The 56,593-nt window shown below is 71.9% G+C and carries 46 protein-coding genes and 1 tRNA gene (1 of these 47 cut by a window edge); 30 read left to right on the top strand and 17 right to left on the bottom strand.

Features of this window, described 5'->3' with window-relative positions; genetic code table 11:
- Window positions 1-617, bottom strand: the 5' portion of a protein-coding gene (locus tag ACFVX6_RS01145) for a transketolase (RefSeq protein WP_389686667.1). The gene continues 88 nt to the left of window position 1, outside the view; the window shows 617 of its 705 coding nt (coding positions 1-617); its start codon is at window positions 615-617; the stop codon falls past the left edge of the window.
- Window positions 618-784: 167 nt separating this feature from the next.
- Here ACFVX6_RS01145 and ACFVX6_RS01140 point away from each other — a divergent pair.
- Window positions 785-858, top strand: a tRNA-Pro gene (locus ACFVX6_RS01140).
- A gap of 79 nt (window positions 859-937) precedes the next feature.
- On the opposite strand, the gene ACFVX6_RS01135 is transcribed toward ACFVX6_RS01140, so the two are convergent.
- Window positions 938-1,435 (bottom strand): MarR family winged helix-turn-helix transcriptional regulator, encoded by a 498-nt coding sequence (locus ACFVX6_RS01135; RefSeq protein ID WP_389686665.1) that lies wholly within the window; start codon window positions 1,433-1,435, stop codon window positions 938-940.
- Between the two features lie 167 nt (window positions 1,436-1,602).
- On the opposite strand from ACFVX6_RS01135, the gene ACFVX6_RS01130 reads away from it, so the two are divergent.
- The gene (locus tag ACFVX6_RS01130; protein WP_389686663.1) at window positions 1,603-2,733 is read left to right on the top strand and encodes an NADH:flavin oxidoreductase; all 1,131 of its coding nucleotides are present in this window, start codon (window positions 1,603-1,605) and stop codon (window positions 2,731-2,733) included.
- Between the two features lie 80 nt (window positions 2,734-2,813).
- Here the strand turns inward: ACFVX6_RS01130 and ACFVX6_RS01125 are convergent, their stop codons facing one another.
- Window positions 2,814-3,665 carry a class I SAM-dependent methyltransferase gene (locus ACFVX6_RS01125; protein WP_389686661.1) on the bottom strand — a complete coding sequence of 284 codons (852 nt, stop codon included), beginning with the start codon at window positions 3,663-3,665 and terminating at the stop codon, window positions 2,814-2,816.
- Window positions 3,666-3,735: 70 nt separating this feature from the next.
- On the opposite strand from ACFVX6_RS01125, the gene ACFVX6_RS01120 reads away from it, so the two are divergent.
- The 3 genes from ACFVX6_RS01120 (at window position 3,736) to ACFVX6_RS01110 (ending at window position 6,680) form a co-directional block, all read left to right on the top strand.
- The gene (locus tag ACFVX6_RS01120) at window positions 3,736-4,377 is read left to right on the top strand and encodes a helix-turn-helix transcriptional regulator (RefSeq protein WP_389686659.1); all 642 of its coding nucleotides are present in this window, start codon (window positions 3,736-3,738) and stop codon (window positions 4,375-4,377) included.
- Between the two features lie 123 nt (window positions 4,378-4,500).
- Window positions 4,501-5,871, top strand: coding sequence for an FAD-binding oxidoreductase (locus ACFVX6_RS01115; RefSeq protein WP_389686657.1), 1,371 nt, complete (start codon window positions 4,501-4,503; stop codon window positions 5,869-5,871).
- A 74-nt stretch (window positions 5,872-5,945) separates the two neighbouring features.
- The gene (locus tag ACFVX6_RS01110) at window positions 5,946-6,680 is read left to right on the top strand and encodes a methyltransferase domain-containing protein (RefSeq protein ID WP_389686655.1); all 735 of its coding nucleotides are present in this window, start codon (window positions 5,946-5,948) and stop codon (window positions 6,678-6,680) included.
- A 43-nt stretch (window positions 6,681-6,723) separates the two neighbouring features.
- Here ACFVX6_RS01110 and ACFVX6_RS01105 read toward each other — a convergent pair whose 3' ends face one another.
- Both ACFVX6_RS01105 and ACFVX6_RS01100 read right to left on the bottom strand, forming a co-directional pair.
- Window positions 6,724-7,020, bottom strand: a complete 297-nt coding sequence (locus ACFVX6_RS01105) for a hypothetical protein (protein ID WP_389686653.1) — start codon at window positions 7,018-7,020, stop codon at window positions 6,724-6,726.
- Window positions 7,017-7,592, bottom strand: a complete 576-nt coding sequence (locus tag ACFVX6_RS01100) for an RNA polymerase sigma factor (protein WP_389686651.1) — start codon at window positions 7,590-7,592, stop codon at window positions 7,017-7,019. The genes ACFVX6_RS01105 and ACFVX6_RS01100 overlap by 4 nt, the downstream gene beginning before the upstream one ends.
- A gap of 327 nt (window positions 7,593-7,919) precedes the next feature.
- Between ACFVX6_RS01100 and ACFVX6_RS01095 the strand changes: the two genes are divergently transcribed.
- From ACFVX6_RS01095 to ACFVX6_RS01065, 7 genes are all read left to right on the top strand, one after another.
- The gene (locus ACFVX6_RS01095) at window positions 7,920-8,306 is read left to right on the top strand and encodes a CU044_2847 family protein (protein ID WP_389686649.1); all 387 of its coding nucleotides are present in this window, start codon (window positions 7,920-7,922) and stop codon (window positions 8,304-8,306) included.
- Complete coding sequence (locus ACFVX6_RS01090) at window positions 8,303-10,237, top strand: trypsin-like peptidase domain-containing protein (protein WP_389686647.1); 1,935 nt, start codon at window positions 8,303-8,305, stop codon at window positions 10,235-10,237. Before ACFVX6_RS01095 ends, ACFVX6_RS01090 begins: the two co-directional genes overlap by 4 nt.
- Before the next feature lie 48 nt (window positions 10,238-10,285).
- Window positions 10,286-11,326: an AAA family ATPase gene (locus ACFVX6_RS01085; protein ID WP_389686645.1), complete on the top strand. Its 1,041-nt coding sequence runs from the start codon at window positions 10,286-10,288 to the stop codon at window positions 11,324-11,326.
- Window positions 11,326-16,392, top strand: a complete 5,067-nt coding sequence (fxsT, locus tag ACFVX6_RS01080; RefSeq protein WP_389686643.1) for an FxSxx-COOH system tetratricopeptide repeat protein — start codon at window positions 11,326-11,328, stop codon at window positions 16,390-16,392. The genes ACFVX6_RS01085 and fxsT overlap by 1 nt, the downstream gene beginning before the upstream one ends.
- Window positions 16,393-16,466: 74 nt before the next feature.
- Entirely contained in the window at window positions 16,467-16,769 is a 303-nt protein-coding gene (locus ACFVX6_RS01075) for an ArsR/SmtB family transcription factor (RefSeq protein WP_389686641.1), read from the top strand.
- Window positions 16,766-17,158: a VOC family protein gene (locus ACFVX6_RS01070; protein WP_389686639.1), complete on the top strand. Its 393-nt coding sequence runs from the start codon at window positions 16,766-16,768 to the stop codon at window positions 17,156-17,158. Before ACFVX6_RS01075 ends, ACFVX6_RS01070 begins: the two co-directional genes overlap by 4 nt.
- A gap of 176 nt (window positions 17,159-17,334) precedes the next feature.
- The gene (locus ACFVX6_RS01065) at window positions 17,335-18,705 is read left to right on the top strand and encodes a DNA cytosine methyltransferase (protein WP_389686637.1); all 1,371 of its coding nucleotides are present in this window, start codon (window positions 17,335-17,337) and stop codon (window positions 18,703-18,705) included.
- Here the strand turns inward: ACFVX6_RS01065 and ACFVX6_RS01060 are convergent.
- From ACFVX6_RS01060 to ACFVX6_RS01050, 3 genes are read right to left on the bottom strand one after another with little or no spacing between them, the layout of a single operon-like run.
- Complete coding sequence (locus ACFVX6_RS01060) at window positions 18,630-19,532, bottom strand: DUF6339 family protein (protein WP_389686635.1); 903 nt, start codon at window positions 19,530-19,532, stop codon at window positions 18,630-18,632. The two genes, ACFVX6_RS01065 and ACFVX6_RS01060, sit on opposite strands and share 76 nt — an antisense overlap.
- Complete coding sequence (locus ACFVX6_RS01055) at window positions 19,529-20,533, bottom strand: hypothetical protein (protein WP_389686633.1); 1,005 nt, start codon at window positions 20,531-20,533, stop codon at window positions 19,529-19,531. The genes ACFVX6_RS01060 and ACFVX6_RS01055 overlap by 4 nt, the downstream gene beginning before the upstream one ends.
- Complete coding sequence (locus ACFVX6_RS01050; protein ID WP_389686631.1) at window positions 20,530-22,674, bottom strand: helix-turn-helix transcriptional regulator; 2,145 nt, start codon at window positions 22,672-22,674, stop codon at window positions 20,530-20,532. Before ACFVX6_RS01050 ends, ACFVX6_RS01055 begins: the two co-directional genes overlap by 4 nt.
- Before the next feature lie 727 nt (window positions 22,675-23,401).
- Between ACFVX6_RS01050 and ACFVX6_RS01045 the strand changes: the two genes are divergently transcribed.
- From ACFVX6_RS01045 to drmB, 4 genes are read left to right on the top strand one after another with little or no spacing between them, the layout of a single operon-like run.
- On the top strand, window positions 23,402-28,168 hold the full coding sequence (locus ACFVX6_RS01045; RefSeq protein WP_389686630.1) for a sacsin N-terminal ATP-binding-like domain-containing protein: 4,767 nt from the start codon (window positions 23,402-23,404) through the stop codon (window positions 28,166-28,168).
- Window positions 28,165-30,084, top strand: a complete 1,920-nt coding sequence (locus tag ACFVX6_RS01040; RefSeq protein WP_389686628.1) for a UvrD-helicase domain-containing protein — start codon at window positions 28,165-28,167, stop codon at window positions 30,082-30,084. The genes ACFVX6_RS01045 and ACFVX6_RS01040 overlap by 4 nt, the downstream gene beginning before the upstream one ends.
- Window positions 30,081-33,344: a helicase-related protein gene (locus ACFVX6_RS01035; protein ID WP_389686626.1), complete on the top strand. Its 3,264-nt coding sequence runs from the start codon at window positions 30,081-30,083 to the stop codon at window positions 33,342-33,344. Before ACFVX6_RS01040 ends, ACFVX6_RS01035 begins: the two co-directional genes overlap by 4 nt.
- Window positions 33,341-35,206, top strand: coding sequence for a DrmB family protein (gene drmB / locus ACFVX6_RS01030; RefSeq protein WP_389686624.1), 1,866 nt, complete (start codon window positions 33,341-33,343; stop codon window positions 35,204-35,206). The genes ACFVX6_RS01035 and drmB overlap by 4 nt, the downstream gene beginning before the upstream one ends.
- A gap of 80 nt (window positions 35,207-35,286) precedes the next feature.
- On the opposite strand, the gene ACFVX6_RS01025 is transcribed toward drmB, so the two are convergent.
- A complete protein-coding gene (locus ACFVX6_RS01025) occupies window positions 35,287-36,360 on the bottom strand; it encodes an NUDIX domain-containing protein (RefSeq protein WP_389686622.1) in 1,074 nt (357 codons plus the stop codon).
- A 230-nt stretch (window positions 36,361-36,590) separates the two neighbouring features.
- Between ACFVX6_RS01025 and ACFVX6_RS01020 the strand changes: the two genes are divergently transcribed.
- Both ACFVX6_RS01020 and ACFVX6_RS01015 read left to right on the top strand, forming a co-directional pair.
- A complete protein-coding gene (locus ACFVX6_RS01020) occupies window positions 36,591-36,743 on the top strand; it encodes a hypothetical protein (protein WP_389686620.1) in 153 nt (50 codons plus the stop codon).
- Window positions 36,740-37,309 (top strand): universal stress protein, encoded by a 570-nt coding sequence (locus tag ACFVX6_RS01015; RefSeq protein WP_389686618.1) that lies wholly within the window; start codon window positions 36,740-36,742, stop codon window positions 37,307-37,309. Before ACFVX6_RS01020 ends, ACFVX6_RS01015 begins: the two co-directional genes overlap by 4 nt.
- On the opposite strand, the gene ACFVX6_RS01010 is transcribed toward ACFVX6_RS01015, so the two are convergent.
- The gene (locus ACFVX6_RS01010; RefSeq protein ID WP_389686616.1) at window positions 37,275-37,910 is read right to left on the bottom strand and encodes a LysE/ArgO family amino acid transporter; all 636 of its coding nucleotides are present in this window, start codon (window positions 37,908-37,910) and stop codon (window positions 37,275-37,277) included. The genes ACFVX6_RS01015 and ACFVX6_RS01010 overlap by 35 nt on opposite strands.
- Window positions 37,911-37,980: 70 nt before the next feature.
- On the opposite strand from ACFVX6_RS01010, the gene ACFVX6_RS01005 reads away from it, so the two are divergent.
- The 3 genes from ACFVX6_RS01005 to corA all read left to right on the top strand — a co-directional run bounded on the left by ACFVX6_RS01005 (window position 37,981) and on the right by corA (window position 40,616).
- Window positions 37,981-38,877, top strand: a complete 897-nt coding sequence (locus tag ACFVX6_RS01005; protein WP_389686614.1) for a LysR family transcriptional regulator ArgP — start codon at window positions 37,981-37,983, stop codon at window positions 38,875-38,877.
- 100 nt (window positions 38,878-38,977) lie between these two features.
- Window positions 38,978-39,370 (top strand): molybdopterin-binding protein, encoded by a 393-nt coding sequence (locus tag ACFVX6_RS01000; RefSeq protein ID WP_389686612.1) that lies wholly within the window; start codon window positions 38,978-38,980, stop codon window positions 39,368-39,370.
- 157 nt (window positions 39,371-39,527) lie between these two features.
- Window positions 39,528-40,616 carry a magnesium/cobalt transporter CorA gene (gene corA / locus ACFVX6_RS00995; RefSeq protein ID WP_389686904.1) on the top strand — a complete coding sequence of 363 codons (1,089 nt, stop codon included), beginning with the start codon at window positions 39,528-39,530 and terminating at the stop codon, window positions 40,614-40,616.
- Between the two features lie 30 nt (window positions 40,617-40,646).
- Here corA and ACFVX6_RS00990 read toward each other — a convergent pair whose 3' ends face one another.
- Complete coding sequence (locus ACFVX6_RS00990; protein ID WP_389686610.1) at window positions 40,647-40,862, bottom strand: hypothetical protein; 216 nt, start codon at window positions 40,860-40,862, stop codon at window positions 40,647-40,649.
- Window positions 40,863-41,224: 362 nt separating this feature from the next.
- Here ACFVX6_RS00990 and ACFVX6_RS00985 point away from each other — a divergent pair, with 362 nt between their 5' ends.
- A complete protein-coding gene (locus tag ACFVX6_RS00985; RefSeq protein ID WP_389686608.1) occupies window positions 41,225-42,070 on the top strand; it encodes a chitosanase in 846 nt (281 codons plus the stop codon).
- Here ACFVX6_RS00985 and ACFVX6_RS00980 read toward each other — a convergent pair.
- The gene (locus ACFVX6_RS00980; protein WP_389686606.1) at window positions 42,043-43,470 is read right to left on the bottom strand and encodes a glycosyltransferase 87 family protein; all 1,428 of its coding nucleotides are present in this window, start codon (window positions 43,468-43,470) and stop codon (window positions 42,043-42,045) included. The genes ACFVX6_RS00985 and ACFVX6_RS00980 overlap by 28 nt on opposite strands.
- A 114-nt stretch (window positions 43,471-43,584) precedes the next feature.
- Here ACFVX6_RS00980 and ACFVX6_RS00975 point away from each other — a divergent pair, with 114 nt between their 5' ends.
- Complete coding sequence (locus tag ACFVX6_RS00975; RefSeq protein ID WP_389686604.1) at window positions 43,585-44,796, top strand: molybdopterin-dependent oxidoreductase; 1,212 nt, start codon at window positions 43,585-43,587, stop codon at window positions 44,794-44,796.
- On the top strand, window positions 44,793-45,218 hold the full coding sequence (locus ACFVX6_RS00970) for a hypothetical protein (protein ID WP_389686602.1): 426 nt from the start codon (window positions 44,793-44,795) through the stop codon (window positions 45,216-45,218). The genes ACFVX6_RS00975 and ACFVX6_RS00970 overlap by 4 nt, the downstream gene beginning before the upstream one ends.
- A gap of 62 nt (window positions 45,219-45,280) precedes the next feature.
- Here the strand turns inward: ACFVX6_RS00970 and ACFVX6_RS00965 are convergent, their stop codons facing one another.
- Window positions 45,281-46,150, bottom strand: coding sequence for a GyrI-like domain-containing protein (locus tag ACFVX6_RS00965; RefSeq protein WP_389686600.1), 870 nt, complete (start codon window positions 46,148-46,150; stop codon window positions 45,281-45,283).
- Between the two features lie 86 nt (window positions 46,151-46,236).
- On the opposite strand from ACFVX6_RS00965, the gene ACFVX6_RS00960 reads away from it, so the two are divergent.
- Window positions 46,237-47,397, top strand: a complete 1,161-nt coding sequence (locus ACFVX6_RS00960; RefSeq protein WP_389686598.1) for a serine hydrolase domain-containing protein — start codon at window positions 46,237-46,239, stop codon at window positions 47,395-47,397.
- Between the two features lie 39 nt (window positions 47,398-47,436).
- Window positions 47,437-47,991 (top strand): GNAT family N-acetyltransferase, encoded by a 555-nt coding sequence (locus ACFVX6_RS00955; protein WP_389686596.1) that lies wholly within the window; start codon window positions 47,437-47,439, stop codon window positions 47,989-47,991.
- Here the strand turns inward: ACFVX6_RS00955 and ACFVX6_RS00950 are convergent.
- Genes ACFVX6_RS00950 through ACFVX6_RS00940 form a run of 3 tightly spaced genes read right to left on the bottom strand, consistent with a single transcriptional unit; the run spans window position 47,980 to window position 50,089 of the window.
- On the bottom strand, window positions 47,980-48,687 hold the full coding sequence (locus ACFVX6_RS00950; protein ID WP_389686594.1) for a class I SAM-dependent methyltransferase: 708 nt from the start codon (window positions 48,685-48,687) through the stop codon (window positions 47,980-47,982). The genes ACFVX6_RS00955 and ACFVX6_RS00950 overlap by 12 nt on opposite strands.
- Window positions 48,684-49,307, bottom strand: coding sequence for a DUF2064 domain-containing protein (locus ACFVX6_RS00945; protein WP_266962100.1), 624 nt, complete (start codon window positions 49,305-49,307; stop codon window positions 48,684-48,686). The genes ACFVX6_RS00950 and ACFVX6_RS00945 overlap by 4 nt, the downstream gene beginning before the upstream one ends.
- Complete coding sequence (locus tag ACFVX6_RS00940; protein ID WP_389686592.1) at window positions 49,304-50,089, bottom strand: glycosyltransferase family 2 protein; 786 nt, start codon at window positions 50,087-50,089, stop codon at window positions 49,304-49,306. The genes ACFVX6_RS00945 and ACFVX6_RS00940 overlap by 4 nt, the downstream gene beginning before the upstream one ends.
- A gap of 192 nt (window positions 50,090-50,281) precedes the next feature.
- Here ACFVX6_RS00940 and ACFVX6_RS00935 point away from each other — a divergent pair, with 192 nt between their 5' ends.
- On the top strand, window positions 50,282-50,989 hold the full coding sequence (locus ACFVX6_RS00935; RefSeq protein ID WP_389686902.1) for a response regulator: 708 nt from the start codon (window positions 50,282-50,284) through the stop codon (window positions 50,987-50,989).
- Window positions 50,986-52,131 (top strand): sensor histidine kinase, encoded by a 1,146-nt coding sequence (locus ACFVX6_RS00930; protein WP_389686590.1) that lies wholly within the window; start codon window positions 50,986-50,988, stop codon window positions 52,129-52,131. The genes ACFVX6_RS00935 and ACFVX6_RS00930 overlap by 4 nt, the downstream gene beginning before the upstream one ends.
- A gap of 185 nt (window positions 52,132-52,316) precedes the next feature.
- Here the strand turns inward: ACFVX6_RS00930 and ACFVX6_RS00925 are convergent, their stop codons facing one another.
- The gene (locus ACFVX6_RS00925; protein WP_389686588.1) at window positions 52,317-53,321 is read right to left on the bottom strand and encodes an NAD-dependent epimerase/dehydratase family protein; all 1,005 of its coding nucleotides are present in this window, start codon (window positions 53,319-53,321) and stop codon (window positions 52,317-52,319) included.
- 272 nt (window positions 53,322-53,593) lie between these two features.
- On the opposite strand from ACFVX6_RS00925, the gene ACFVX6_RS00920 reads away from it, so the two are divergent.
- Entirely contained in the window at window positions 53,594-53,947 is a 354-nt protein-coding gene (locus ACFVX6_RS00920) for a DUF805 domain-containing protein (RefSeq protein WP_389686586.1), read from the top strand.
- Window positions 53,948-54,171: 224 nt separating this feature from the next.
- Window positions 54,172-56,391, top strand: coding sequence for an NADP-dependent isocitrate dehydrogenase (locus ACFVX6_RS00915; RefSeq protein ID WP_389686584.1), 2,220 nt, complete (start codon window positions 54,172-54,174; stop codon window positions 56,389-56,391).
- Window positions 56,392-56,593: the final 202 nt, after the last annotated feature.

The raw sequence follows: 56,593 nt of genomic DNA, 5'->3' as shown, positions 1-56,593 counted from the left end.
CGGCCGTCCACGGTGACCGCCGACCAGCCGGCGGCCTCGAAACGGGAGGCGATGCCACCCCGCCAGCCGTGGGTCGCGGAGTCGTTGTCGATCACGATCGTGTGCAAGCGCTCCAGACCGGCCGAGCCGGCGTACGCGATCGCCTCGTGGTTGCTTCCCTCGTCCAGCTCGGCGTCCCCGATCAGCACCCACACGGCCGGGTCGGTGAGCCCCTGGGCCCGCAGTCCGAGGGCGCTTCCGACGGCGAGCGGCAGCCCGTGCCCGAGCGAACCGCTGCCGATCTCCACTCCGGGGATCAAGGTGCGGTCCGGGTGGTGCCCGAGGGGCGAGTCGTACGCGCCGAACCCGCTGAGCCAGTCGACCGGGAAGAACCCCTTGGCGGCGAGGACGGCGTAGTACGCCATCGGCCCGTGCCCCTTCGACAGCAGGAACCGGTCCCGCTCCGGATCTCCGGCGCTGCCGGGCCCGACGCGCAGGACCCGGTCGTAGAGCACCCACAGCGCGTCGAGCGTGGAGGTGGCGGCGGGGCCGTGCTTCTCGGCCCCGGTCATGAGGGCCATGAGCGCGCCCAGGTCTTCGTGGCGGAACCTGGCATCCGCGGCTGCTGTCCGTGTCATGCACCGATCTTGCAACCTCAAGCGCGCTTGAGGTCAACCACCACCCGGCCGGCCTTCGCCACGCCCTCATCCCGCCACGGAGAAGAAAGGTGCGCGCGAGCACCTCCGGAAGTGCGGTATCGTTCTCCTGCGCGTTCAACCAGGGGAAACCCCAGGTCAACGGGCATCGGGACGTGGCGCAGCTTGGTAGCGCACTTGACTGGGGGTCAAGGGGTCGCAGGTTCAAATCCTGTCGTCCCGACTTTGCTTCATGCAGGTCGGAGGTCGTCTTCTCAGAAATGGGAAGGCGACCTTTCGTGCGTCCGGGGCCGTGGGCGCTCTTACGGTGCGGGAGTCGCGGGCGCTTCCTCCGTGCGCGGCCAGTGCCGTCCTTCGAGGGCCTCGGCGCTGCGATTGAGGCGGACCAGGGCGTCCTCGAGCTGCCGTACTTCCTCGGGGGACCAGTCGGCGACCACCCGGGCCAGGCAGGACCGGTTGACCCCGCGGTCCTCGGTGAGCCGGCGCCCGCCTTCCTCCGTGATGCACAGCTTGCGGGCCATGCCGCCTTCCGGGTCCGGGACGCGCTCGGCCAGTCCGCAGCGCAGCAGCGCGGCGGTTTGACGGTTCACTGTCGAGGTGTCGAGCCCGAAAGCCTCCGACAACTGCCCGATGGACATGGGGCCTTGTGTGTCGATCCGGCTGAGCAGCAGGTACGCCGACCGCTCCAGGCGTTCGGGGTCGCGCTCGCGCCGGGCCATCACCTGGTGTCGCGAGAGGAGCATCAGCTCCCGCTCCAGTTTCTCCAGCACTGCGCCTCCCCGTTCCTTCCGACGTCCCATTGTCGCGGACCTGCGAACGCGGGGACCGGCGGCCCCCCGCACGGCTCGGTCTGCGTGCGGTGTCGTCGCCCTCGGGGTGGACGCCGCAATATGCATGATACATAGCGTGTGTACTATGCACTTCTCGTCGTCACCCGGCGAGCCACAGCTCAACCCGGAGGACCCGCATGACCGTCACCACGTCCACCGCCTCCCGTGCGGCCGAGATCCTTTCCCGGCCCGTCCAGCTGAACGGCCTGACCGTCCCCAACCGCATCGCGATGGCGCCGATGACCCGGATGTTCTCCCCCGACGGCGTGCCGGGCGAGGACGTGCAGGCGTACTACGCCAGCCGGGCCGCCGCGGGTGTGGGCCTGATCGTCACCGAGGGCACCTACGTCGGTCACGACTCCGCCGGGCAGAGCGACCGAGTGCCGCGGTTCCACGGCGAGGAGCAGCTGGCGGGGTGGGCGAAGGTCGCCGCGGCCGTGCACGAGTCGGGCGGCACGATCGTCCCCCAGCTGTGGCACATAGGCATGGTGCGCAAGCAGGGCGAGGCGCCGTACCCGGACGCCCCCGCCGTGGGTCCCTCCGGCATCCGTGTGGACGGCACCGAGGGGACCGGCAAGGCGATGACCCGCGCCGACCTCGACGACGTCATCGGCGCGTTCGTCGACGCCGCGGCGGAGGCCGAGCGGATCGGCTTCGACGGTGTCGAACTGCACGGCGCCCACGGCTACCTGATCGACCAGTTCCTGTGGGAGCGGACCAACCGCCGCACCGACGGCTACGGCGGCGACGCGGTGGCCCGTACGAAGTTCGCCGTGGAGGTCGTGGCTGCGGTCCGCGAGCGCGTAGCGGCCGACTTCCCGGTGATCTTCCGCTACTCCCAGTGGAAGCAGGAGGCCTACGACGGGAGGCTCGCGCACACCCCGGAGGAACTGGAGGCCATCCTCGCCCCGCTGGCGGCGGCCGGTGTCGACGCGTTCCACGCCTCCACCCGGCGCTACTGGCTCCCGGAGTTCGAGGGCTCGGACCTGAACCTGGCCGGCTGGACCAAGAAGCTCACCGGCCGGCCGACCATCACCGTGGGCTCGGTCGGCCTCGACGGCGACTTCCTCCGCGCTTTCGCCGGCGAAGGCGCGGCGCTCGGCGACATCGACAACCTCCTGGACCGCATGGAACGCGAAGAGTTCGACATGGTCGCCGTCGGCCGGGCGCTGCTCCAGGACCCGCAGTGGGCGGCGAAGGTCCTCGGCAACCGCTTCGACGAGCTGAAGCCGTACGACGCGGCGGCGCTCAAGTCGCTCAGCCGGTAGCTGACAACCGGTAACCGGTTACCGGTAACCGGAGGCCGTCCGTGCGGCCGGCCCGCGATCGCGCCGCCGGGCGATCGCGGTCACCGGCGGGTCGCTTGGACGGTCCAGGTCGCCGAGGCGTAGCGGACGCCGTCGGCGGTTTCGTGGGCGGTGAGGGTGGCTCTCAGGTCGTCGACGGCGCGCCGTCGGCCTTCGTCGTCGAGTCCCTCGAGCATCCAGCCGAGCATGCCGAGTATGAACCGCTCCGCGTCGCCGGAGTCCTCGCCGAACCGCATCGTCTCGCTGTGGGGTTCCAGCCGGACGTCGGTGAAGCCGGCGGCCTCGAGAACGGTCCGGACCCGCTCCGGTTCCGCGAGCGCGAACGGTCCGGGGGCGTCGGGCGCGGGCGTGGGCAGCGGGCGTCCGGCGGCCAGGGCTCGGGTGAACGAGAGGAACCACTCGTTGTCCGCCGGTGCCTGCCAGACCAGTTGGACGAGGCGTCCGCCGGGTCGCAGCGCGCCTGCGACGTTGCGGAAAGCGGCGGCCGGGTCGGCGAAGAACATCGTCCCGGTGCGGCTGACGGCCACGTCGAATGCCGCGGAGGGGAAGGGGTGGACCTGGGCGTCGGCCTGGACGAAGTCGGCGTTGCTCAGTCCCTCGGCCGCCGTACGCTGCCGGGCCACCCGCAGCATCGCCGCCGACAGGTCCACACCCAGGGCCCGGCCGTCGCTCGCCCGTCGCGCGGCGTCGCGGGTGGTCTCGCCGGTGCCGCAGCCGATGTCCAGTACCTGGTCGGTGGCGGATATGCCGGCTGCGGCGAGGAGGTGCGGGTGGTGGGCGCTTATGGCGCGGTCGTACCGATCGGCATGTTCCGCCCAGTACGCCCCTTCCTGACCGTCCCAGGCACGGGCCTGTTCGGCGTTGGCGGGATCGACCCGAATAGTGCTGATCATGACTATCACCGCCTATGCTGTCTAAATAGTCCCAAAGGGACTATTTCCGGAATACGCCTCGAGGCTGGCGATGTCAATGGGCCCGGCGCTCACCACCACGTCGTACGCGATCCTCGGCCTGCTCTCGGTCCGGCCCTGGAGCACGTACGAGCTCGCACAGCAGATGGACCGGAGCCTGGGCCGCATCTGGCCCCGGGCCCAGAGCAAGCTGTACGAGGAGCCGAAGAAGCTCGTCCGCCACGGCCTGGCCGAGGCGACGCGAGAAGCGGTCGGACGGCGGCCCCGCACCGTCTACAGCATCACTGCCGAGGGGCGGCGCGCGCTGGCCGACTGGCTGCCCGAGCCGAGCGCCGGGCCGGTCCTGGAGTCCGAACAGCTCCTCAAGGTGTTCTTCGCGGACTCCGGTACCAGCGCCGACACCTTGGCCACCCTCCGCGCTGCCCGGGCCTGGGCCGAAGAGCGCAACCAGGGCAACGCCGCGACCGCGCAAGCCCATCTCGCCGGCGAGGCTCCGTTCCCGGAACGGGCCGCCCAGACGCTGCTCGTCGGCCGCTTCCTCACCGACTACTACCGACTCGTCGCCACCTGGGCCGAGTGGGCGACCGCCATCGTCGAGCAGTGGCCCGACGATCCCGCGGACGCCGTCCCCGACCCCGGGGAGCTGGCCGAGGTCCTGCGGCGAGCGAGCTGGAGCGCCACGGGCAAGGCCTGAGCGCTCCGGATTGCCGCTCCACCCATTCGGCGTAGCGTGAATTGAGGGTCTATCCACTGGCGGACAGCCCCGGGCTCGCTGGATTTCCCACCGTCACGAGTCGGGGCAAGAGGAGCGATGGCCATGGGCAACCTCAGTGTGGACCAGCTGAGCCAACGAGTGCGCGGCACCGTCGTCACCCCGGGGGACGAGGGGTACGACGAAGCCCGCAAGGTCTACAACGCCATGATCGACAGACGGCCGGCCGTCGTCGTCCGCTGCGCCAACGCCGGCGACGTCATGGCGGCCGTCGACTTCGCCCGGGAGAACGGGCTCGACCTGGCGGTCCGGGGCGGCGGGCACAGCGTGCCCGGCTTCGGCACCTGCGACGACGGGGTGGTCGCCGACCTGTCCGCGATGCGCGGCGTCCGCGTCGACCCCGTACGGCGGACGGCGCGCGCCGAGGGCGGCGCGACCTGGGGCGACTTCAACGCGGCCACCCACGCCTTCGGCCTGGCGACGACCGGCGGGATCATCTCCACCACCGGCGTCGGCGGCCTCACCCTGGGCGGCGGCATCGGCTACCTCGACCGCGGACTGGGCCTGAGCTGCGACAACCTGATCTCGGCCGATGTGGTGACGGCGGACGGACAGCTCGTCGTGGCGAGCGAGCAGGAGCACGAGGACCTCTTCTGGGCGCTGCGCGGCGGTGGTGGCAACTTCGGCGCGGTGACCTCCCTCGAATTCCGGCTCAGCCCCGTCAAGGACATCTACGGCGGGCCGATCCTCTACGAGCTGGACAGCGCCGGCGCCGTGCTGCGCGCCTACCGGGACTTCATCGCCGACGCGCCGGAGCAGCTCGGCGCGTTCCCGGCCTTCCAGATCGCCCCGCCGCTGCCGTTCATCCCGCAGGACCGGCACGGCGACACCTTCATCCTGATCGTGTCGTGCTGGGCGGGCCCGACGGAGGAGGGCGAGCGCGCCCTCCAGCCCTTCCACGACTTCGCCCCGGTGGTCGCGGAGCACGTCGGCGTCATGCCGTATCCCGCACTGAACAGCGCCTTCGACGCGCTGGTGCCGCCCGGTCTGCAGCACTACTGGAAGGCCAACTTCGTGACGGAGCTGAGCGACGACGCGATCGAGGCGCACCTGGTGCACGGCCCCCGCGTGCCCGCCGTCAACTCCACGGTCCACATCTACCCGATCAACGGCGCCTGCCACCGCGTCGCCCCGGACGCAACGGCCTTCGCCTACCGGGACGCCTCCTTCGCCACCGTCATCGCGGGCATGTGGCCGGACCCCGCCGACAACGAGGCCAACACCGCCTGGGTCCGCGACTACTACGAGGCCACCGCCCCGCACTCGGAGGAGGGCGGCTACGTCAACTTCATGGCGGACGACGACCAGGACCGCATCCGCGCCAACTACAAGAGCAACTACGACCGCTTGGTCCAGGTCAAGGGCACGTACGACCCGGGCAACCTCTTCCATCTGAACCAGAACATCAAGCCCTAGCGGAGCGGTGGGCGGCCACGATGTGGGGCGAAGGGGAAGCCTACGAGCCGTACATCGGGCGGTGGAGCAGGCAGGTGGCGGTGGAGTGCGTTCGGCGGCTGGGCATCGCGCCGGGCAGCGACTGGCGGGACATCGGCTGTGGCACGGGCGCCGTCACACAGGCCGTCCTGGACGTGGCGGACCCCGAGCGGGTGGTGGGAGCCGACCCGTCGGACGGCTACGTCCGGTACGCCCGGCGGCACGTCACGGATTCCCGGGCCCGGTTCGTACGCGCCGATGCGATGGGGCTGCCGTTCCCGGACGGCCGGGCGTCGGTGGCGGTCAGCGGCCTGGTCCTCAACTTCGTCCCCGTTCCCGAGCGGGCCGTCGCCGAGATGGCCCGCATCGTGCGCCCCGGCGGCACGGTCGCCGCGTACCTCTGGGACTACACCCAGGGAGGCATGGAACTCATCCGCCACTTCTGGGAGGCCGCCGTCTCCCTGGACGCGGGCAGCCGGGAGCTGGACGAGGCCGTCCGGTTCCCCCGGTGCGCGCCCGGGCCGCTGGAGGAGCTGCTGCGGTCGGCCGGGATGACGGACGTGGAGGTCGACGAGATCAGCATCCCCACACGCTTCAGGGATTTCGACGACTACTGGGCCCCGTTCCTGGGCGGGCAAGGGCCTGCGCCGTCGTACCTCGCCTCCCTGCCGCCGGAGCGGCACGACGCGTTGCGCGAGCGCCTGCGTGCTCGCGTACCCGTGGAGGCCGACGGGTCGATCGTGCTGACCGCTCGCGCCTGGAACGGCCGGGGGAGGCGTCCGACCCGCTGACGCCATGGCCGTGGCCTCCCCGAGCCCCGCCCCCGTACGCCCGCTACTGGGCGGGGTGCGTCTTGGTGAGGGTGCAGACGCCGTCCGTGCACCGGCGCTCCAGGCGGCCGCGCGAGATGGTTTGCGCCAGGCCGACCATCCAGCACGTGGGGCAGCCGCGGAAGGCGATGAGGGCCAACGGGGCCGCCAGCAGGGCGACCGGGCCGACGGCGGGGACCAGGGCGATCGAGCCGATGATCAGCCCGAAACCGAGGGCGCCGCGCGCCAGATGGCGCGGGACGGACCTGCTGGCGAAATTCGCCCCGGGCGCTGTGGATCGTGGGGGCTTCACGGTGTTCACCGTCGTGAGTCTCCTTCGACTACTGGTGGGTCGATCGCCGTCAATGTGTGCCGCAGTGCTGCGCGTGCCCGGTGCAGCCGCGATTTCATCGCGGCGGTGCTCAGACCGAGCGCATCGGCGACGGCCTTGCCGGGCAGGCCCTGGACGTCCCGCAGGATCAGGACCTGGCGCTGGTCACGGGGAAGGCTGCCGAGCGCGGCCTCGATCCGCTCCGCCTCCAGCCTGCGCAGCACGGCGTCCTCGGCGGACGGGTCCGTCGACTCCGGGTGGGTCGGTGCTTCGTCGCTCCGCGAGAGGAGCAGCCGTACCTGCCGCAGGCACTCGTTGCGCACGATCCGGAACATCCACGAGGCGAGGGCGCCGGTGGCCCGCAAGGTGCCGATCTTCCGGTAGAGGATGATCAGCGCCTCCTGCGCGGCGTCCTCCGCGTCCTGGGGCGAGGCGCAGAGCGAGAGGGCGAACCTGCGCACATGAGGCTGCGATTCCATGACGACGGTGGTGAGCGAGGTGACGTCGCCGTCCTGAGCGGCCTTGATCAGCCGCTCGTCCGGCCAGGGGAAGCGTTGGTTCACGTGCTGCTCATTCCGGAAGGTTCCTACGGCAGGGTCTGGTCAGGCTCGGCTCTTGTAGCGCCGCATCAGGTGCCGGCTGCACGCGCCTACGAGCAGCGCTCCGACGACTACGAGACCGGTGATCATCATGGGTGTTTCCTCCTGGCTCAGCCGGCCCGTTCGGCCGGTACAAGGACAAGAGGCGGGGAGGCCCGAAAAGGATTCAGCCGAAGGTTCCGAGTCGGGTCATCTCCCTGCACGATCCGGACGCGACCCTGCACAATGGCCTCCGGCAAGGTCAACGGGGCTCACATGAGGCCCAGTTGTCCGGCGGCTGGGGGAGAGGCTATGGAACGGCAGATCCAGGAGATCGAGCTGCCCAACGGGGAGACCGTGCTAGCGCGCGTCAGCGTGATGCGCCCCGAAGACGCTCCCCGCGGATCGGACGAGTTCGCCTACGACGACGTGGGCGCGCTCGACCACCTGACCGCCCGGGTGGATCAGCTGAACGAGCTGGTCAGCGGCATCGGTTCCGCCGTACTCGAATCCGCGCGGGCCGCCCGCCCCGACGAGGTCAGCGCCACCTTCGGGATCGAGCTCGCGGTGAAGCCGGGCAAGGCCGTCGCCATGCTGGCGGACGGCGAGGCCAAGGCCGCCATCTCGGTCACCCTCACCTGGAGCCGCCGAGATGCCGAAGGCAGGGTGGGCCCGGGCCCGGACGACGCAAGCGGATGACGGCGGCGAAACTCGAAGAGCTCACACGCCGCGCCACGGTGCGGATCGGGCCCCGAGGAGACCCGGACAGGCTCTGGGGCACCGGGTTCTTCGTCGCACCCGGCTGGGTGCTCAGCTGCGCCCACGTGATTCCCGGAGTGGACCAGCCGGAAGCGGTGGGCACCTTCCTGGTGCACGGACTGCACGGCAGTACTCCGGCACGGCTCGGGTACTGGCTGGGCGGGGGGTTCGACCCCGAACAGGACCTCGTGCTGATCCGGCTGGAGGACGACTCGGTCCGGCACGCGTGCGTACGGCTCGGCGACCGGAGCGACGCACCCTCACGGGTGACGGTCTACGGGTGGCGTGCGGCCGAGGGCTCCAAGCCCCAGACGTGGAGCGGGCACTGCGTCATCAACGGCAGTGACGGATCGAGCGGACTCACCCTCGGCCCCGAGACCGAGATCCCCCACGGGGCCTCGGGCGGCCCGGTGCTGGACCGGGACCGCGGCGCCGTCCTCGGTGTGGTCAAGGCGCGCAGGCGCGGCAAGGACGGCGGGCTGGCCATCGCCGCCACGGCGCTGCGCGGGTTCGCACGGGCGGTGCCCGTCGGTGGTGAGCAAGGGCTGGGGTACGAGCCGTACCGGGAGCTCATCCGCGCCCACGACCAGTGGCACCACCGCATGCGGGAGGAGCCAGGCTCGGCCGCGAAGTCCTGGGTGGCCGCGCAGGAAGGGCTCGTACCCTCGGGCGAGCGGGTCTGGACCCCGAGGGACAGCGCCGCGGCGTCCGCCCTGCTGGCCGAACTGCCTCCGCCCGTCTCCACGCGGGAACTCGAATCGCTCATCGAGGTCGCGGTGGGCGAGGAACCCCTGTGGCCGGGGGCGGTGGCCGCGCGCGACTGGCGCGACGGACACGGCTGGCTCTACGAGACGGCCGACGGCGACGACATCGCCTTCCTGCACTACCTCCTGCTCGTGGCCAGGACCTGCGCCGCGGAACGGCCCGGGCCGGCCGCCGAACTGGAACGCTGGGTGCAGCAGCGCGCCGGACGCCTGCCCGTCTACTACCGGGCGCTGCTGAAGACGCCCAGGATCGCCGCCTGGGTCGCCGCGCGAGCCGCCGGGGCGGAGGCGGGCGGCCCGGTGGTCGCGGTCGAGCTCCGCCCGGACGCCTACCGGCCGCAGGACCGATTCCACTGGCGGATCTGGACCTGGGCCGAGAAGGCGGGCTGCTTCCACGCCTGGGACGAGGGGGACGAGGCGGAGGGAGCCTCGCTCGCCGAACTGCCGTACCTCCTGAGCGAGCCGCTGCACGAGATCTTCGGCCGGACCGACACCGAGGACAGGCCCGCACGGCTCGAATTCGCGCTGCCCGTCGAGTGCTTCGACGAGGACGTGCACCTGTGGCGCTCCCGGCTCGTCGCGCGGAGCATGAAGCCGGACCCCGCCGACCAGCCCTTCGGCGTCCACCGGCAAGTGGTCCTGCGCCCGCTGGAAAGGGCCGCGACCCCCCGGGAGCTCCACAGGGAGCGCTGGCTGGGCGTGGCCGAGGGGGCGCTGGAAACGCTGCCCCTCAGATGGCCCGAAGCGGGGAGCGAGGTGCTGGAGGCAGCGCCGGCCGGGGCCGTACCGCTGGTGTGCAGAACGGCGGGGGACGGGGCCGAACCGCTGCGCGAGGTGATCAGGGCGGGATACGCCGTCGCCCTGTGGCGTCGGGGCGACCCGCACCAGGCGGGCTGCGGCACGCCCTGCGGGGACCTGGAGGACCGGGTGGCACGGCTGCTGCGCCGGGCCCGTCAGGCCGGCGCCCTGCCCGAGGAACTGCGGATGCTGCGCGAGCGCATCAGCAGGGCCGACGTCGATGCGGACTGGGCCGAACCGCTGGCCCTGCTCTACGACGACCCGGACCGTCCGCTCCCCGAGCCGGCGGGCCTGCTGAACTCGCCCTGACCCCGCCGGCAGCCCGCCCCACCGCGATCGCTATCCGAGGAGCACGTCATGACCACCCCCGACTGGTTCGTCTTCCGGGGCACCGGCGAACCGCACGACGGTGTCGACCGCCTGCCGGAACCGCCCCCCTGGCGCGACTTCGACGGCTCCCCGGTGGTCTCCGGGCCCCCGTCCCTGGGCGCGGAGTCGACCCGGCGGCTGGGCTCCGAGGCAGCCATGGGATCCGCGGGCCTCGCCTGGCGCCCGGCCGAACTGGAGATGATCAACGCCGCCCTGTACCTGCGGCGCCCCCTTCTCGTGACGGGCGAGCCGGGCTCGGGGAAGTCGACGCTCGCGCACGCCCTCGCCCACGAACTGGGGCTCGGCCGCGTACTGCACTGGCCGGTCGTCAGTCGTACGACGCTGCGCGAGGGGCTGTACTCGTACGACGCCATCGCCCGGCTCCAGGACATGCAGCTGGCCCGTGAGGGAGGCGAGGACCACACGCGGGACATCGGCCGCTACCTCCGCCTCGGCCCGCTCGGCACCGCGCTGCTGCCGTACGACAAACCCCGCGTGCTCCTCGTCGACGAACTCGACAAGAGCGACATCGACCTGCCCAACGACCTGCTGAACGCACTGGAGGAAGGGGAGTTCACCATCCCCGAACTCCAGCGCCTCCAGGCCGTCCAGGAGGCCGTCGAGGTCGATACCGACGACGACACCCAGGCCGAGGTCACGAAGGGCAAGATCCGCTGCCGGGCCTTCCCCGTGGTCGTGATGACCAGCAACGGCGAACGGGACTTCCCCGTACCGCTGTTGCGCCGCTGCCTCCGTCTGGAACTGTCGTCGCCCAAGGACGACGAATGGGGCACCGGCCGCCTCCGGTCCATGGTCCGCGCCCACTTCGGCGAAGACGACGCCGAGGCCAACGACACCCTGATCCGGCAGTTCCTCCAGAGCAGGCCCGGCGCCCTGCGCACGGCGGACCAACTCCTCAACGCCATCTACCTGACGCAGGAGACGGTGCCCGGCAACGAGTCCGACCGGCAGCGGCTGGCCGAGATGCTGATGCGCCCCCTCGACCACGGTGAACCCGGGCCGAACTGATGGCCGCCAAGCCCCCCAAGCCTCCCGAGCCCGCCACGCCGCAGCCTCCCGAACCCCCGCCGCCTTCCGTGCCGGGCGGTGAACCGGCCGGTGTGCCCGCCGGCCCGGCGCCGCTCGTGGAGCTGGTGCGCAGGCTGCTGTCCGCGGGCGCGGAGCCGACGGCCCGCGAGCTCGCCGAGGCGCTCTGGCTGGCCCGGCACGTGGATCCGGCCGCGCCCTCCCTCCGGGCACCGGCCGAAGCGCCCTTCGCCGGTGCACCGGTTGGGGATGCACGGGACCCGGCCGGGGACGAGCCGGGCCCGAGCGGCGCCGCCGCCGCCGAGAGGGGCCCCGCAGCCACCGGCGGCACGGCCGGACCACCGGAGCGCACCCGCCTGTACGCGGACCACCCCCGCCCCCGCGCCCGGGGCGGAGGCCCCGCCGACGACCTCGAACGGGTCCGGGTCCCGATGGCCACCGCCCTGCCGCAGCCCCTGGCGCTGGTGCGCGCCCTGCGCCCGCTCCAGCGGTACCGGGCACCCACGCGCCCGGTGGAGGACCAGCTCGACGAACAGGCCACCGCGGAACGGGCGGCGCTGACGGGCCTGTTGCTGCCCGTCAGCCGTTCCTCCACCCGGCGCGAGGCGCGGATCCGTCTCGTCATGGACGTGTCGACCTCGACCCCGGTGTGGCAGCGGACCCTGGGGGAACTGAGCGAGATCCTCGCCGGGACCGGAGCGTTCCGCGAGATCCTGGTCCACCACGTGCGCGAGGCCGGGGACGGAAGGCTGCTGATCGGTCCCGCCCGGGACGGGAGCCGCCCGTTCTGGGGAGCGGAGCAGCTGAGGGACCCGTCCGGCCGGCAGCTGACGCTGGTGCTCAGCGACTGCGCCGGACCGCTGTGGCGTGCGGGACGGATGCAGCGGCTGCTCCACCGCTGGAGCGCGGTGGCACCCGTCGCCCTGGTCCAGCCGCTGCCCCAGCGGATGTGGCGGCGCACCCATCTGCCGGCTCTGTCGGGAACGCTGAGGCACCCCGAAGGGCTGGCGAGCCGGCTCGAGTTCGTCCCGCTCGAAGGCGGTACGCCGACAGGCCCGGTCCCCGTACCCGTGCTCGCGCCGACCAGCGCGGGGCTGGGAGCGTGGGCGCGCCTCCTGTCGACGTCGACGGGGATCGCGCTGCCGGCGGCGGCGGGCTGGGTGGGCCCCGACCACGCACCGGCCCTCCCCGCCGGGACGGACCGTACGCCGCTCCCCGCCGAGCTGATCGGCTCGTTCCGCCGGACCGCCTCGCGCCCCGCCCTGCAACTGGCCGTGTCGCTCTCGGCCGTCCCCCTCAGCCTCCCCGTGATGCAGTTGGTGCAGCGCAGTACGGCCCCCGGAACGGGGCCGTCCGTCCTCGCGGAGGTCCTGCTCAGCGGGCTCCTGCGGCGGGCCGAGCCCGACGGATGGTACGAGTTCGTGCCCGGCGTGCGCGAAGCACTGCTGCGGGCGCTGCCCCTGGGCGAAGCCCTCCTCGTACTCAAGTACTGCGGGGAGTACGTGGAGCGCCACTTCGGGCGGCGCGCCCACAACTTCCCGGCCCTCGCCCGTGCGTACCTCACCGGCGAGGAGCAGCCCGACGAGAACGCCGAGCTGCTCGCCCCACAGGCCTTCGCCGAGGTCTCCGCGCTGGTGGCCCGGCGCTACGCACGGGCCGTGCCCAACCGAGGAGCGGTGCAGGAGCGGGAAGAGGAGGAGCGGGCCCGCGCCGAGGAGCAGACGCGGGCGGTGGAGGTGGTGCGGGCCGAGGAGCGGGCGCGGGCCGATCTACGGGTGCGGGACGAGCAGCGGGTACGGGCCGAGGAACGCGTGCGGATCGAGGAGCAGGTACGCACCGAGGAGCGTGCACAGGCCGAGGAGCAGGTGCGGATTGGCGAGGAGCGGGTAAGGGCCGAGGAGCGGGCGCGGGCCGCGGAACGACGACGGGCCGACGAACGGGCGCATGCCGAGGAACGCGAGCGGGCCGAGCAGCGGGCACGGGCCGAGGAACGCCTGCGGATCGAAGAGCAGGTACGGGCCGACGAGCGTGCGCGGGCTGCGGAGCCGGAGCGGGGACGGGCCGCGGCGCGGACGCACAGCGAGGAGAGCGACCGCGCCCGGAGCATCGTCGTGGTCTACAGCGGTTCCAACAGGGCTTGGGCGGTCTGGCTGGCCCACCGGCTGGAGGTCCACGGACTGGGTACCGTGCTGAGCCGCTGGGAGCCGGCCCCCGGGCAGCGGCTGGGGGACGAGCTGCGCCGGCTGTTGCCGCGCCGGGGCTCGGTGCTGATGGTGCTCAGCGAACGTTTCTTCGCCACGGGCGAGCGGACCGACCGGGAGTGGAACACCGCGTGGAGCACCCTCGACCCGTCGGAGCGGGAGCGGTTCGCCGCGGTCGCCCTGACCGAGGCGAGGCTGCCCGCGACGCCGCTGGAGCCCGTGACCCTGTGGGGTGTGGACGCGTACGAGGCGGAGTACCGGGTGCTGCGCCGCCTGGAGCTGCCCACCGACCGGATCGGCACCGAGACCGGCCGGAGCGGCCCCCGCTTCCCGAACGAACCGCCCGAGATCTGGGGCCGGATCCCGCGCCGCAACCCCGGCTTCACCGGCCGCGACGAGCTCATCACCCACCTGCGCACGACCCTGGTCGAAGCCCCGCGCGGGGCTTCCTCCGTCGTCCTCCTCGGGCTCTCCGGCATCGGCAAGACCCAGATCGCCACCGAGTACGCCTACCGGTTCGCCTCGGAGTACGACGTGGTGTGGTGGGTCCCCGCCGGGGACCGGCCCACCCTGCGCGAACACCTTGCCGCCCTGGCCGACGCCCTCGGGCTGACCCACGACTACGGCGAGCGGATCCAGACCGTGCTCGAAGCACTGCGGCGGGGAACTCCGAACGGGCGGTGGCTGATCGTCTTCGACGGCTGCGACGACCCGGACGACCTCACAGACCTGCTGCCCGTCGGTCCGGGCGACGTCATCATCACCTCCCACAACCGCGAGTGGGGCTCCCGGCAGCCCCGCCCCGTCGAAGTCCCGCTCTACGACCGCTCCGAGTCCGTTGCCTTCGTCAGCCGCCGGGCGGTCCGCCTGACCGCTGCCGACGCCGACCGGCTCGCCGCGGCCCTGGGGGACCACCCGCTCGCGCTCGACCAGGCCGCCGGCTGGCTCGCCGACTCCTCGCTCGGCGTGCGGGACTACCTCGCCCTGCTGGAGCAGGGCGAGGACTCCCGCGAGGCCGTCACCCTCTCGGAGGACTACCCGCTGCCCTTCCCGACCGCGCTGGCCATCCTCCTCAACAACGTACGCGTGAACTTCCCCGACGCCCTCGCCCTGCTGCAGTTGTTCGTCTTCTTCGCCCCCGGCCCGGTACCGCTGCGGCTGCTGCGGGATCTCCCCGCCGGCGAGGTGCCGGAACGGGTCGCCGGGGTGACCGGCGACGCGGGCCGGTGGAACGGGGCGCTCAACAAGCTGGTCCAGTTCTCCGTCGTTCGCCTGGAGCACTCGGGCCGGCCCGTGGGAGAAGGCGGCGGCGCCGGGCCGGACACCGCACAGATCCACCGCACGGTGCACCGTGTCGTCCGCGAGAACCTCTCCGAGGACGAAGCCGAACCGCTCGCCCGCGCCGTTCAGCGGGCACTCGTCGCGGCCGATCCCGGCCGGCCCGACGATTCCCGGCTCTGGCCCCGGTACGCCGAACTCGTCCCGCACCTGAGACCCTCCGGGGCCCTCACGAGCAGCGACCCGAAGACCCAGGCCTTCCTCCTGCGCTGCGGGCGCTACCTGGTACTCGCCGGCGAGTACGACACCTGCCTGCGCTTGTGCGAGGACATCGACCGCTCCTGGCGGGACGTGCTCCGCGCGGACCACCCCACCCGGCGCGAGCTCGCCTCCTTGAACATCACTGCGCTGCGCCTCCTCGGCCGGCTGCACGAGGCCGAGGAGGCGTCCCGCGAGCTCCTCGCACGCGACGCCGGGCCGGACCGCGACCGGAGCCGACAAGCCCTGCGGGAGGAGGGTGCGCACGGGCTCCTCCTGCTGGCCCGCGGCCGGTACGAGGAGGCCCGCGAGCGGATCGAGCAGGTGGTGCAAACCGCGCGGGAGCTGTTCGGCGAGGACGACGACGCCACCTTGCAGGGCCAGTACGATCTGGCCTCCGCGCACCGGTTGCTGGGCCGCTACCGGGAAGCCCGGGAGCTCGACCTGTACACCCTGCGCCGCCGCGAGGACGTGCTGCGGGCCCGGCACCCTTCCACCCTTGCCTCCGGCCTCGCCCACGCCGTGGACCTGCGGCTGATGGGGCACTACCAGGAGGCGCAGACCGCGCAGGAACAGAGCGTCAGGCTCATCAGGCAGGTGCTGGGACCCTCCCACCCGCTGGCCCTGCGCGCCGAGCACAACCTCGGGCTGTGCCTGCGCGGTTGCGGAGACGTCCCCGGCGCGGGGGAGCTGCTGCGGACCGTGTGGGAGCGGGCCACGAGCCTCTTCGGACCGGACTCCCCGGGCACCCTGGCGGTGGGCTGCGACCACGCCGCGTACCTCCGGGAGCACGGGGACCTCGTCGAGGCCCGCCGGCTCTGCGAGCCGGTGCTTCACGCGTACGAGAGGCAGCTGGGCCACGCCCACCCGTACAGCGTCGGCGCGCGGGACAACTTCGCCCTGATCCTGCGGGAGCAGGGCGAGCGCGAGGAAGCGCTGTCGCTGGCGGAGCGGGCGTTGGCCGGAATGCGGGGCGCGGTCGGTGAGCGGCACCCGTGGACGCTGGGCTGCGCGCTGAACGTCACCGGGCACCGCCACGTCATGGGGCTCGAGGACGAAGCCCTCTCCCTGAGCCGGGAGACCCTGCGGGGCGCGGAGCAGGCACTCGGGTCGAAGCACCCGATGACGCTCTCCGCGCAGATCGCCCTCGCCGCGGACCTCCGCGCCGTACGTGCGCGCGAGGAGGCGGCCAAGTACGAGGAGGCGGGGATCAGGGGCCTCGCGAGCGCCCTGGGCGCCCAACACGTCCGCACCATCGCGGCGAGACAGCGGATCCGCCCGTACTGGGACTTCGAGCCCATTCCGGACTGATCGTCGGGGGCGCCCTGCCTACCGCGTGGCGCCTCGAGTTGATAGGCAAGTGGTTACTTGCCTATCCTGTGAGAGTGGCCGACGAACTCTTCAGAGCCTTGGCCGACCCGACCCGCCGCACCATCCTCGACGAGCTCGCGGAGAAGTCCGGGCAGACACTGTTCGAGATCTGCTCCCGGCTGACGATGAAGCACCGGCTGGGCATCTCGCGCCAGGGCGTCTCCCAGCACCTCGCCGTACTGGAGGCCGCCGGACTCGTCGAGACCAGGCGGGAGGGCCGGTACAAGTTCCACGACCTGAACACGGCCCCGCTGCGGCAGATCGCCGAGCGATGGCACGTGCCCGACCCGCCCGGACCGGAAGAGAGCACCCCATGAAGATCCACCTGACCAGCGTCTTCGTCGACGACCAGGCCAAGGCCCTGCACTTCTACACCGAGATCCTCGGGTTCGTGAAGAAGCACGACGTCCCGCTGGGAGGGGAGCACCGGTGGCTGACCGTGGTCTCGCCCGACGAGCCCGGCGGCACCGAACTCCTCCTGGAACCCGCCGGTCACCCGGCCGCCAAGACCTACCGGGACGCACTCGTCGAGGACGGCATCCCGCTCGCCCAGTTCGCCGTCGACGACGTCAGGGCGGAGTACGAGCGCCTGCGCGGCCTCGGCGTCCGCTTCACCCAGGAGCCGCTGCAGATGGGCCCCGTCACCACCGCCGTCTTCGACGACACCTGCGGCAACCTGATCCAGCTCGCAACCGAGCCGAAGTAGCCGGCCGGCGCCTCGCCGGGGCCCGGCTCCAGGGGCCCGTGGACCTGCCTGCCCTTTCAGTGGCCGTTCCACTACCAGGCGTAATGGATCGGTTCGGGAACGGCGGGCTGGGCGGGCCGTCGTGGGAGGCCGGCTCCGTAGGTCGCACCGACCGGCGCAGGCTAAACTCTCGCCACATGACCAGCTCGGATACAGTCGATCGATTCCTTCAGAATCCTTATATTCTGGACCTCTTTGCCGGTCCGGGTGGTCTTGACGTAGCCGCGCACATGCTCGATGTGCCCTCGCTCGGGATCGAGTGGGACAAGGGCGCCTGTGAGACGCGTTACGCGGCCGGGCTCCGGACTTGGCACGCGGACGTCAGTGCCGTGCGTCGGGACAGGTTCCACGAGCTGCCCAAGGAACTGAACGTGCTGGCCGGTGGACCGCCGTGCCAGACGTACTCGGTGGCCGGGAATGGCGCGGGACGCAAGGCCCTGGACAAGGTCGAGAATCTCATTTACGCGTTGGTGAGGGACCGCGCGAGCGACGAGGAGATCGACAATCAGCTGAAGGAGCTGGGCAGCGACCCCCGAACCGCTCTGGTCCTGGAACCGCTCCGGTACGCGATCAAGGCTCTCAGCTGCCCGAACAGGGACGGACGACCGTTCGATGTGATCGTTCTGGAGCAGGTGCCCGCGGTCAAGGATCTCTGGGACGTCTACAAGAACGCCTTGGAAATGGGCCTGCCTGGCAAGGACGGGGCGAGATTCCAGTACAAGGTCGCCAAGGTCAAGACCCTGCGCACCGAGGCATATGGCGTCCCCCAGACTCGGCGCCGCGCGATCCTGATCGCGCGGCTCGAGAAGCACGGCACTCCTGCGGTGCCCCAGCCGACCCATCACACCTACAACTCTCACAAGCCGACGCAGGGTGGGCCGGAAGACGAGATGCTGGTGGCGCAGGCGCTTCAGCCCGAGCTGCCGATGGGGGAGACCGAGACCCCGCTCAGGCCCTGGGTTCCGATGCGCGATGTACTCAAGGCCACCAAGCAGAGGCCCAAGGGCAGGCAGCTTCCTTTCGAGATCGTGTCGAATTACGGCAGCGGCGGTGTTTCGACGGAGCGCGGCATCCGTACGGACGGACAACCGTCGTTCACCGTGACGGGGAAGGTCTCTCGCAATGCCGTTCGGCATACGAATGGCACTCTGCACGACGAGAAGCGCATGACCATCCCCGAAGCAGGCATCCTCCAGACTTTCCCCCCCGATTACCCCTGGAGGGGTGGCGACCAGTCGCAGCAGGTGGGCAATGCCGTGCCCCCGCTGTTCGGCATGCACGTGCTCGCGGCCGCGCTCGCACTGCCGCTCCCGCCGGAGGAGAAGCTGCGGGAGAGCTGGCCCAAGGCAGGGGCAGAGGATCGTGCCTCTCTCCGCAAGGAGGGCTGCGGGGCTCCGGACGGTTGTGGTCCCAACTGCCCGAAGCCCGAGGATCAGTCTTCCCCCTCGACATCCTCCAAGGCATCCCGCCCTCGGACCGGTGCGTCCGCGAAGAGGTCGGAGAAGTAGTCCACCAGGCGGCTCACGGAGAGCGCCGGTGCCGGTTCCTCGTCGGGGCCGGTCGGGAGCTTGGTGCGTGACACCTGGCGGGCATCCTCGGACTCGTCGATCCAGCCGAGCAGCGAGCGGGACTCGCGCTCGGCGTCGGGGGCGATCACGTCGTACATGAGCGTCGCGGCGGAGGCGTTGACGGCTCCGGCCAGGGCGTTGACCTCACGGCCGGTGGTGATCCCGCCCTTCTCGACGAGCCGGACGATCGCCTGGGCGGTGGGCCGGTGGTTGATCACGGACATGCGCAGGGCGGTGTTGAGGATGTCCTGGTTGCCGCAGGCCGTGACGACGGGTTCGTAGGCCGGGCCGTCACGGAAGAGCTCGGCCGCCCACCAGAGGCGGGCGAAGGCCTGCTTGTGGTACTGCCCCCGGAAGCGCTCGGCGGCCACCTTGGCCACCTTGCCGTCCTTCGGTTCCGGCAGGTGCCGCCAGACCACGTAGTCCGGGGCGACCCCGAGGGCGAGGTAGTTCCAGAGGCCGGGGTCGGCCGCCTCGCGGCGGGTGAGGCGGAGGGCGGCGTGCAGACGAGGGGCGAGCCACGCGTCGGCCTGCGTGGCCTTGAGCCCGTTGTGCCGGCAGTGGGCCATCGCATCCTCGGCCAGGTTCCGGACGGGCGACAGCTCGCCGCGCCGGTGGGAGTGCGCCAGGGGGTCGGTGACCTGGTTGAGCTTGATGCTCGGCACGTCCTCGCGGCCTGTGAGCAGTCCTTCGGTGAGGAACTCCGCAGCCTCGGCGTTGGGGAGCAGCGCGAGGTGCTCCGGGAGGTAGCTGGGCCGGTCGGTCATGCGTCGTCCCCCTGCGTGAGGCGTTCCAGGTCGCGGATGGTGGTGGAGAGCGTCCGGGGGACGCCTGCACGCCGCGAGGCGGCGAAGTGGATGCGGGGCTGGAGTTCTCCCCAGCCGGTGGCGGACGCTCCGGTGCGGGCCGAGTGCACCTCCCGCAGGGCGTCCTCCGGCTCGCGATCGGGGTACACGTCGGGGAGCATCTCCCGGAGCACGTCGCCCTGCCAGCCGTGCGGGAACAACGGGGTGCCGTCCTCCTCGATTTCCAGATCGCCGACGGCGGAGTGGAAGACGGCGGTCCAGACCTCGGAGCACATCTGGGCGATGAGGAGTTCCCGGACGGTCTTCTCGACGCCGTTGCCGCCGTCCACGGCGATCAGGTCGCCGAGGCCCTCGAAGTCGGTGTTGACGCGTACGACGGGGATCCGTCCGGTGGTGTCGACCAGCCAGGCGGAGTCCTTGAAGCGGTGGAGTCGGCTCGCCCCGGAGGCGAAGCCGACCATCTTGACGTCGAGTTCACGGGCGAGCGAGGGTGCGGACTCGATGACGTCCAGGAACCATTCCACGTCGGAGGTGGCGATCACCCGCCCCGGGACGCCGTCCACGGTGGCCACGACGTGAACGGTGAGGGAGGCGCGGTCGAGGAGGTCGCAGCGGTGGACGGACAGTTCGGCCGTGTGTTCGCGACCGTCGTCGGAGACCGGGGCGAACTCCACGGTCGTGCGGGTGTTGGTGGCGCGTTCGGTGAGTACGGCGACGACCTTGACGTCCCGCCAGGGCCCCGTGGGGTCCACTGCCTTGCCCGGGAGGCCGGCCGAGAGGCGGAGCCGTGCCTGGGTCCAGTCGGGTCGCTCTTCGTCGGGGCCGAGGGCCAGGACGCGTTCGACGGTGGAGATGTACTTGCTCTCCACGTCTTCCCAGGGCTCGCCCTCGGTCTTGAACTGGGCGCTGTCGACGCGCCAGGACACGTTGCCGGTGAGCCGTCGGTAGGGGTAGACCTTCACGCCTGCTCCCCCTTTCCGCTGCGGAGTTCGACGACGAGTCCGGTGAGTTGGGCCCGGACCGGGTGACGGGACACGTCGGTGATGCCGCGGAACACCGCCTTGCGGCTGCCGGGGATCAGGTTCAGGGACCCGTCGACGACCTCGCAGCCGCTGATGGCGACGAGTTCCTTCCAAGGGGCGGCGGGACGGGGGCCGGAGCGCACGTCGAACTTGGCGACCGGTGTGATCGGACGGTCCGTGTCGATGCTCGGCGACACTTGCAGGTCGACGGTGACCGACCAGGCTCCGGTCTCGTCGATCACTGCGTCCACGTGGTCCAGTTCGGGCAGGGCCGCGGTCCCGGTGGAGCGCGGCCTCTTCGTGGTGCCGCCCACCTTGAGCCGGCCGGCGATCTTGGCTTCTCCGCTGCTGCGGCGCTTGGCCCGGGGTACGGCGACCAGCTCGCGCACCGCGTTGTTGGCGGCCGCGGTCAGGGTGGAGATGCGTCGGTGCGCGGAGGGCGAGTAGCTGAGGCGGAGTTCCTCGGTCTGGCCCCACTTGTTGTGCTCGGGCGGCTCGGAGGCGCGGAGGAACTGTTCGGCCTCTTGGGCGCCGGGGGCGTGCTGCCCTGCCGCCCGGCCGGTGAGGAGGACGGCCTGGAAGGGGTTGGTGCCGATCGGGACGTTCGTGACGGCGCTGTCCTTGACGGTCATGCGGTTGCCCCGCATGGAGACCAGACGGTTGGGGCGGCCGTCGGCGTCCTCGGCGTGGGTGACCAGCAGGACGGCCTCGTGGGACACCCCACCGCGGACCTGGCCACCGTGCAGGGGCACGTTCAGCTGCACGGTGATGCGGGCGACCTCACCGGGGGCGGTGAGACGCTCGACGGTCTCGCCTTCCAGGAAGGCGCGCAGGGCGCGAGTACGGGAGGGCTGGGTGACCGACGGATCCACGCGCTCCTCGGGGATGAGGATCTCACCGTTGCGGTAGGTGCGGACAGACGCCTCCAAGTGGGGCTTGTGGGCGGCGCTGCCGGTCATCGCAGCCCAGAAGTTGCGGCCGAGCGCGTCGACGAGGCGGGCGTGCATGCGGTGGATGGAATCGTCGTCCTCCGTGGTCTCCTCCTCGTCCGCCGTGTGGGTGACGGGCGCCAGGCTGGCGACGTCGTGGGCACCGACGATGAGGAAGGACGTACCGGGGGCTGCGCTGTCACGGGTGAGGTGGAGCTTCTCGACGGTCTCCTCGTCCGCCCACCAAGACCGGGCCACGTCGGAGGACTTGGCGTCCGGGTCGGGACGTCCGAACCAGGCCGGGCCGGCGAATTCTCGACCGTCGACCTCGCGCCAGGGGAGGTCGAGCCGGCCGATCAGGCGACGTTCGGTGCGGCCCTCGTGGGGCTCGGAGAGCGTGGAGTTGATCAGCACGAGGCCGAGGCGGCTGGTGGCCCAGAGGGTGGCCTTGCCCAAGCCGTAGGAGCCGCCCGCCCCGGAGTCCGTCTTGTGACTGTCGAGCTGTCGGCGGACGACCGCGGCGAAGAGCCCGTTGTCGTAGTCGCCACCGGTCAGGCCGGTGGCGTTGTAGTCGTCGACCCGGAGCAGCACCAGGCGGTCGTGCTGGTACATGTCACGAAGCCCCGCCGAGATCGTGCGGGAGACCTTGCCCTGCTTGCCGGCGTCGGCGGCAAGTGCCTCGTAGTGGGGGAGCAGTTGCTCCCAGTCGATGGCCTCGCGGAAGCGCGCGAGGGCCTCGCCGGTGAGTTCGTGCAGGGTGTGCCGGACCCGGAGGGGCTCGGCGGGGTCGAGGCGCGCGTCGAGGCTGTTCTGGGTGGCCTCGCGGGCGAGCACCGAGACATCGGCTTCGAAGGCGAACGCGGCGGCGTTGCCGTACTCGCGGCCGCCGTCGGCGTGGGCGGGGCGGTGGTACCAGGAGACGGGCAGTCCGGCCTGGGCGTCGGAGCTGCGGGTGTGGATGGTTTCCAGGTCGGTCTCGAGTACGTCGGCGATGCGCCGGATGGTTTCGTCCCGAGGGACCGAGCGGCCTACGATCCAGGCGGAGACGGCGGCTCGGGTCATGCCCAGCTCGTCCGCCAGATCGGTCTGGCTCTTCCTGGCGTTCTTGAGCTGGCGTGCCAGCCAGGGGCCGAACTCCTCAGCCGCCTTCACGTCCCACCTGCTTCCGCTTCGTCCACTGGTGAGATCCACCGTACCGCACCGCTGTTGACATGGCGGAGGTCTGTCAAAGGCTCTTTGACGATGGGGGTCGCGTGCTCGAACAGGTCGTCGGTGCATTCAAATAGGAGGCTCAGGTTCCGCCCTATTTGGTCTCAATTCCCTGAAAATTCCGGCCACTTGGCGGTGGGTAGTGGCTTGAAGAGCATCTTGCGTTCCGGTGGGAACGCATGGTTGAGTCGGATCTTGGCAGTTGCGGAATCGACCGCGATGGCCGACCTCTCCCGTATCGGTTGTGGTTTCCTTCTCCTGCAACACGCGGTGGGGGGTGGAGAGTTGTAGGCTCGGGCCCACCCATGGCGCGGCCGGGAACATTTGCACGACGCACTGCCCCGTATGTCGGAGGCACTTCATTTCCTTGCCTGTTCGCCGGAATTCCGCCATGCATTTCCGCAAGGGCCTGTTTCCTCCTTACGTCACCCCGCACCACCTCGCATCATTTCCTCGCGAACATTCCCGTGAAAGCGAAAGTGCAGGTACCCAGGTGTCCTCGAAGAAGCCCCTGCCCGACATCATGCGCACCGTCGTCACCGCCCCGATGTGGAACCCGAGCGGCCGTCAGTGCGTCGCCACCGTTACGTTCGCCGTGCAGTTCGCCTGGTGACAGCACCGACCCGTCGCCCCTCCCTGTCCACCCCTTCGTCCTGAAGTGGAACCCTCCGTGGCCGATCCGCAGTACCCCGTGGTCCGCACCGTCGTCGAGCAGTCCCTCCGCGTCTTGGAGACCTACCGTGTCGACCCGGGCCTGATCCCCGAGCACGCCAACGGCGAGCGCCGCATCACGCAGGGCGGCTACGGCGACCGTCAGCTCTTCGAGCTGGTCCAGAACGCCGCCGACGAGATCCGCGACGATCCCGACGGCCGGATCCACGTCGTGCTCACCGACACCCACCTGTACTGCGCCAACCAGGGAAACCCGGTGACCTCCGAAGGTGCGGAGACCATCCTGCGCATGAGCACGTCGAGCAAGCGCGGAGGGCAGATCGGCCGGTTCGGCGTCGGAGTCAAGTCGGTCCTCGTGGTGACCGACGCCCCCGAGTTCTTCAGCCGCACCGGCAGCTTCGGCTTCGATCGGGCCTGGTCGCACGAGCTGATTCGGAACGTGCCCGGTGTGCGTGAGCGGCACGGCGAGGAGTTCGAGGCGCCCGTGCTGCGCATGGCGCGCGAGCTGGACATGGCGGCCGAACGCCTCCGGGACCAGGTGTTGGACGAACTACTGGAGTGGGCCACCACGGTCGTACGTCTGCCCTTGCTGCCGGGTGCCGCCGACCGGCTCGGCAAGGACATGCACGGGCATCAGGGCGTGGCCGGCCACGAGAGCCGCGAGGAGTTCCCGTCCGGCTTCCACCTGTTCTCCCCGCACGTGGGCCAGGTGGTCCTGGAGGACCGCCGCCCCCGCCCGAAAGCACGCCGGGCCCTGCGCGGCGAGAGCAACGGCAGCCTGCGCACGATCCACGAGGAGCGTGTCGGCAAGCCGCCGGCCACCTCGCAGTGGCGGGTCTTCAGCCACCTGCACGAACCGACGGAGGCCGCTCGCCGCGACGCCGGCGAACTGCATGACCGGCTGTCCATCGATGTGGCCTGGGCCGTCCCCGCGTACCGGGAGGGCGAACGCACCGGCCTGCTCGGCGCCACCGATGCCCGTGGACGGGGCAGGTTCTGGTCCTTCTTTCCCACCAAGTACGAGATGACCCTCAGCGGCATCCTGAACGGCGCCTGGAAGACCAACGAGGACAGGCAGAACCTGCTGGACTCCTCACCCTTCAACGTCGAGATGATCCAGGTTGCGGCCCGTCTCGTGGTCGACTCGCTGCCCGAACTCGCCCCTGCCGAGGACCCGGGCGCCTACCTCCCGCTGCTGCCCGGGCGCGCCAAGGGCGTTGAGGTCATCAGTTGGGCGGACCGCCTGCTCACCGAACAGATCTGGGCCGCCACCGTGGTGCGTCCGTCGCTGCCGGACCAGGACGGAATCCTGCGCACCCCCGGTGAGTTGAACATCAACCCCGACCTGGGGAAGGACACCACATCGCAGAACCGGTGGCTTCGGACCTGGCACTCGTACGACGGGCGGCCCCGCGACTGGGTGCACCCGTCGGCCGAGGCCACCGAGCTGCGATCGGGCAAGATCCAGCACATCCTGGCCGCGGCCGGGCGCCGGCGGGCCTCGGTCGTCGAGTGGCTGGAGGCGCTGGTCTCCGACGGCTCGGCGAAGGCTTCGCAGACCGCGATCCGGATCGTGGCCGACATGATCGCGTCGGAGGCCCCGTGCGCCACCGAGGCCCGCACGGCGAAGATCGTGCTCACCGAGGAGCACGGCCTGGTCGCCCCGGTGGGCGGCGTCGTGTATCGGCGCGCCGAGGAGGACGGTCTGCGGGAGTCGCTGGTCTACGTCGACCGTGCCCTGTCCGACGATCCGTCGCTCTCCTCCGCCCTCACCACCCTCGGCATCCAGGAGGCCGACGTCCGGGGACGCTTCGTGAGCATCCTCGACCAGGGCTTCGCCTCGTACGGACCGCAGGAGTGGAACCGGTTCTGGGAGCTGTTCCATCGGGCGGGCGCCTCCGTGGTGGGCCATGAGGTGACCAAGCGGGTACCGGTGCCGATGGACACCCTGATGGTGCGGACGGCGGACGGCCGCTTCCACACCATGCGCGACTGCATGCTGCCGGGCGTCGTCGTCACCGCGGAGAGCGACCCCGGGATCGCGGTGGACCTTCGGTTCCACTCCGACGACGTGGGCTTCTTCCGTGAGTCGGGCCTGCGGGACCGCCCCACGGCCGGCCACAAGCCCGAGGCTGAGCCCTGGTTCGAGGAGTACCGGGAGAGCCGGCACGCGGTCTACTGCCGCACGCTCGACGACCGTGCCAGCCGACCGACCCTCGCCAGGACCAGGATCGAGGGTGCTCCCGTCGGTGGACCGCTGCACCTGCTCCCGAGGCTCTCGAAGGAGGCCCGTGCGGCCTTCCTCGAGGCGCTGCCCGAGGAAGCTCTGATCGAGAACTGGACGCTGCAGATCGGCGTGCAGGCCGGCACGCGGCGACCGGTCCAGTCCCCGATCCGATGGATGCTCTCCCGACACGGTCTGATCGCGACCTCGCAGGGCGTCAAGCCCCTGAAAGAGGCCGTCGGCCCGCAGCTCGACGCTTACCGCGAGGTGCTCCCGGTGGCTTCGATCAGCAGGGAGAAGGCTCGCAAGCTGGGTCTCGCGGACAGCGTCGAGAAGGTCCGTCCCCGTCAGTGGGAACAGTTGCTCGAGAAGCTCCAAGAGGGGGAGGACGACGCCTTCATCGGGTCCACGTACGCCTTGCTGACCCGCCTGGAGATCGACTTCCCCGAAGGATCCCTGACCCGCTGCCGGATCGGCGACGCCTGGGACACCAGGGAGGACGGTGAGATCGCCGTCGCCGCGAACCCGGAGGAGTACCGCTCACTGCGGGGCGAGCGGGTACCTGCACTGCTGATGCCGGATCAAGAGTCCGCCGACCTCATGGTCGAGCAGTGGGGCATGCTGCGCCACGACGACGTCGTGAGCCGCGAGACCCGGCACGAGTCGACCGTGGAGGCGGTCCCGCTGTCCGAGGAGTTCCCGACGCTGCGCCAGAAGATGGGGAACTCGGTCGGCACGTATTCCCTGCTGCGCTGCTCCACGCTGGAGCAGGTCGTCCGTACTCCGCACGGGGCGCGGGCGAAGTCCTTGGAGAGCGCCCGTCAGGGCAACGTGATCAAGGTCGTGGACTCGCTGGACCGACTCGGCACGCTCCGGGGCGTGGACCGCGAGCTGGGTCTGCGGATGGGCGAGGCCGGTTGCCGTGCCGTCCTGGACGCCCAGGTCCGTCAGGAGCAGGACGAGAAGGTGAGGTCCGCGCTGAAGGCGATCCGCGGGGCCGGGGACGTGACGGCCAAGCTGGAGCTGTTGATCGGCGCGGAGGCCCTGCGCGACCGACTGCCCGTCGGGCTGATGGAAGCCGAGCGCCAGGAGCTGGCCGGGGAGGAGCCCACGGGGCACCGGATCGCGCAGATGGCGTTCAACGCCCACGGCGACACCGTGCTCAAGACCCACACCCGCGACATCCAGGAGCGCTTCCCGAGCGCCCCGTCGTCCTACACCGGAGGCTCGGCGGCGGTCTCCTTCGTAGCCGACCTCGGTCTGCCCGCGACCTTCGCCGGATATCGGGCGCCGAGTCTCGAACAGAGCCTGACGGTGGACGGCCCCCGCGACTTCCCGCGCCTGCACGAATACCAGGAGCGACTTGCCCTCAACATCTTCGAGATGTTGGACCGGCTGACCCCGCAGCGCGCCATGCTGTCGCTGCCCACCGGAGCCGGCAAGACACGCGTCACCGCCGAGGCCGTCATCCGGTGGGTGAAGCAGGCCGGCGAACTCAAGGGTCCGATCCTGTGGATCGCCCAGACCGAGGAGCTGTGCGAACAGGCCGTCCAGAGCTGGCAGTTCGTCTGGAACAAGGTCGGCGCACAGGCCGCGCTGACGATCAACCGGCTGTGGAGCTCGAACGAGGCGGCCCCGGTCGCCGACGGTCCGCAGCTCGTCGTGGCCACCGATGCCAAGCTCCAGGTCTGCCTGGACAACGACCGGTACACCTGGCTTCGGGATGCGGCGCTGGTCGTGGTGGACGAGGCCCACGTCGCGACCAGCCCGCGCTACACCGAGATCCTGACCCTGCTCGGCCTGACCCAGCACCGCACCGAGCGACACTTGCTGGGCCTCACCGCCACCCCGTTCCGCGGTCACAACGAGGAAGAGACCCGCCGTCTGGTCAACCGGTTCGGCGCGCGTCGACTGGACGAGGGCGTCTTCCCCTCCGACGATGCCTACGGTCACCTCCAGGACCTGGGGGTACTGGCACAGGTCGAGCACCGGGAGCTGACCGGCGGCACCATCGAGCTGTCCCGCCAGGAACGGGAAAGCGCGGAGCAGTTCAGCCTGCTGTCCAAGGCCGCCGAGCAGCGGCTGGCCGACGACCACGACCGCAGCCGCCGCATCGTGGCGGAGATCGCGGCGATGCCCGAGGACTGGCCGGTGCTGGTGTTCGCCACGTCGGTGGAACACGCGAAGTACCTGGCGGCCAGGCTGAAGGACCGCGGGATCAACGCGGCCTCGGTGGACTCCACCACCTCCGACAACGACCGCCGCGCCCGCGTACGGGACTTCCGTGACCGCCGGGTACGGGTCCTCACCAACTACGGGGTGCTGACCCAGGGTTTCGACGCCCCCGCCACCCGCGCGGTGGTCGTCGCCCGGCCGGTCTACAGCCCGAACGTGTACCAGCAGATGATCGGACGTGGTCTGCGCGGCCCCCGCAACGGAGGCGAGGACACCTGCCTGATCCTCAACGTCCGCGACAACATCCGGAACTTCGACACCGCCCTCGCCTTCGCCAAGTTCGAGCACCTGTGGAGCAAGAAGTGACCTTCTCCTCCGAGGACGGCCCCGTCCTCACCTCCGAGCAGCAGGCAGTCGTGGACCAGCCTTGGGACACCGCCCTGCTGGTCACCGCCGGAGCGGGTTCGGGCAAGACCCACACATTGGTGCGCCGCATGGAGGCGCTCATCGGACACGTCGACCCGGACGAGGCCGTGGAAGCCTCCGAACTGCTGGTCCTCAGCTTCTCCCGAGCCGCGGTCCGTGAACTGCGGGACCGGATCGCCCGGCTCGGCGACCACGCGGCCCGGCGGGTCCGGGTGCAGACCTTCGACTCCTGGGCCTACGCCCTGCTGGTGCAGGCGTACCCGGACGGGGAATGGTCGGCGTCCTCCTTCGACGATCGCATCCGAGCGGCCACCGGCGCGATCGAGAAGGGTGCATTGAACGAGCTGGAGTCCGGCCCGCCCGCGCACGTGATCATCGACGAAGTACAGGACCTGGTGGGCGCGCGCCGGGAGATGGTGGAGTCGCTCCTCGACCGGCTCCAGGACTCATGCGGGTTCACCTTGGTCGGGGACTCCGCCCAAGCGATCTACGACTTCCAGATCGAGGATCCCGACGAGTACGCCGATCGCGCCGACCTGTTCCTCCGCTGGGTGCGCACCTCGTACTCCGATGACCTGACGGAGCTGAGACTGACGCGGAACTTCCGGGCCCTCACCCCCGAAGCGCGCAGCGCGCTCCCGCTCGGCCCCGCCGTACAGGGCATCGGCAGTGCCCCGGAAGGCGCGGACGCGGCGGCCGAACGGCTCCACGGGGAGCTGCGCGAACTGCTGCTCGACCTCCCCGACCTGGGATCGCTCTCCGACTCGTTCACCCTGGACTCCCTGCGGTCCTTCCCCGGCACGTGCGCGATCCTGACCCGAGACAACCGGCAGGCACTGCTCGTCTCGGAACTGCTGCACCATCAGGGCGTCGGGCACGCACTGAGGCGCTCGCTCCAGGACCGACCGCTGCCGTCCTGGGTCGCCGAGGTGCTGCGCCGCACCGAGGCCGCCACGCTCACCGAGGAGCGGCTGCGCGAGCTGCTCGCCGGGATGCCACTGCCCGAAGGCACCGAACCGGGCCGGGTCTGGCGGGCTCTGCGCGTGGCGGCGCGTGGCACCGGTCGGGGCACGCTCGATGTGACGCGGCTGCGCAAACTGGTGGCGGAGCGCCGTTTCCCGGACGAGCTTGCCGACCCGGAACAGGCCCGGCTGGTCGTGTCCACGGTGCACCGGGCCAAGGGCCTGGAGTTCGACCGGGTGGTGTTGCTCACCCCGCCGACGGTGCCCGAGCTGCGCCGCCGCACCGACGACCTCGACGTGCCGGCAGAGGCGCGCGCGCTCTACGTGGCCATGACCAGGGCCCGCGAGGATCTGTACCGGGTGGCCGCGCCGGACACGGCGACGGTGCTCAAGCACCAGCAGAGCCGCCGTTGGTACCGGGGGGTTCCGAATCAGCGCCACAAGTGGCGGCGCGACGGCGTCGAGGTGCGGGCGGGCGACGTATCCGCGCTGGAGCCCGCCGATGCCCCGAACGACGCCCTCGGTGCCCAGACGTATTTGCTGGAGCGGGTGCGTCCGGGGGACGCGGTGACGTTCCGGTTGCGCGACACCCTCCCCATGGGTCCCGAGCAGAGCCCGCGGTACGCGCTGCTTCACGAGGGGCGGGAGATCGGCGACGCGTCGGAGGTGTTCAGGAGTGCCTTGCACTCCGTCCTCAAGGTCGGCACGAGCTGGGAGATCCGGTGGCCGCAGGAGATCTCCGGCCTGCGGATCGACTGCCTTGAGTCGGTCGCGGGCAGCACTGCCGCCGGGGCCAACGCGGGCTTGGGCGACCACGGAGTGTGGATCGCCCCACGCATCAGCGGTATCGGACGGTTCCGGCATTCCGCCGGGGTCGAGGAGGAGCAGGAATGACCATCCATGCAGGGCGGCACGCCGCACACTACGAGGTCCGCGAGGACCTGGTGGCCAGGGTCCGTCGGGAGCTGCTCGGACCCGACACCGACGCCTCGGCCGAGGACCGTGCCGAGGTGCTGGAGCAGGACGCCCCGATCACCCGCTACCCCGTGGGGACGCTCTTTCCGCGCCCGGCGGACACAGGGGCCGGTCTTCGTCTCCAGGAGGACGCCGCCGAGGAGGAAGGCCTGGACGAAGAGCCCGCCACGCGGTCGGACAGCATCGAGGAGTCCGGGTCCGCCGCCGAGCGACCCAACGCCGGTGACCGGCGCCCGTCCACGGCCGGTCTGACCTTTGCCGTCGACCTCGGCGTATGTCGGGAGATCGTGGTCTCGGCGCACGCTGCCGTGTACGAGCCGGAGGACGCCGAGGGTCGTAAGGTATCCGCCCAACGCAGCGAGGCCCGCACCACCTCTGACCAGCGGGAACGCTGGCGCCGAGTGGAGCTGGACCTGCCCGACACCACGGTCGACGTGACGTACCCGGGGCGCGGCGCCTCACAGGACCTGGTCACCGGCAAGGTCAGGCTCGAGGTGAACGTACGGCGTCCGTCGACCGGGACCGGGACGGTCACCGTCACGGTCACCCTGATCAACATCCAGAAGGTGGGCGAGCGGGAACTCCAGGACGCCTTCGCCCTGTTCCAGACAGGGCTGACAGTCCGCGCCGCGAACGGGTCGAGCGCGTTCGTGGAACGCCCCACCGCCCTGTCCTCGACGGACCCCGAGCTGGAGACCAGCCGGCTGCTGCACCGGCACGCCCCCACCTTCGCCACCGGCCACGGCTGCGCGGCGGTGTGGGCCTGGACCCCGCCTCCGGTCGGACTCACCGACGTGGAGCGTGCGGGCGTGGCCGAGGTGCGCACCGAATTCGTGCCCACGCACGAGGTGCTGCTCACCGATTCCAACACGGAGATCGATGCCGGCGCCCTCACCATGCTCGGCCTTGCCGAGGCCCTCGACGCCGAGGTGATCACGGCCTTGGAAGGTCTGGCCGCAGGCTACGAGCAGTGGATCGCACGCAAGCGGATCGAAGCGGCCGCGCTCGCCGGCACCTCGTACGAGGAGACCGCGGCGGCCCAGGTCGAGTCCTGCGAGGAGGCACTGCGCCGGATCCGGGAAGGTATCGCCCTGCTGCGCGACAAGCCGGACCTGATGCGAGCGTTCCGACTGACCAACCGGGCGATGGCGACCCAGCGGGCCCGGAGCGACTGGGTCAAGGAGGGCAAGGTCGGCGAACCGGACCTGGCCTCCGCCCGCTGGCGACCCTTCCAGATCGCCTTCGTGCTGTTGTGCCTGGCCGGCGTGGACGACCCGGATCACCGCGACCGGGGCGTGTCGGACCTGTTGTGGTTCCCCACCGGTGGCGGCAAGACCGAGGCCTACCTGGGTCTGATCGCACTGACCGCCTTCCTGCGCAGGATGCGGCGCGGCGCGGACGGCGGCGGCGTCACCGTCTTGATGCGGTACACGCTGCGCCTGCTCACCCTCCAGCAGTTCGAGCGTGCCGCGATCCTGATCTGCGCCATGGAGCAGATGCGGCGCGAGAACCCGGCAGATCTCGGCTCCGAGGAATTTTCCATCGGTATGTGGGTGGGGCGTTCCAGCACCCCGAACACCTTGGAGGTCGCCGCCTCGCAGCTCCGTGCCGCCTGCTCCGGCCAGGTGCTCCAGAAGGAGAACCCGGTCCAGCTGCACGCTTGCCCGTGGTGCGGGACGGCCCTCGACGCACACCACTACGCGATCTACGAGGGGCCCAAGCGGATGAATGTGCGCTGCCCCGGCACGGACTGCGTGTTCTCCGGCGGGCTGCCCGTGCACCTGATCGACGAGGACGTGTACCGGGCTCGACCCACTCTGGTGATCGCCACCGTGGACAAGTTCGCCTCGATGCCGTGGCGCGCGCAGACCGCTGCCCTCTTCAACAAGGACCGCGAGGACGACACCCCGCCCCCGGAGCTGATCGTGCAGGACGAACTGCACCTGATCTCCGGCCCGCTGGGTACCCTGACCGGCTTGTACGAGACGGCCGTCGACATGCTCGCCGAGCGCCCCAAGGTGATCGCCTCGACCGCGACGATCCGCCGCGCCGCCGACCAGGGCAAGGCATTGTTCGCCCGCGAAGTGCGCCAGTTCCCGCCCGCCGGCCTGGATTCCCGCGACTCGTGGTTCGCCGTTGAGACCCCCGCCGGCGACAAGGCGTCCCGCCGGTACATGGGGCTGCTCGCCCCCGGCACCAGCCAGTCCACCCTGCTGATCCGCACCTACGCCACCCTGCTCCATCAGGCCATGAGGGCCGAGACCACGCAGGAGGTGCGCGACGCCTACTGGACGCTGGTCGGCTACTTCAACAGCCTCCGCCTACTGTCGGCCGCCGAACTCCAGGTCCACGACGACGTCGTGGCCTACCTGGAGCACCTGGCCGAACGCGATCAATGCGACCCCCGCGCCGTCGGCAACTACTCCGAGCTGACCAGCCGGGTCGACGCCAGCGACATCCCGACCCGCCTGAAACAGATCGAGCGGCGGTTGCCGGGAGGCGACGTGGTGGACGTGCTGCTGGCCACGAACATGATCGCCGTCGGTGTGGACGTGAACCGGCTCGGCCTGATGGCCGTCATGGGCCAGCCGCAGACCACCGCCGAGTACATCCAGGCCACCAGCCGCGTGGGCCGCGCTCACCCGGGCCTCGTGGCGGTGATGCTCAACGCGGGCCGCTCCCGGGATCGTTCCCACTACGAGAACTTCCAGCACTTCCACTCCGCTCTCTACCGCGAAGTCGAGTCGACGTCGGTGACCCCGTTCTCGGCCCGGGCGCGCGAGCGTGGACTGCACGCGGTGATCGTCGCCCTGGCCCGCATCCTGATCCCGGCCGCTCGCGCCGACGACGCCGCCGGGAACATCGACCACTTCCTGGACGAACTGCGGGAGAAGATCCGCCCGGCGATCCTCGAGCGGGTCGCGCAGATCTCTCCGGCGGAGACGGCCGCAAAGGAGGTCTCGCACGTGGCCGCCGCCTTCGACGAGTTCGTCGACTGGTGGTGCGACGAGGCCGAGGCGCACGGTGGCCTGTACTACGAGCCCAAGCGCGGACGCAGGGCTGCCTCATTGCTCAAGCCCTACAACGACGCCCTGGAGGACGTCGAGGCGTGGGAGACCCTGTGGTCCCTCCGCGACGTCGACGCCGAGTCCGCACTCTTCATGGAGGCATCGCGATGACACCGCCCCCGTCCCGCCGTCGACGTGGTACCGACGGCTCCACCACTCCGGCCCGCAACCTGCCGCGCCGCGGTGCGGTCCGCAGGGCCCAGGCCATCACCACCTACGGCGTGGGATCGCTGATCGCCGTGGACCAGGAGTCGTTCATCGTCTGCGGCATCGACGAAGCCGCGGCACAGTGGCCCCGCGACGAAGCGCCGGTCATCGAGGAGCCGCGTCTCGCCCGGGTGCTGGGCGTACGGCGGTTCCGCCTCCCGCCCGCCTCCGGCGACGCCAGCCGCGACGGCATTCGGGTACGCCGTTTCCCCTTGTGGCACCACTGCCCCGAGTGCCACGCCCTGGACCACGTGCGCACGTTCAATTCACCACCCGGACGCAACGAGTGCGCGGCGTGCTCCGAACCCCTGGTTCCCTCCCGCTTCGTGGTCGCCTGCGAGGACGGGCACATCGCCGACTTCCCGTACTGGAAGTGGCTGCACCGGGGGCGACGGGCCGATGGCGAGGCCGGCCTCTGCGGCGGTCGGATGAGCCTGCACTCCTCGGGCCGCACCTCTTCGCTCCGCTCGGTGGTGCTCTCCTGCTCCTGCGGCGTGCCGGAGGTGTCCATGGAGGGCTCCTTCCGGCGCGGAGCACTCAAGGATCTGAAGATCCGCTGCGAGGGCAAGCGCCCCTGGCTGAAGAATGCCGCCGACGAGCCCTGCTCCCAGCAGCCGCGGACCCTCCAACGTGGTTCCTCCTCGGTGTGGCAGCCGGTGCTCCGCTCGGCCCTGTCCATCCCACCGTGGAGCGACACGCGGTTGAGTGCGCTGAACGGGCATTGGGACGACCTCCGTTCCTGCTCCACTCCCGCCGAGATCGAGATCCACCTGAAGTACATCTTCCCGAACGCCCCTGCTCCGGTGAGCCCCGAGCAGGTCATGGAACTCCTCAAGGCGATGGAGGCCGAGGATCTCACCGGAGAGGACGAGCCCCACATTGACCAGGAGAGGCGCTACCGGGCTCTGCGCGACCTGGAGTACGAACGGCTGTGCACGGGCAATCCGGAGGACTCCGGCCACCACACCGAGCAGTTCGTCTGCGAGCTCCCCACCGGTGACGGAAAGCCGTTGGCCGGCCTGGGCCTGGTCTCCCCGATGCTGGTGAAGAAGCTTCGAGAGGTCCGCGCCCTCAAGGCATTCACCCGGGTCATCGACCCCGAGACCTCTTCCGAGGGCCACGAGGCGAAGCTGTCCCTCGCCCGCACCGATTGGCTGCCCGCCATGGTGGTCCACGGCGAGGGAGTCTTCCTCCGGCTCGACGAGGAGAGGGTCGACGCCTGGGCCGAACTGCCCGCCGTCGCCCACCGCGTGGAACGCATGAGGGTGCGGCACCAGCTGGTCCTCGACAACAGGGCCTCCGACCCAGCCCGAGTGCCGACCTCTCCCGCCACTCCGCGCATGGCCCTGCTGCACACCTTCGCGCACGTGATGATCAACGAATGGAGCTTGGACGCGGGCTATCCTGCAGCCTCGCTTCGCGAGCGGATCTACTCGAGCGACGAGATGGCGGGCGTGCTGATCTACACGGCCACCAGTGACTCGGCGGGCAGTCTTGGCGGCTTGGTCGCCCAAGGCGAGAGCGACCGTCTTGCCCAGGCCGTGCGCTCGGCCGTCCACCGTGCCGAATGGTGTTCTGCCGACCCGCTCTGCCTCGAAACCGAGACGTCCGGAGCGGGCGGGACCAACCTGGCCGCCTGCCACGCCTGCGTGATGCTCCCGGAGACGAGCTGCGAGCACAACAACGGTCTGCTGGACCGGGCCCTCCTCGTCGGCACGCCTGAAGACCCGTCGATCGGCTTCTTCTCCCACCTGCTCGACCAGTGAGCAACGGGCGGTGACGCCGGTGCGGGAGGCAATGTCTCCCGCACCGGCGCGGGGCACGACCCGATTGGTCCGTCGGGTGGTCAGTGGGGTTGTACCGGGCGGCCGTGGTGAAGTTCCAAGGGGCCGCCCGGTGTGGTGCGGGCCGTGAGGGAGGCTTCGATTTGGCGGCGGAGCGCCGGTTTGGTGAAGCGGCGGAGTTCGGACGGGGGGACCGCACGCCATTCGAGGAGCTCCGTCCCGGGTAGGCGGATCCGGGCCAGGGTGGGGGCGTCGAGGGTGCCGCCGTCGTAGAGGAAGCGGACGCGGGCCGGATAGCCGGACCGGTGGGACCAGTTGACGGCGAGCAGCGGGCCCGGGGGCAGGTCGAGGCCTAGCTCTTCGAGGACCTCCCGGCGGGCCGCGGTGCGCGGGATCTCGCCGAGGTCGCTGTCGATGCCGCCGCCGGGCAGGTTCCAGTGGTCCGGATCGCCGTACGCGGGCCGCACGAGCAGGACCCCGCCCGCGGAGTCGGTGAACAGCACGCTCGCCGCCGTGAGGGCCTTGGGGCGGGCGGCGCGGTGGCCGGCGGTGTCGTAGGCGCCCGCGTGTTCCAGCTCCGCCCGGCGCGCAGGGTCGAGGCCGGCCGGGGAGCCGGGCTGCGGCACCCCGTCGATCAGGTGGGCGAGGGAGCCGGAGTACAGGGCGGCCAGGGCGGCGCGCAGGCGGGATCCCTTCCGGGTGCCCAGGGCCTCGTAGGCCTCCTCCGGGGTGAGCCAGCGCGCCTCGGTGACCTCCCCGTCCGGGAAGGAGATGGCGGAGGTCTCCTCGGGCGTGAGCGGGCCGACGAGGTGGACGTGGACGACGAGGGAGCGGCCGAGGGGCCCCGGCGGGCGGGAGTCCACGGCGAGCAGCCGCCCGACCGGCACGCTCAGGTCCAGCTCCTCCTTGAGTTCGCGGGCCAGCCCCTCTTCCGGGGTCTCGGTGTCCTCCACGCCTCCACCCGGGAGCTCCGGCTCCGCCTTGTACGAGGTGGTGAGGACGAGGACCCGCCCGCGCGGATCCAGCACGATCCCGGTGGCGGCGACGAGGGGCGAGGGCTGGGCGGCGTAGTAGGCGCGGACCGAGTCGGTGTACGGGGACGCGGAGGGGGGAGGGGTCGGGGGCTGATCCGGCACGGGGGCTCCTGGTGGTGCGGGGAAAGGCCGTACGAGGTGGGGTACGAGGTGGGGTACGAGACTGCGGACACGGTGATCCGTACCCACTCGGGGCGTGTCCATGGGGTGGACCTCGGGGGACCACGGCAGACCAGATGTGCGGAATTGGCCCTGCTGGGCAGGCCAATTGGCCTCCAGACTGGAGGTCGGTGCACGGGAATTGGTCTGGTGCCCGGCGGAAGGAAATCTTCATGTCCAGCGAGTACACCGTCCTCAGCGACCGTGCCGAGCGGGCCCTCCAGCAGCGCCACGAGCGGCGGTCCGGCGCCGGGCTGCCCGCCCTTCCGGTGCTGCGCGAGTGGGTCCACGGGCTGGTCAGGGCCGTGCGGGAACCGAGCCGATGAGTCGCGTGGTGGTCGGGGTGAGCGGCTCCCTCGGCAGCCTCGCCGCCCTGCGGGCGGGGGCCCGGGAGGCACGGCTCGGAGGGCGGGAACTGGTGGCCGCAGTGGCCTGGTCGCCGCCCGAGGGGGAAGGGATGTTCGCCCGCTTCCCCGACCGGACGTGGGCCGCACTGTGGGAGGCGGAGGCCGCCGCGACCCTCGACCGGGCCTTCGAGGAGGCCTTCGGCGGGGACCCGGCGGGCGTGCCCGTCGTACGCCGGCACGTGCTGCGGGGCGATCCCGGCCGGACGCTGTGCGAGCTGGCCGGACGACCCGACGACCTGCTCGTCGTCGGAGCCCGGCCCGGCCGCCGCTCCGGGGGCCGGGTGGCACGCCGGCTGCGCGGACGCGCGGTGTGCCCGGTGCTGACCGTGCCGGGGCCCGTGCTGCCGGGCGCCTGGCTGAGGCGGCTGCGCCGGGCCGTGCCCGCGGACTTCGGGGCCGGCGCGGCGGGGATCGCGAGGCCCGGGAGCCCGGAGCCCGGCGCGCCCGGGTTCAGGCCCGGGCGAGGAGCAGGCCGCCCATCGTGACCATGGTCGCCGCGACGAGCCCGTCCAGGGCCCGCCAGGCCGCGGGCTTGCCGAGCGGGCCGCTGAGCAGCCGGGCGCCGTAGCCGAGCGCGCCGAACCAGACGAGGCTCGCCAGGACGGCCCCGGCGCCGAAGGCCCAGCGCAGGTCGCCGCGGCCGGCGGCGATGGACCCGAGCAGCAGCACGGTGTCGAGGTACACGTGCGGGTTGAGCCAGGTCATGGCCAGGCAGGTCAGCACGGCGCGGCGGGTGGCGGCGGAGCCGGCGGCCCGGCCGGTGGCGTCCGCGGTGAGGGCGGCGCCCGGGTCGGGGCGCAGCACGCGGCGGGCGGCCAGGGCTCCGTAGCCGATCAGGAAGGCGCCGCCGACGAGTCCGGCGAGGGTGAGGGCGGGCGGCCAGGCGGTGACGAACGCGCCGACGCCGGCCACGCCGAGGGCGATCAGGGCCGCGTCCGAGAGGGCGCAGATGGCGACCACGGCGAGGACAGATTGGCGGCGCACGCCCTGGCGCAGGACGAAGGCGTTCTGGGCGCCGATGGCGACGATGAGCGAAAGGCCGGTGCCGAAGCCCGCGAGGCCCGCCGGGATGATGCCGTGTGTCATGTCTTCGACCGTAGGCAGCGGCGCGGCGAGGAGTACAGCTAAAGATTCTTACCTAGCATTAGCTGCTGTGATGGATGAGCTGCCTGTGGACCAGGTGCGGACCCTGCTCGCGGTGATCGACGAGGGCACCTTCGACGCGGCGGCCGCCGCCCTGCACGTGACCCCCTCCGCCGTCAGCCAACGCGTCAAGGCGTTGGAACAGCGGACCGGGCGGGTGCTGCTGATGCGGACCAAGCCCGTCCGGGCGACCGAGTCGGGGGAGGTCCTCGTCCGCTTCGCGCGGCAGCTCGTCCGGCTGGAGCGCGACGCGCGGGCCGAGCTGGGCATGGCCGAGGGCCTGGGCCCGGTGCGGCTGCCGATCGCGGTCAACGCGGACTCGCTGGCCACTTGGTTCCTGCCCGCGCTGACGGGGGTGCCGCAGGATCCGCCGGTCTGCTTCGAACTGCACCGGGAGGACGAGGCGCACGCCACCGAACTGCTGCGGGACGGGCGCGTGATGGCGGCGGTCACCTCGCAGCCGGTGCCCGTGGCGGGGTGCACGGTGCGCAGCCTGGGGCTCGTGCGATACCTGCCGGTGGCGAGCCCGGAGTTCGCGGCGCGGCATCTGCGGGACGCGGTGGAGCGGGACCTGCGGAAGGCGCCGGTCGTCGTGTTCGACCGGCTGGACCTGCTCCAGGACGAGTTCGTGCGGGTGCTGACGGGGGACGCGGCGGCCAGGGCGTCCGCCGTACGTCATTACGTGCCGACGTCGGAGGGGTTCTGCGACGCTGCGGTCGCCGGGCTGGGCTGGGCGCTGCTGCCGATGGTGCAGGCCGACCCGTTGCTGGAGGCGGGGAAGCTGGTGGTGATCGCGCCCGGGCGGAGCCTGGACATCCCGCTGTACTGGCAGCAGTGGAAGCTGGACTCGCCCGCGCTGTCGATGGTGGCGGAGGCGGTCGCGCGGGCGGCCGCCTGGGCGCTCCGCTAGGACGGCCCCTTCGGACCGGACCCCGCGGGGATCTTGTGCGGGCCGGGGCCGGGCCCCTTGGCCTGCGAGGACCGGCCGGGGGAGGGCTTAGGCTGCGGGGATGGAGTCCTACACCATCGGCCAGGCGGCGCGGCTGCTCGGCGTCAGCGTAGACACGGCCCGACGGTGGGCCGACGCGGAGAGGTTCCCGACGCATCGGGACGGTACCCGGCGGATGGTCGACGGGCCGGACCTCGCCGCGTTCTGCGTGGAGGTCGCGCAGGAGGGCGGCGACGGCGAGGCGGCCCCGTACACCTCGGCGCGCAACGCCTTCGCCGGCATCGTGACGGGCGTGAAACTGGGCACGGTCGACGCGCAGGTGGAGATTCAGGCCGGACCGCACCGAGTGGTGTCGCTGCTGACCCGGGAGGCCGTGGAGGAACTCGGCCTGGAGGTCGGAGCGAGGGCAACGGCGCGGGTGAAGTCCACGAGCGTCTTCATCGACCGGGCCTGAGGGCAGGGGCCCGAGGGCCGAGCCCGAGGGCCGAGCCCGAGAGTCGGGCCCGGGAGTCGGGCTTGAGGGTCGGGTCCGAGGGTCGGGCGTTCATGGGGTCCGCGTGCCGGTGGCACACTGGCCGCTGATCCGCCGAAGGGGAGTACGTCCGTTGTCCATGTTCAGCAACCTGCGCCGGGCCGTGCGCCGCAGTTACCGGCGGGCCGTCGACCTCAGTCACCCGGCCCGCTCCCCGCTCGGCAGCGCCGTCGTCAACTGCATCGTCTACCGGGAGGGCGTGCGCCAGGACGGCCACGGCCACGCCGATGTGGGCGAGGCGCTGCGCCGGGTCCGCAAGACGGGCGAGGGCTTCGTCTGGATCGGACTGCACGAGCCCTCCCAGGAGGAGTTCGCCGGGCTCGCCGAGCTGCTCGGCCTGCACCCGCTCGCCGTCGGGGACGCGGTCCAGGCCCACCAGCGGCCCAAGATCGAGCGCTACGACGACACCCTCTTCGCCGTGTTCAAGACGGTGCGGTACGTGGAGCACGAGGAACTGACCGCGACCAGCGAGGTGGTGGAGACCGGCGAACTCATGGCCTTCGCCGGCACCGACTTCGTCATCACCATCCGGCACGGCGGCCGCGGCACCCTGGGGTCGGTCCGCGAGGAGCTGGAGGCGCTCCCCGAGCAGGTGGCCAAGGGGCCGGTCGCCGTCCTGCACGCGCTGGCCGACCACGTGGTCGACGAGTACGTGGCCGTCACGGATGCGGTGCAGAACGACATAGACGACGTCGAGACCATGGTCTTCAGCGAGCACGGCGGCCGCGGGGACGCCGGCCGGATCTACCAGCTCAAGCGCGAACTGCTGGAACTGCGCAGGGCGGTGGCCCCGCTGAGCCGCCCGCTCCAGCAGCTGAGCACGCAGCCGATACCGGTCATCCCGCCGGAGATGCGCACGTACTTCCGTGACGTCGCCGACCATCTGACCCGCGCCACCGACCAGATCGCCGCGTACGACGCCCTCCTGGACTCGATACTGCAGGCCCATCTCGCGCAGGTGACCGTCGCCCAGAACGAGGACATGCGCAAGATCACCGCGTGGGCGGCCATCGTCGCCGTTCCGACGATGGTCTGCGGGGTCTACGGCATGAACTTCGAGCACATGCCCGAACTGCACTGGACCTACGGGTATCCCCTCGTGCTCGGCGTGATGGCCGTCGCGTGCTTCGTCATCCACCGGGGCTTCCGGCGCAACGGCTGGCTGTAGCTCCGCTGAGCGCCCCCCCGCCCCGCCCGGTCAGCGGGTGGCGCGGGTCAGGAAGCGGGTGGGGGCGTCCTCGTACGTGGCCACGTGCCGGCCCGCCGCTTCGAGGGCGGGGCGGAGGTTCGGTTCGGCGGTGAAGTCGCCGGGCTCGGCGGGGCTGACGGCGCGCCCGTGGCGGGCCGCGCGCTCCGCCCGGCCGGAGGGGTGGAAGAGCGACAGTTCCCCGCGGGGGCGGTGACGCGGGCCCACTCGCGCAGGGCGGCGGCCGTGAGCATGGCGTGCGTGACGTCGACGCCGATCACCGTGCCGGTGGCTCCGACCAGGGCCCGCAGCGCGGGCAGGGCGCGGCCGCTGCCGTATTCCTGCGTCGTGCTCGCGTTCCCGCGCGGTTGCCCCGCGCTTGCTGCTGATGGCGCATATGAGCTTCCAGCGACCAGAATCGGCCGCATTTGCGTCACCTTGCCCGGGACGGCCTCTCATACACCAGAGGTGAGTGTGTCGAACGCCGTCTGGCCGGGGCGGGTCGTGCGGGGCTCTTGAGGTGGCGGGACTTCTGGTAGTAAAGTTTCCTAACGAAGTCGCCCGAGCATCAACTCCCTCATGGAGGCACTGTGTTCACCCCCCACCGCAAGCGACTGGCCGTAAGTACCCTGCTCGGCGCCGCCCTTCTCGCCGTGCCCGTCACCGCCCACGCGACCGCCGCCGCCCCCGCCGCGGCGCCGGCCTCCGCGCAGGTCACGGCCGCCGCCGTCGGACTCGACGATCCGGTGAAGAAGGACATCGCCATGCAGATCGTCTCCAGTGCCGAGAACTCCTCGCTGAACTGGAAGGCGCAGTACAAGTACATCGAGGACATAGACGACGGCCGCGGCTACACGGCCGGCATCATCGGCTTCTGTTCCGGCACCCACGACATGCTCGAACTCGTCGAGTACTACACGCAGATCAAGCCGGGCAACGTGCTCGCCAAGTACCTCCCCGCCCTGCGGAAGGTCGACGGCAGCGACTCGCACGCCGGCCTCGACCCCAACTTCACCAAGGACTGGGTGAAGGCGGCCTCTGACTCCGACTTCAAGAAGGCCCAGGACCACGAGCGCGACCGCGTCTACTTCAACCCGGCCGTGAAGCAGGGCAAGTCCGACGGAGTCGGCGTGCTCGGGCAATTCACCTACTACGACGCCATCGTCATGCACGGCGACGGCGACGACTCCACCAGCTTCCGCAACATCCGCAAGCGCGCCCTCTCCAAGGCCAAGCCCCCGGCCCAGGGCGGCAACGAGACGACCTGGCTCAACGCCTTCCTCGACGCCCGGGTCTGGGCGATGAAGCAGGAGGAGGCGCACAGCGACACCAGCCGCGTCGACACGGCCCAGCGGGTGTGGGTCAAGAAGGGCAACCTCAACCTCAACACCCCCCTGGACTGGAAGGTTTACGGGGACCCGTTCCACATCGGCTGACCGCTCCGAGGAGCGTGAGGCGGCGGTCCGGGGCGAACTCCCCTCCCTCCCCGGGCCGCCGCCCGCCGTCGCACCGCCCACCCCACGAGCACGGCTGCGCCCGCCAGCCCGTACGCCACCGGGATCGTCGCCCCGCCCAGCGCGCGCACCGAGACGTACGCCGCCGCCCCGGCGGCCGCCACCCCGAGCCACTCGGCGCGGCCGTCCAGCGCCACCAGTGCGATCAGCAGCAGCGCGTACCAGGAGTATCCCGGGGTCATCAGCAGGAACGCCGTGCCCGTCACCGACAGCGCCGCGCTCCACGGCTGCCCGGGGTCCCCGCGCCGCCAGACGTACGCCGTCACCGCCAGCATCCCGACCGCGACGGCGGGTACCGACCAGGAGTCCGGGAGCACGAGGCGCAGCAGCGCGTAGCGGCCGCCCGCGCCCGGGTCCTCGTACCCCTCCTCCTCGGCGTAGCCGCCCAGGTAACCGAAGACCGATGCGCGGGAGACCAACACGTACGGCAGGTACGCCAGGCCCACCACCGCGGCCGTGGGCAGCAGCAGCGCCGCCGCGTCCCGCCACCGCCGTACGCCGGCCAGCGCGCCCGGCAGCAGCACGGCGGGCAGCAGCTTCGCCGCGATCGCCAGCCCGAACAGGGCGCCGCCGAGGGCGCGTCGGCGCACCACCACCCCCAGCGCCGCCACCGACAGCAGGACGGCCAGCACGTCGACGTGTGCGTTGTTCACCGCCTCCACCGCCACCGCCGGACACCAGGCCCAGTACGCGGCGGTACGCAGCCGCGCGCCCCGGCGGCGCTGGACCAGCAGCAGCGCCCCGGTGACGGCGAGCGCCAGCAGGGCCCCTCCGGTTTGCAGGGCTTTGTGCCGCACGCCCGCCGGGGACAGGGCGTGGACCAGCCCGAAGTACCCCTCCGCGACGGGCGGGTAGACGGTGTGGACGGACGGGCGGTTGATGCGGGTGCACACCCCCGGCTCGATGCCCACCCGGTCGGGCCCGGCGCAGGCGGCCGCGCCGCGCGGGAACAGCCAGTCGTCGCGCAGGGCGCGCAGCGCCGGATCGACGGGGGCGTGGTCGTACGGGGAGATCCCGGCGGCCTGCACCCGCCCGTCCCAGGCGTAGCGGAAGGAATCGGTGCTGGTCAGCGGCGGCCCGGCGAGCCCCGCCACACAGACGGCCAGCGCACCCGCCAGTACGAGGGGGACCACGTACCGCTCCGGCACCCGCCGCAGCGACCAGGCGGCCGCGCCGAACAGCGTCCAGGCGGCCGCGTACCACCAGGTGAGCCGCGCCGGGTCGGCGAAGTAGCCCTCCTCGCGGACGGCGGGCACGAGAACGGCGGTCAGCGCGGCGAGCAGCAGCATGGTGAGGAGGGTCCGGGCGCGGGGGTGGTCCATACGGGCCAGCCTGGCAGCGCGGGGCGCCGCCGGGCGGGCGACCCGGCCCGGCGTCCGCGTTTCGTAAGGTGTCGGGCCGCCCGTACGGGGCCCGGCGGCGCTCTCATGGAGGGCATGACTCCGCCCGTACCTCCGTCCGCGCCGCCGCCTCCGCCGGTGTCGCCACCACCGCCTGCTCCCCCGGAACCCGCCTCCCGCTTCCCGTTCCGGCCGCCCTCCTTCGGCGGCCGCCTGCACGACGCCCGTACCGCCACCTCCCTCGGCCGCTGGCTCGGCGCGGCCTTCGCCGTCTGCTTCCTGACCGGCCTGATCAGCCACTACCTCCAGCACCCGCCCGGCTGGGCCGCGGACTCGCTGCCCAGCCGCCCGGTCTGGGGCTACCGGCTCAGCCAGGGCCTGCACATCGCCACCGGGCTCGCGGCGATCGTGCTGCTGTTGGCGAAACTGTGGACGGTGTACCCGAGGCTGTTCGTGTGGCCCCCGGTGCGCGGCGTCCGGCACGGGCTGGAACGCCTGTCGGTGGCGGTGCTCGTGGCCTCCGCCGTCCTCCAGGTCTTCACCGGACTCCTCAACATCGCCGAGTGGTACCCCTGGCCGTTCGGCTTCATCCAGACGCACTTCGCACTCGCCTGGGTGGTGACCGGCTCGCTGTTCCTGCACCTCGCCGTCAAAGCGCCCGAGATCAGGGCCCATTGGAGCCGCCGCTCACCAGGAACGCTCCGACTCCCCGCCCAGGACGGCCCGGACCGGCGTTCCCTGATGCTCGGCGTCGGCGCGGCCGTCGGAGCCGTCACCCTCACCACCGTCGGACAGTCCTTCACCCCGCTGAAGCGTCTCGACCTGCTCGCACCCCGGCACCCCGACCACGGACCGCAGGGGCTCCCGGTCAACCGCACGGCCGCGGCGGCCGGCATCACCGAACGGGCGGTACGGGACTGGCGGCTGGAGGTGCGGGGCCCCACCCCCTACACCCTGACGCTCGCTCAACTCCACACCCTGCCCCGGGCGCAGGCACGGCTGCCGATCGCGTGCGTGGAGGGCTGGAGCGTGGAAGCGCGCTGGAGCGGAGTCCGGATCCGCGACCTGATGGCGCGGGCCGGCGCCCCTGCCGGGGCCGGGCTGAGGGTCACCTCGCTGGAAACGGGCGGCGCGTACCGGGTGATGGACATGGGCGGGGACTACGCCGAGGACCCGCTGACCTTGCTCGCACTGGAACTGAACGGCCAGGTCCTGACCGCCGACCACGGCTACCCGGCGCGCATCATCGCACCGAACCGGCCCGGAGTTCTGCAGACCAAGTGGGTCACCCTGCTGGAGGTGTTGTGAAGGGCCTGCGCCTGTTCCTGGGCGCCGCTGGGCTGCTGCTGATCGCCATCGGCGGCCGGATGCTGGCGGACCTGCCCGATCCCCTCGACGTACTGGTGTGGATGGCCGGGGCGGTCGTCCTGCACGACGGGATCATCGCGCCCCTCGTCCTGGCGGCCGGGCTCGCGGTCGCCGCCGTGCCCGCGCGGGGTCTCGTACGGGGAGCCCTGTTGACGGCGGGCGTGCTGGTCCTGGTCACCCTGCCCCTGCTGCTGCGGCCGGGGACGCCGCCGAACCCGTCGGCCCTGCCGCTGCCGTACGGACGGAACCTGCTCCTGGTGCTCGCCGCGGTGGCGGTGGCCGCCGGGGCCGCGGCGGTCGCCGGTCGGTGGCGGCGCTCCCGGTCCCGTTCCTCCGGAGCCGGCGCGCGAAGCGACGGGTGACGCGGCGTGGTGCCGGCCGCTGCCCCTTCGCCAGGCACTGTCCTTGTCGGACGCCGCCCTTGTCAGGCGCTGCCCCGCTCGACCGGGACCCACAGCTGGGAGTCGGTCTCCGCGCCGATCTCCACCGGCCGCGTCCGCAGGAGCTCCGGACCCGGCCGGCTCGTGTACGGGTTCGAGGGGAACCACTGGGTGAACACGTCGCGCCACAGATCCTGCAGGGCGCTCGGATAGGGCCCGTGGTTGTCGAAGACCGCCCAGGTCCCGGCCGGCACGTCGAGGGCGTCGAGCCCCTCGGCGCTCGTCCCGGGGCCGGTCACCACGCCGACCCAGTAGTCCACCTCGGCACCCTCCTCCCGGCTGTCGGTCAGGTGCACGACCGCCGACAGGACCCCCTCCGGCTCCAGGCCGGCCAGCTCCTTCATCCGTACGACCGCCCGCTCGTCCAGGCCCTCCACATGGGCCGTGGCCGCCGCGTTGGTCCCGTCGTGCACGAGGGGCACCCGGGCCTTCCTGCCGAGGACCCGGAACGCCTCCTTCTCCACGATCCGGTACCGCATGGTCGTGCTTCCCTCGACGACGACACGGAAGGACATGCGCGGCTGCGCCGTGAGCACCGCGCCCGTGCGCCGGGCCTCGCCCGGCCCGATGCCGTGCACCGAGCGGAACGCCCGGGCGAACGCCTCGCCCGAGCCGTACCCGTACCGCACCGCCACGTCGAGCAGCGTCAGCTCCCCGGCCAGCACCTCGGCCCCGGCGAGCGTCATCCGCCGGCGCCGTACGTAGACCGGGAGCGGCATCCCGGCGAGCGCGGAGAACAGCCGGCGGAAGTGGTACTCCGACACCGAGGCGATCCGGGCCACCTCGGCCATGTCGATCTCCTGGTCGAGGCGGGACTCCAGGTGCTCCAACGCCTGGTTCAGCCGCTCCAGCACGCTGTCCGTCCTTCCGTTCCCACCCGACACATCCCGTGCGGGAATTGTCGGGCGGCACGACGTGGCGCTGCCCGAGGCTTATGCCCATGAACGACATTAAGGGATATTGCGAGCCGCGGTTCGGTGCGGTCCACGAGGCACTTGCAGGGTTGCTCGCCAAGGAAGACGTGGGCGCCTCGGCGGCCGTCTCCATCGACGGCGAGCCGGTGGTCGACCTCTGGGGCGGGTACGCCGACGCGGACCGTTCCGTCGGCTGGGAGCGCTCCACCCTCGCCTGCGTGAACTCGACGACCAAGAACATGACGGCCCTGTGCGCGCTGATCCTGGTCGACCGGGGCCTGCTCGATCTGTCCGCGCCGGTCGCCGCCTACTGGCCCGAGTTCGCCGCGGCGGGCAAGGAGGGCGTGCTGGTGCGGCACGTGCTGTCGCACACTGCGGGGCTGCCGGACCTGCCGACGCCGTCGGACCTGCCGAACCCGTCGGGCCTGCCGGGCCTGTCCGGGCCGAGGACGGTCGAGGAGCTCTACGACTGGGAGGGCGTGACGGCGGGGCTGGCCGCGCAGGCGCCCGCATGGGAACCGGGAACGGCCGCCGGCTATCACGCGCTCACCTTCGGGTTCCTCGTGGGCGAGATCGTCCGCCGCATCACCGGCCGCGGTCTCGGTGAGTTCTTCGCGGAGGAAGTGGCCGGGCCGCTGGGCGCGGATTTCCACATCGGGCTCCCCGCGGAGCACGACCACCGCGTCGCACCGCTGATCCCGCCGCCGTCACTGACCGACGCGTACGCCGCCAGCGCGCCGCCCGGACCGGACGGCGCGCGCCGGGAGAACACCGGTGTCGCCGTCCGGGTCGCGGACGTCAACGCGCCGGCCTGGCGCCGTGCGCAGATCCCCGCGGTGAACGGCTACGGCAACGCCCGCTCCGTCGCCCTGGTCCAGTCGGTCCTGGCGAACCGCGGAACGGCCGGTGGGGTGCGGCTGCTGTCCCCCCAGGGGTGCGAGCCCGCGTGGCAGGAGGTGTTCAACGGTGCGGACCGCGTGCTGGGGACGCCGATGTCCTGGACGGCGGGCTTCGGGAAGTTCGGCAACGCCTTCGGCTGGGGCGGCTGGGGCGGCTCGCTCGTCGTGAGCGATCCCGACGCACGGATGACGGTGGCCTACGTCATGAACCAGATGATCGACCGGGAACGGCAGGAGGACGACCGCGGCATGGAGATCGTCATGGCCGCGTACGGCGGAATGCACTGACAGAGCGACGGGTCACCGGCGTCCGATAGGTTGCCCGCCATGACCGAACTCGGACCCGTCGCCTGGCCGCCCGTCCCGATACGGACCGAACGGCTCGTGCTCCGTGGGTCCGAGGCCCGGGACCGGACGGCGTTCATCGAACTGTTCGCATCGCCGGACGTGCGCACCTACCTCGGAGGCCCCCGACCGCGAGACGAACTCGAACGCGCCGTGCCCGAGGTGCCCGGCCGGCGCCCCGGCCTCTTCGTGATCGATCTCGACGGAGCGATGATCGGCACGGTGTCCCTCGATCGGCGCGACACGGAGCGCCCGGGGCACGTCCTGCCGGGGGCCGGAGAGGCTGAACTCGGCTACATGTTCCTGCCCGGGGCGTGGGGGTACGGGTACGCCGCCGAGGCGTGCGCCGCGGCACTCGGCTGGTTCGCCGGCGCGATTCCCGGCGAGCCGGTGGTGCTGTGCACGCAGACCGCCAACGATCGCGCGATGCGCCTCGCGGCGAAGCTGGGGTTCACCGAGGTGGAGCGGTTCGAGGAGTTCGGCGCCGAGCAGTGGTTCGGCGTGTGGCCATCGGTCACGCCGACGTCAGTACGGTGAAGGACCGGCCGGCCGCGTCAGTACGGTGAAGGGCCGGCCCGCCGCGGTCCAGTGGCCGGCCGGCGCCCAGCCCGCGGCCGCCGCGTGCCGGGCCAGGGCCGCCGGGCCGACGCGGGCCCAGGGGAACGGCGCCCCGAGGCCGCCGCGGCCGTCGGCCACCCGGACCTCGCAGCGTTCGTCCACGTCGGCCCCGGCCTCCGCCTGCGCGCACTCCACGATCAGCGAGCCGGTCACCGCGAGCACCTCGGCCGTCCGGCGCAGCAGCGCGGCGGGGTCGCCGCCGATGCCGATGTTCCCGTCGATGAGCAGCGCCGTGTCCCAACGGCCTTCGCCGGGAAGGGTGTCGAAGACCGACCGGTGCAAGGCGGTACCGCCCGAGCGGGCGGTCCGGGCCACCGCCTCCGGGCTGACGTCGATGCCCAGGGCCCGGTGTCCGCGGGCGGCGAGCGCGGAGACCAGCCGGCCGGGGCCGCAGCCGATGTCGAGGACGGCGCCCCGGCAGCGGCCCAGCACCGTCCGGTCGGCTCCGTCCGGAGCCTCGCACCAGCGCTCCACGTCCAGCGGGAGCAGCCACCCGTCGCCCCGCCGCAGGTAGAGCGGCCCCCGGCCGCGGCGCAGGGCCACCGTGTACGGATCGGCCGACCATGCGGTGACCGGACCGCCGGCCCGGGCCCCGCCCGAGGTGAGCGTGGTCATCGCAGGACCGGCCGGGTGAGGTCCGCCAGCCGCGCGGCGAAGGCGCCCGCCGGGGCCTCGGCGGCGACCAGGCGGGCGTCCCCGGCGGTGTCGACGTCCCGCAGGACGGGCAGCCGGCCGGTGCGCAGCCCGGCCGCACGCAGCCGTTCGTACTGGACCGCGCCCGTCTCGGGGACCGACATCGGTACCCCGCGCAGCAGCGCGGGATCCGGTACGGCCAGTCCGAGCGCCCAGAACCCGCCGTCGACGGCGGGCCCGAACCAGGCCCCGTACGCCGACCAGTCGACGTCCAGCAGCTCCGGCGTGACCTGCGGGGTGTCCATGCCGATCAGCAGCGCGGGCCCGCTGCAGGCCCCGAACGCGGCGGCGAGCCGCAGGTCCAGGCTCCCGGCGCACTGCGGGAGCACCTCGAAGCCGGGCGGCAGCCACGGGCCGGGCCGTCCCTCCAGGACCAGGACCCGGCGTCGCGCGGGGGCCGCGGCCACGGCGGCGAGGGTGTCGGCGAGCGCGGCCTCGGCCAGCGCGGCCGCCTCGGCCGGGGTGAACGGCGGGGTGAGCCGGGTCTTGACCCGGCCCGGGACCGGCTCCTTCGCGATCACCAGCAGGGTGGTCGTGCTCATCGCCCACCACCGGAGGACGCGCCCGAACCGCCGGACGGCGAGCCCGCACCACCGGAGGACGCGCCCGAACCGCCGGACGGCGCGCCCGCACCGGCCCGGCCGGCAGCCCGGCCGTCGGCCGGCTGCGCCAGGACCCGGCTCATGTCGCGCACCGCCTGCCAGGTGCCCCGCCAGGTGCCCGTCACCTTCGACTTCCCCGAGCGCGGCAGGTACGGCACGTCCACCTCCCGGATGCGCCAGCCCGCGTCCGCGGCCCGGACCACCATCTGCAGCGGGTAGCCGGAGCGCCGGTCCGACAGGTCCAGCCCGAGCAGTCCCTCCCGGCGCGCGGCCCGCATCGGGCCCAGATCGCGCAGCCGCAGTCCGGTCCGCCTGCGCAGCAGCCGGGCCACCGCCAGGTTCCCGGCCCGGGCGTGCGCGGGCCAGGCACCGCGGCCCTGCGGACGGCGACGGCCGAGGACCAGATCGGCCTCGCCCGCGGCGACGACCGCCACGAAGCCGGTCAGCAGCCCGGGGTCCAGCGAGGCGTCGCAGTCGCAGAAGCAGACGACGTCCGCCTCGGCGGCGAGCAGCCCGGCGTGGCAGGCGGCGCCGAAACCGCGCCGGGACTCGGTGACCACGGTCGCGCCGAGGGCCCGCGCGAGCTCGGCGGAGCCGTCGGTGGAACCGTTGTCCACGACCAGGGCCCGCCAGCCGTCCGGGATGCGCGCGAGGACCCAGGGCAGGGCCTCGGCCTCGTTGAGACAGGGAAGTACGACGTCTACCGTCACGGTTTCGCTCACGGTTTCACCGTAGGAACCGGGGCCCCGCAAAAGGGCCGTGGACTCCTTACGAAACGCGGACGTCGCCCCCGTGGACGCGCTCCGGGGTCCGGGCCGGCGCCCGTGGGTGGGAGGCTGGACGGTATGAGCGGTGACGGCGTGAGTAGCAGCAGTGGCGATGGCGATGGCGGTGCGGAGCCGGTGCCCGCGCGGATTCTGGTCGTCGACGACGACCCGACGGTGGCGGAGGTCGTCACCGGCTACCTGAGGCGCGCCGGCTACACGGTGGAGAGTGTCGCCGACGGCCCGGCGGCGCTCGACCGCGCCGCTGCGCTCCGGCCGGACCTGGTCGTACTGGACCTCATGCTGCCGGGTCTGGACGGGCTGGAAGTGTGCCGCAGGCTCCGTGCGGCCGGCCCGGTGCCCGTGATCATGCTGACCGCGCGGGGCGACGAGGACGACCGGATCGCGGGACTGGAACTGGGCGCCGACGACTACGTCACGAAACCGTTCAGCCCGCGCGAGCTGGTCCTGCGGGTCTCCTCCGTGCTGCGGCGCGCGGCGGCGGCCGGAGCCGCGACGGCCTCGGGGTCCGGCGGGGGAGGGGCCCGGCTCACGGCCGCCGGGATCACACTCGATCCGACCACCCACCGGGCCGCGAAGGACGGACACGAACTGGCGCTCACCGTCAGGGAGTTCGACCTGCTCGCGCACTTCCTCCGGCACCCCGGGCAGGCGCACGGGCGGGAGGAGCTGATGCGCGAGGTGTGGGGCTGGGACTTCGGCGACCTGTCGACGGTGACGGTGCACGTACGCCGCCTGCGCGCCAAGGTCGAGGAGGACCCGGGGCGGCCGAAGCTGATCCAGACGGTGTGGGGCGTCGGCTACCGCTTCGAACCGGGCGAGGTGGCCGCGGCATGAAGGACATACTGCTCATCGCGCTGTTCGCGTTCGGCGGGGCCGTGTGCGCGGGGGCGCTCGGCGCGCTCGTGCTGCGGCTGGTGCGGCACCGGTCGGTCGCGGTGTCACTGACGGTGATCGCCGCCGTGACGGTCACCGCGATGCTGGCCGGGACGCTCGCCGTGGCCCAGGCGATGTTCCTCTCCCGGCACGACCTCGGGGTGGTGACCCTGGTCGTGGCGATGGCGGCGGTGGTCTCCCTGGCCGTGGCGCTGCTGCTGGGGCGGTGGGTGGTGGCCCGCAGCCGGGAACTGTCGCTGGCCGCACGGGACTTCGGTGACGGCGGCAGTTTCGCGGCGCCGCCGGGGCTGGCGACGGCGGAACTGGCCTCACTGTCGCGGGAGTTGGCGGCGACCAGCGAGAAACTGGCGGTGTCCCGGGAACGGGAGCGGGCGCTCGAGACCTCGCGGCGGGAGCTGGTGGCCTGGATCTCGCACGACCTGCGGACCCCGCTGGCGGGTCTGCGGGCGATGTCCGAGGCGCTGGAGGACGGCATGGCGGAGGATCCGGCGCGCTACCACCGGCAGATCCGCACCGAGGTGGACCGGTTGAACTCCATGGTCGGGGACCTCTTCGAACTGTCCCGCATCCACGCGGGGGCGCTGGCGCTGAGCCCGAGCCGGATGTCGGTGTACGACCTGGTCGGCGACGCGCTGTCCGGGGTGCATCCGCTGGCGCGGGAGCGCGGGGTGCGGCTCGACGGCGGAGCGGTGGACCGGGTGCCGGTGGAGGTGGACGGCAAGGAGATGACGCGGGTCCTGGCCAACCTGCTGATCAACGCGATCCGACACACCCCGGCGGACGGCACCGTGGCGATCGCGGCCTCCGTACGGGAGGACGGGGGAGCGGTGGTCGTCTCCGTGACGGACGGCTGCGGCGGGATCCCCGCGGAGGACCTGCCGCGGGTCTTCGACACGGGCTGGCGGGGCACTCCGGCGCGGACGCCTCCGGCGGGGGTGGCATCGGTGCCGGCGCCTCCGGCGGGTGCGGGGCTGGGGCTGGCGATCGTACGGGGCATCGTGGAGGCGCACGCGGGGCGGGCGGCGGTGCGCAACGTTCCCGGAGGGTGCCGGTTCGAGGTGACCCTGCCGGTGCCGGCCTGAGCCCTGGCCGGGCGGAGCGGCTTGATGGTGCTCCCCGTCGTGGGTGGGTGCGGCGCCGTTGCCGGGGGCGCTGCCCCCGGACCCCCGCGCCTCAAACGCCGGCGGGGCTGGATGTGGCCGGCGTTCGCCCGGAGGCGCGGGCCCGTGGGCCTGAAGGCGCCCGGTGGGCTGGATCCGGCCGGGCGTCAGGCGTGCGCGAAGTCCCTCATGCCCGTCGCGAAGTCGACGCCGGGGCGCCAGCCCAAATCAGCGCGCAGGCGGTGGGAGTCGGCCGTGATGTGGCGGACGTCGCCGAGGCGGAATTCGCCGGTGACGACGGGGGCGGGGCCGCCGTGGGCCGCGGCCAGGGCGGTGGCCATCTCCCCGACCGTGTGCGGGCTTCCGCTGCCGGTGTTGTAGGCCGTGCACACGCCGAGCGGCGTCGAGGCCTCCAGGGCCAGGGCGTTGGCCTCGGCGACGTCCGTCACGTGGACGAAGTCCCGCCGCTGGCCGCCGTCCTCGTACACCTGCGGGGCCTCGCCCCGCGCGAGCGAGGAGCGGAAGAAGGAGGCCACGCCCGCGTACGGGGTGTCGCGCGGCATCCCCGGTCCGTACACGTTGTGGTAGCGCAGCGACACCGCCCGGCCGTCCGCGCACCGCGCCCAGGAGGCCGCCAGGTGCTCCTGGGCCAGCTTCGTGGTCGCGTACACGTTGCGCGGATCCGTCGGGGCGTCCTCGGCCACCAGCCCGGGCGCCAGCTCCGAGTCGCAGACGGGGCAGCGCGGTTCGAAGCGGCCGGCGGCCAGGTCGGCGGCGCGGCGCGGACCCGGGCGCACGACCTCGTGGCGCGGGCATTCGTAGCGGCCCTCGCCGTAGACCACCATCGAGCCGGCGAGGACCAGGTCCCGGACCCCGCCCTCCGCCATCGCGGCGAGCAGCACCGCCGTACCGAGGTCGTTGTGGGAGACGTACGCCGGGGCGTCCGCGAAGTCCTTGCCGAGGCCGACCATCGCGGCCTGGTGGCAGACGGAGTCAACCCCGCGCAAGGCCCGGCGTACGGCCTCGGGGTCTCGGACGTCGGCCCGTACGAACTCGGCGCCGTCCGCCGGGGGGACGAGGTCCAGGACGAGGGGATCGTGGCCGCGAAGGCGCAGAGTGGTAACGATGTGGGTGCCAATGAACCCGGATCCGCCGGTGACGAGTACGCGCATGACCGGGACGTTACGGACTACCGGGGGGCGGAGGGGGCTCCCACGCCCCTCCGTAAGACTTCCGTCAGCCCATTTCGTCACGGGCGGTGAGTGGATGGGGGCAGGGGGTCCCAAGTTGCGCCCGGTACCAGTGTGTTTGAGCCGCCGAGCGGCGAAAAGTAACCCTTTTGGTGCCTTGCCAACTGGCTTGACCGCGACGTAAGCGGGGCATAAGTTCTGCCCCGGCTCGCTCCATCGGGGACCGGCCGACACACCGTCTCTTGGGGGGACCCATGCACTATTACACCGACGTCCTGAAGAAGTACGCCGTCTTCTCCGGCCGCGCGCGCCGCCAGGAGTACTGGATGTTCGTCCTCTTCGACATCGCCGCGCTGATCATCGCCGCCGTCATCGACGGTGTCCTCGGCACCTCCCCGTGGATCTACCTGCTCTACGCGGTGGCCACCTTCCTTCCGGGTCTCGGCCTCTCCATCCGCCGCCTGCACGACCTCGGCAAGTCCGGCTGGTGGCTGCTCATCGGTCTGATCCCGCTCGTCGGCGGCATCTGGCTGCTGGTCCTGACCGCCACCGAGGGTCAGCCGAACCCGAATCAGTACGGCCCGAGCCCCAAGGCCGTCCACGCCTGAGCAGGCCGGCAGCCGTAGTACCGGAGCGTCGCCCCTGGCTGGAAACAGCCGGTGGCGGCGCTTTCGCCGTTTCCGGGCGGCTCGGGCGGCCCCGGCCACCGAGAGTGACGCGCGTCTCGCACGGCCTTGCGCCGGGGGGCTGTCCAGACCGGCCCGATCACGAGATATCTTGATGTCGAGCAATGTTGCAGACGAGAGACGCAGACTGTGGAGCGGAGCATCCGGTGACTGACTCGACCATCATCTACACGCACACTGACGAGGCCCCGGCCCTCGCGACGTATTCCTTCCTGCCTGTGATCCAGGCGTACGCGTCGACGGCCGGTGTGAATGTCGAGACCCGTGACATCTCCCTGGCAGGTCGGATCATCGCCAGCTTCCCCGAGTACCTGGAAGAGGGCCAGCGGATCGCGGACGCCCTCGCCGAGCTCGGCGAACTGGCGAAGACCCCGGGCGCCAACATCATCAAGCTGCCCAACGTCTCGGCGTCGATCCCGCAGCTCAAGGCCGCGGTAGCCGAGCTCCAGGGCCAGGGCTACGCGCTTCCGGACTACCCGGACGACCCGAAGAACGACGAGGAGCGCGAGAACCGCGCCCGTTACGACAAGATCAAGGGCAGCGCCGTCAACCCGGTCCTGCGCGAGGGCAACTCCGACCGCCGCGCCCCCGCCTCGGTCAAGAACTACGCCAAGGCGCACCCGCACCGCATGGGCGCCTGGGTCTCCGAGTCGAAGACGAACGTCGCCACCATGGGCGAGAACGACTTCCGCTCCACCGAGAAGTCCGCCGTGATCGCCGAGGCCGACACGCTGCGCATCGAGTTCGTCGACGCCGACGGCGCCGTCACCGTGCTGCGCGAGTCCGTACCGGTGCTCGCCGGCGAGGTCGTGGACGCGTCCGTCCTGCACGTCGACGCGCTGCGCACCTTCCTCAACGACCAGATCGAGCGCGCCAAGGCCGAGGACGTCCTGTTCTCCGTGCACCTCAAGGCCACGATGATGAAGGTCTCCGACCCGATCATCTTCGGCCACGTGGTCCGCGCCTTCTTCCCGAAGACCTTCGCCCGCTACGGCGAGACCCTGGCGGCCGCCGGCCTCTCCCCGAACGACGGCCTCGGCACCATCCTGAACGGCCTGGGCGCGCTGCCCGACGCCGACGCGATCAAGGCCTCCTTCGACGCCGAGATCGCCGAGGGCCCGGCCCTCGCGATGGTGGACTCCGACAAGGGCATCACCAACCTGCACGTACCGTCCGACGTCATCGTCGACGCCTCGATGCCGGCCATGATCCGCACCTCCGGCCACATGTGGGGCCCGGACGGCGCCGAGGCCGACACGCTCGCCGTCCTCCCGGACAGCAGCTACGCCGGTGTCTACCAGGTCGTCATCGACGACTGCCGCACGCACGGCGCGTACGACCCGTCCACGATGGGCTCGGTGCCGAACGTCGGCCTCATGGCCCAGAAGGCCGAGGAGTACGGCAGCCACGACAAGACCTTCGAGCTGGCCGCCGCCGGCACCGTCCGCCTCGTCGACGCCTCGGGTGCCACGGTCCTGGAGCAGGAGGTCGCCGCCGGCGACATCTTCCGCGCCTGCCAGACCAAGGACGCGCCGATCCAGGACTGGGTCAAGCTCGCCGTCACCCGCGCCCGCGCCACCGGCGTCCCGGCCGTCTTCTGGCTCGACGAGGGCCGCGCGCACGACGCGCAGCTGATCGCCAAGGTGAAGACGTACCTCGCCGACCACGACACCGACGGTCTGACCATCAAGATCCTGTCCCCGGTCGAGGCCACCGCGTACTCCCTGGAGCGCATCCGCCGCGGCGAGGACACCATCTCGGTGACCGGCAACGTGCTGCGCGACTACCTGACCGACCTGTTCCCGATCCTGGAGCTGGGCACCAGCGCCAAGATGCTGTCGGTCGTCCCGCTGATGAACGGCGGCGGCCTCTTCGAGACCGGCGCCGGCGGCTCCGCCCCGAAGCACGTCCAGCAGCTCGTCAAGGAGAACTACCTGCGCTGGGACTCCCTCGGTGAGTTCCTCGCGCTGGCGGTCTCCTTCGAGCACCTCGCCACCACCACCGGCAACGCCCGCGCCCAGGTGCTGGCCGACACCCTGGACCGGGCGACCGGCACCTTCCTCAACGAGGACAAGTCGCCGAGCCGCAAGCTGGGCGGCATCGACAACCGCGGCAGCCACTTCTACCTCGCCCTGTACTGGGCGCAGGAGCTGTCGCGCCAGACGGAGGACCCGAAGCTGGCCGCGGCCTTCGACCCGCTGGCCAAGACGCTGGCCGAGTCCGAGGAGAAGATCGTCGGCGAGCTCATCGCCGTGCAGGGCGCTCCGGCGGAGATCGGCGGCTACTACCAGCCCGACGCCGCCAAGGCCTCGGCGATCATGCGGCCGTCCGCGACGCTGAACGCGGCGCTCGCGCTCCTCGGCTGAGGTCCTTGAGGGTTGAGGTCCGCCAGGGCTGAGGCCCAGCAGGACTGCGGATCATCAGGACTGAGGTCCACCGCTTCGACGGGTCCGCCCCGGTCGGCAATCGCCGGCCGGGGCGGCCCCCGCTCCGCGCCCGGGCAGAGCCGGTGCACCAGTTCCGGCGCGTATGCCCGCGGGGCGCGCCCCGCGGCCCGGACCCGCACCC

The organism is Streptomyces sp. NPDC058289 (assembly GCF_042880975.1).
GTDB lineage: Bacteria > Actinomycetota > Actinomycetes > Streptomycetales > Streptomycetaceae > Streptomyces > Streptomyces stoeckheimensis.
This window is presented reverse-complemented; position numbering and strand designations above follow the sequence as displayed.

What these genes read in the sequence shown, in the direction of transcription:
- ACFVX6_RS00975 (WP_389686604.1), top strand. Translation starts at nt 43,585, where the DNA reads ATGACTCCGCCCGTACCTCCGTCCGCGCCGCCGCCTCCGCCGGTGTCG.
- ACFVX6_RS01010 (WP_389686616.1), bottom strand. Translation starts at nt 37,910, where the DNA reads ATGACACACGGCATCATCCCGGCGGGCCTCGCGGGCTTCGGCACCGGC.
- corA (WP_389686904.1), top strand. Translation starts at nt 39,528, where the DNA reads ATGTTCAGCAACCTGCGCCGGGCCGTGCGCCGCAGTTACCGGCGGGCC.
- drmB (WP_389686624.1), top strand. Translation starts at nt 33,341, where the DNA reads ATGACACCGCCCCCGTCCCGCCGTCGACGTGGTACCGACGGCTCCACC.
- ACFVX6_RS00920 (WP_389686586.1), top strand. Translation starts at nt 53,594, where the DNA reads ATGCACTATTACACCGACGTCCTGAAGAAGTACGCCGTCTTCTCCGGC.
- ACFVX6_RS01015 (WP_389686618.1), top strand. Translation starts at nt 36,740, where the DNA reads ATGAGTCGCGTGGTGGTCGGGGTGAGCGGCTCCCTCGGCAGCCTCGCC.
- fxsT (WP_389686643.1), top strand. Translation starts at nt 11,326, where the DNA reads ATGGCCGCCAAGCCCCCCAAGCCTCCCGAGCCCGCCACGCCGCAGCCT.
- ACFVX6_RS01130 (WP_389686663.1), top strand. Translation starts at nt 1,603, where the DNA reads ATGACCGTCACCACGTCCACCGCCTCCCGTGCGGCCGAGATCCTTTCC.
- ACFVX6_RS00950 (WP_389686594.1), bottom strand. Translation starts at nt 48,687, where the DNA reads ATGACCACGCTCACCTCGGGCGGGGCCCGGGCCGGCGGTCCGGTCACC.
- ACFVX6_RS01020 (WP_389686620.1), top strand. Translation starts at nt 36,591, where the DNA reads ATGTCCAGCGAGTACACCGTCCTCAGCGACCGTGCCGAGCGGGCCCTC.
- ACFVX6_RS00955 (WP_389686596.1), top strand. Translation starts at nt 47,437, where the DNA reads ATGACCGAACTCGGACCCGTCGCCTGGCCGCCCGTCCCGATACGGACC.
- ACFVX6_RS00925 (WP_389686588.1), bottom strand. Translation starts at nt 53,321, where the DNA reads ATGCGCGTACTCGTCACCGGCGGATCCGGGTTCATTGGCACCCACATC.
- ACFVX6_RS00945 (WP_266962100.1), bottom strand. Translation starts at nt 49,307, where the DNA reads ATGAGCACGACCACCCTGCTGGTGATCGCGAAGGAGCCGGTCCCGGGC.
- ACFVX6_RS01135 (WP_389686665.1), bottom strand. Translation starts at nt 1,435, where the DNA reads ATGGGACGTCGGAAGGAACGGGGAGGCGCAGTGCTGGAGAAACTGGAG.
- ACFVX6_RS01070 (WP_389686639.1), top strand. Translation starts at nt 16,766, where the DNA reads ATGAAGATCCACCTGACCAGCGTCTTCGTCGACGACCAGGCCAAGGCC.
- ACFVX6_RS01085 (WP_389686645.1), top strand. Translation starts at nt 10,286, where the DNA reads ATGACCACCCCCGACTGGTTCGTCTTCCGGGGCACCGGCGAACCGCAC.
- ACFVX6_RS00960 (WP_389686598.1), top strand. Translation starts at nt 46,237, where the DNA reads ATGAACGACATTAAGGGATATTGCGAGCCGCGGTTCGGTGCGGTCCAC.
- ACFVX6_RS01090 (WP_389686647.1), top strand. Translation starts at nt 8,303, where the DNA reads ATGACGGCGGCGAAACTCGAAGAGCTCACACGCCGCGCCACGGTGCGG.
- ACFVX6_RS00980 (WP_389686606.1), bottom strand. Translation starts at nt 43,470, where the DNA reads ATGGACCACCCCCGCGCCCGGACCCTCCTCACCATGCTGCTGCTCGCC.
- ACFVX6_RS01115 (WP_389686657.1), top strand. Translation starts at nt 4,501, where the DNA reads ATGGGCAACCTCAGTGTGGACCAGCTGAGCCAACGAGTGCGCGGCACC.
- ACFVX6_RS00930 (WP_389686590.1), top strand. Translation starts at nt 50,986, where the DNA reads ATGAAGGACATACTGCTCATCGCGCTGTTCGCGTTCGGCGGGGCCGTG.
- ACFVX6_RS01120 (WP_389686659.1), top strand. Translation starts at nt 3,736, where the DNA reads ATGTCAATGGGCCCGGCGCTCACCACCACGTCGTACGCGATCCTCGGC.
- ACFVX6_RS01125 (WP_389686661.1), bottom strand. Translation starts at nt 3,665, where the DNA reads ATGATCAGCACTATTCGGGTCGATCCCGCCAACGCCGAACAGGCCCGT.
- ACFVX6_RS01005 (WP_389686614.1), top strand. Translation starts at nt 37,981, where the DNA reads ATGGATGAGCTGCCTGTGGACCAGGTGCGGACCCTGCTCGCGGTGATC.
- ACFVX6_RS01000 (WP_389686612.1), top strand. Translation starts at nt 38,978, where the DNA reads ATGGAGTCCTACACCATCGGCCAGGCGGCGCGGCTGCTCGGCGTCAGC.
- ACFVX6_RS01060 (WP_389686635.1), bottom strand. Translation starts at nt 19,532, where the DNA reads ATGACCGACCGGCCCAGCTACCTCCCGGAGCACCTCGCGCTGCTCCCC.
- ACFVX6_RS01095 (WP_389686649.1), top strand. Translation starts at nt 7,920, where the DNA reads ATGGAACGGCAGATCCAGGAGATCGAGCTGCCCAACGGGGAGACCGTG.
- ACFVX6_RS01065 (WP_389686637.1), top strand. Translation starts at nt 17,335, where the DNA reads ATGACCAGCTCGGATACAGTCGATCGATTCCTTCAGAATCCTTATATT.
- ACFVX6_RS01035 (WP_389686626.1), top strand. Translation starts at nt 30,081, where the DNA reads ATGACCATCCATGCAGGGCGGCACGCCGCACACTACGAGGTCCGCGAG.